Genomic DNA, 57,206 nt, shown 5'->3' with positions numbered 1-57,206 from the left:
CTTTCACACCAGCGGCGCAGACGCCGGTGCACGTTTTTCCAGTCCCCGAAACGGGCAGGAAGGTCGCGCCATGGAATACCCGCGCGATAGCGATACAGCACCGCCTCCACGAACAGACGGTTGTCCGCCGCAGTGCCGCCGACATAGCCTTCTCGACCGGGAAGAAAATCCTTTATCCGCTCCCACTGGTCATCGCGTAAACTATAGCGCCGCATCTGTCTGTCTCCCCCAAAAAACGGGAAAACAGTCAGCATACTCAGACACAAAGTACAACCCTCACCTACCACACTCAGGGCTTAACTGACGACACGCCGTAGTGCGTCTTGTATGGGCCGTATTCCGGGGGCGCATCACGCCAGCGCAGACTATTTCGGTTCACGAGAATGATCCCGCTCAGCATTCGGCGGTCATCAACCCGAGAGCGGCCATGGCTCTTGGGAAAGAACGGCCGCAGATGCTCCATCTGTTCGTCCGTCAGCAAAAACAGGCGTATAGTCCGGCAGGCGCAGGGCGCCCTGCACCGCCTGTTTGGTGTCATCGAACATGCCAACCGTTCCATTCCGCACGATTTCGGCAAGGTTACGGTCGCGCGAGATGCCCATAGGCAGGCAAACGCGTCATGTATCGTCAGGTCGTCTGCCAGCACATAGGCACCAGCCAGAGCCCGCCTGGTGTCCAGTCCTGATCGAACAGAAGTGGGCAAACGCTGCATCACCCACCGGCGCCACGCGTCCCTTTGACCAGCCAGGCATCCGGATCCGACTGGATTTGCAATGAATCATGTATGGCGTGGCTTGTCGTTCTGGCACCGCATGATAACGTCCGTCTGAACCGGACATGTCAGGGACAATGGAATAATGAAAAGTATTCAGATACTGCCCCTGAAGGAAAAGATGGCCTATGGCTGTGGTGATGTCGCCTCCAACATGATGTGGGGCATGACGTCATCCTATCTGATGTATTACTACACGGATATTTATGGCCTGCCGCTGGTCGCCGTATCTTGGATATTGCTGGTGGCCCGTGTTGTTGATGCTTTCTGTGACCCGGCCATCGGCTATATCGTTGACCGTGTGGGCGGCCTGATCGTGCCGCGCCTGATCCGGGTGCTTGCCATTCCCTTCGGCATAACGGGATTCCTGTGCTTTCTGGCCCTGCCGCTTTCGCCTACGGGAAAGGTTCTGTGGGCGGGACTGACCTATATCGTGTTCGGTGCGATCTATTCCTGCATCAATACCCCTTATGGCGCGCTGGCGGTCATGATCAGCCGTTCCGCAACGCAGCGTGTTGGCCTGAATGCATTCCGTATGATGGGCTGCCAGGCCGGGTCGCTGTTTGTGGCGCTGCTGACCATTCCTGCCATTACTTGGCTGGGCGGGGGCGAGAGTGCCGTGCAGCACCGGTATGGCATGGCGGTCTATGTTCTGGGTCTATCGGTTCTTGGCAGTTTTTTATGGCTGTGCGTGGCGCGAGGCTGCACCGTGCGGCATCCGCCAGCACCCGTGCGGCAGGATCTGATGGTCACGCTGCGGTATCTTTGTGGCAACCGGCAGTGGGTGTTGAGCAACCTGCTCGCATTCTTCTATTTCATGGGGCAGGCAGCCCTTTTCGGGTTTGCCCTGTATTACGCCCGCATCGTTCTTGGTGGCACGGAGCAGCTGGGTGCCAATATCATTACTTTTATTACTGTGCTGCTCTTTGCGGGCGTGCCCGTTTGTCTTCCGCTTGCCAGACATCTGGGGACTGTCCGCAGCGGGATCGTATGCCTGATTGCGCAGGGGGTAGCCTATCTGTCCATGGCTATGGCAGGGATGTCCATGACTGGTTTTTTCCTGTCCGTAAGTCTTCTGGCACTGGGGCAGGGGGTGATGTCCCCATTGTATTACACCCTGCTGGCACAGGCCGTGGATGATGGTGATTCACGGACATCGACCGGATCTGCAGGTCTGGCGTATTCGATCAATACATGGGTCACGAAACTGGCGATGGGCCTGACCGGCTTCATTCTGGCGCAGTTCCTGTCACAGGGCCATTATGTTGAGAATGGAGCCACGCAGCCACCGGAACTGTCCGCGTGGATTACGGCAGGATTTGTGTGGCTGCCGCTGGGGACGGTCTGCATGCAGGTCTTATGCCTTCTGGCATGGCGCAACAGGGGCTGAGTATTCTATTGGCGCAATAATCAGCTACGCAAAGGCCATGCCGGATTGTCCGCCACCTTTGCACAGGAGGTGACATCGTGCGTGACCACACTGCCGGCACCGATAATTGTATTATCCCCGATCGTGAAACCGGGCAGGATAATGACGCCGCCGTTGATCCTGACCGGTACCACGTCCCGCACGACGCAGCCTAAAGTTCAGGAACACATTGTCCCCCAGAAGATATTATAGCCGTAATCACAGTAGAAAGGCGCGCGTATGGTGGTGTTGTGCCCAACCCGCGCCCAGTCGCTCATGCACGGTAGCGTCCCGACTGTCATATCGGGCCAGCCATCCGGCGCACTGCGCCATGCCGTGCTGCCACGAGGAGGGTCCGGGCGGGAGCCGTTTTCAGGCGAGCAATTACTGGCGCCTGACATGATCAGGCATCTGCCCAGATGTGTGTGGGCAGCCTGCATGTGCGTTGAACCGCGCAACATAAGTTCCATGGCATCGCGCGGTGGCAGGCTTGCGTCCCGTAAAGGCGCCATGAGCTGCCCATAGATTACCAGGTATCGCTGTAAGACTTCCCGGAACAGGCTTCCTTGGAGCCGAACGCGGCATGGAGGTTTGAAGGCGAGATATTGCCCAGCAGGTCTTGATATGGGTCAGGGGGCGGTTCATAGCCCTGCGCCCAGAAAAGAGATGTGGCGGCGTCAATTGCCTTGTCGCGGTCAAACTCACGGGGACGCCCTGTCCGCACCATGCTGCTGTTCCTTTGGAAAACTTTCATATTAAATGCTCCAGAAGTAATTACCAGGATTTGCAGTCCTCATATAGTGGAACTGACCTGTATATTTCCCCTGCGCAGAAAGGGTAGATGGTGGCCGCTTGCCACCATCTGGTCTCGATCAGAATTCTTCGTCCTGAGAACAGGAGGTATTGCCATTCGGCTGTTCAGCGCGCGGGGGTGTCGCAATTTCTGCTGTAGTCATTCGCCTTTTTCCGTGATTGTGAATCGAGACGGTATCGAATCGATCTTCATGACGCTAAAGAAAATATTCGATGAACCGCATGGGACATGAAATGATGGCTGCAGCCCGAATCACTGCCGACGTGACCGATCTGTGTGATCTTGACGCTGCAAGCCTGCTTGGCGCCTATGCCAGTGGTGAGGTCTCGCCTGTAGACGTCATGCGGGCAGTGCTTGAACGTGCGCATGCGTTACAGCCGGTTCTCAATCCCTTCGTACATATTGATGACGATGCGGCACTTGCCGCCGCGCGCGTATCCGAACGGGCATGGCGCGGCGGCCTGCCGGTGCGGCCACTGGAGGGGGTACCGGTATCCATCAAGGATACGGCCATGGTGAAGGGCTGGGTGCTGGGGCGTGGATCGCGGTTGTCCATAGGACAGGCACCGGCAACCGAAGATGCCCCGGCCTGTGCCCGTATCCGTGCGTCCGGCGCATTGATCTGGGCTTGTACCACGACCTGCGAAGGGGGATGGAAGGCGGTGACGGACACACCGCTGACGGGGATCACGCGCAATCCGCATGACCCGAGGGTTTCGCCCGGAGGCAGCAGTGGCGGGGCGGGTGCCTCGATGGCGACTGGATGCGGGCCGCTGGCACTGGGAAGTGATGGCGGTGGTTCCATCCGTGTGCCAGCAAGTTTCAGCGGTGTGTTCGGGTTCAAGGCCACTTATGGGCGGGTGCCCCAGTGGCCCATGAGCATTCACTATTCCGACTTTTCCCATTATGGGCCGCTGACCCGTTCGGTGGCGGATGCCGCACTGATGCTGTCAGTTATTGAAGGTTATGATGCCCGCGATCCGTACAGTTTCCCGCGCGCGGCACCCGATGCATTCACGGCAGGGCCACTGCCCCTGTCTGGTCTGCGCATTGGTGTGACGGATGATTTCGGTTGCCTGCCTGTTGATCCGGAAGTACGCGCGGCGTTTCATGCCGCGGTTGCTATTGCGGAACAGGCCGGGGCGGTAATCTGTCCCGTCCCGGCATTTGCGGACTGGCGTCCGGATTATCGCGTGCTGTGGCAGTCCCGTGCCTGGCAGGCCCTGAAGACCATTCCCGCAGACAGGATCGATCTGGTAGATCAGGAGTTCTGGGCCGAGGCGCAGAAAGGACGTGACCTTGATGCGCAGGTTATTGCGGATGCGCATGCTGCACGGGTACGTTACCGGCAGGAAGCGGGTGTCATGTTCCAGAATTTTGACATTGTCCTGTCGCCCGCCGTCTCCATCCTTCCGTTTGAGGCAGGAAAGACCGTGCCGGATTCCTCATGGCCGGACTGGCTGGAATGGGGTGGGTTTGCATTCCTGAATAACCTGACCGGACAGCCAGCGGCATCGCTGCCGATCGGTTTTTCCGCGACGGGGTTGCCGATTGGCATGCAGGTTGGCGGGAAATCCATGGATGACGTGACTGTCCTGCGCGTCTGTCAGACGTTGCAGGGACTCATGCCGGATGCCTGTAGTGTACCATCCACGCTTATGGCGAAGCTGGAACAGTCTCAAAACTGAAATCCGGACCGCGACTTCATTTGTGTTGTGGAGGGGATGATGGAGAAATTCATTATCCCCTGACGGCATTGCCCGGTCAGCCAGATATGCGGCCTGCAAATAATGGCGCAATCAGGTGAGCGAAGGGCGTGCTGCCAACGACATGATGGGAATATGTGTCATTTCTGGTAGTGACCAGAGGAAGTAAATTATTTATTAAAAATCCTGCTTATAAAGTATAAATAAGTTTGTGGGTGCTGCCTTTTTTAGGTGCGTTTCCTGGAACTTTAAAGGAATATTTTAATTTTCGTGGTCTTTCAAAGACAGCCAGTCATATTCTCAATGATTTCCATAAGCTCAAACGCGTTCTGGGTGGCGGCGCCATAGGTGGTATTGTCATAAATCGTCCAGACATCAATGCCGCGCATGGCAAGCGACGTGACGGTTTTTGCTTGGGCTTCAATGGTTTCCCTTGCATACGCTGATTCATAAACGCGGGGGGAACCATGCAGCCGAAAATAGGCCAGGCCGTTCCAGCCTCCGGGCTGTGCCGCAAGGAATGGCTTGGCCGGATCTGCCGCAACCCGCGCTATCTGCAGCCTTTCCAACATATGACTGATTTCTGGCATGAACCAGCTGGCATGCCTTGGTTCCACAACGATGGGGCCAGTGATTGTAGTTTTCAGGTCATGGAAGAAATGTTCGGCGCTTTCGCCGGGATAGGTAAAGCTTGGGGGAAGCTGGACCAGTATGGGACCGCGTTTGTCACCCAGACCACCGGTTTCTTCGGCAAAGCGTTCAATAAGCGCATGGCAGTCGATCAGACGGCGTTCATGCGTGATTGTTTTGGGCAGTTTGACGGAAAAGCGGAACGCGGGCGGCACGCTTGCGGCCCAACGCGCGTAGGTCGTGCGTTGGTGCGGCCGATAGAAACTGCTGTTGATCTCGACCGCGGGGAAACGCGCGCCATAGCGCTCCAGATGCGTGCCGACCGTGGGAAATTGGCTGGCAAGTGCGGAGGGGATTGACCAGCCAGCGACACCGACGCGAATGGACATGAACTATTTCTCCTGTAATCGGATAATAACGCAAGAAAATTACAAGACCATGTCGTTTTGAAGCCTGATTTTGTCGAAAGTCATTTATTGATATATGAAATTTTTTAGTAGCGCCATTTTTTGAATGGTACCTTCTGAATGTTTGTGAAAAAGCTTCGCCCAAAAAAATCTTTATTTTTTAAGGATGTTTCAAAGGCAGGCTTTTCGGAACAGTTTCCGGGTGCATGGGCTGCAGATTACGGTTCCACCGTGAAATCCAGTTCGTAAGTGGACTGATTGACTGAACGCTGCTGTCGCTGGATATGAATGGCCCGGTCATGGGGCAGCAATCCGTTGACCAGATAGACCATATCCGGGTCACTACCATGATTGGTATAGACCAGCCGATATGATCCCGGTGTCAGGCTGGTCGTTATATGAAAGTACAGGCTGATAACGCCACTTCCCGTCCGTAGGGTCGTGACAGATGGAAACGCAGCCCCACCGGTGGTGAGGGAAACCGGGTTACCGTTAATGGAAAATGATAATCCCTGCCTGATCCATGCACCGTAAGCCTGCTGTTCCTGTGGTGACAGGATGCCATCGCCATTGCTGTCAATCTGGTGAATGACACCGTATGCCACATCCGCGCCGGGCGTAAGCCGCAGGGTCACGGCAATGTCCTGCCGCGTGATATCAATGACCGTGGCCTGCAGGTATTCATCCAGACGGTGCGCACCTGCCGGACTGCAGGTTGTTGCAAGCCCCGCTGCTGCCAGCAACATGGTCATGGCGTAATTCATGGCATGGTATACCGGGTGCCATAGTCGTTGGTGGGGTCACGATAGACGGTATGCACATGCATGGTCGGGTCGTCGCCCACACCCTGCGGTGAAAACTCGATCAGCAGTCGCGGTCCCTGAATACGGTAATAGGATGATCCGTTGCGGCCGGGCGCATGCGTGGTGGGGCCGCTCCATGCAAACCATGTATTGTCCAGATCGTCCCTGATTTCCTTCAGGCGCGGGACGGCATAGGCATCGTTTATGATACCTGCCCATTCTCCGATTACCCCCATCAGCAGGTCTTTCTGTGTCGTGGTCAGCGCAGAGCCTTTTATTCCTTCGGGAATGAGGGTTTCACCTTCATGTCCCGGTCCCTGCACCAGATCCTCCACCTTATATGAAAGGATGGCCTGTTTGCGCTGTTTTGCGTCAAAGGCATCCAGCAGGGCAAAGGCCCGGTCATTTTCACCTGCCAGAACGCGTACGCTCTTTCCATCCGCCTGATAGATTGCAGGTTGTGCCCCCGTCAGGGTCGGCGTCATGACGCCATGCATGCCGTCAATAACAATGTTAAGTCCCAGATGGTGGCCGCCAAACTGCACCATCCATGGGCTGGTCATGCCCGGTTCACCAAAAATCGCGATGGTGTAGACGGCTCTGCCGGACGCGAACGGCGTGCCGGCATCTGCCAGCGCCTGATCGCCTCCCATTATGTCCATTACCTTCTGGTAGCCTTTCGGGCTTAACACTGTCTGCAACAGGTGTAGTGCGGCGGTACGCTGGGCAGGTGTCAACTGACCCATCCGCAGTCCTGGTCGTAGCACGTCACTGACCGGAAAGTTGGACCACACCGATGTGCCATAACGTTCGCCTGTGAAACCGCCGGGTGGTCCCATGCCCGGCCCGCGTGCCGTGGGTGCGCTGACCTGCACGTCCGTTACCGGCTGGACGGGCTGGTCGGGGGCGCTGCGTCGGAAACGGGCAAGTGTGCCTGATTTTTGTGTAACAAAGGGAAACTGTAATTTCGCACGGCTGGCTGCATCGAATAGCCCGAGAAAGGACTGCGCTGCGGTGACGACCGCCTGTGTCTGGCGGGCGGCCGTATCTTCTTCCGTGCTGGCTGAAACCGTTGCCGCCCGGGCCGGAACCGTGCGGGCCATGACGGGTAGTATGGCCAGAAACAGTCCACCCGCCACCAAGGAAATCTTTTGCATCAGTCCCCTAACTTTTGCCATTGCGCGGAATTGTCATCGTGTATGCGAACACTGCCCGCCCCCAGTCATGGGATCAAGGTCTTTCCCTTTTGCGTATTTCCTGTCCAGAATGCCGCCTGTCGTCATGTCGGCGCCCTGTCCATGGGGGTGTTCCGGTACTGACCCCGATTATGTTGCAATGACCCGTCAGGAAACTGTCATGTCCCGTCCTGCGCCACTTTCGAAATCTTCATGCGGCCTGTCGCGCCTGTTTTTCCTGCTGGTGGCAGGGACAACCCTTGCAGTACCGTTTGCGATGCTGGATACGGCGGATGCCCATGCTACAGGCTGCGCCGATCTTGCCCGCCGTGCCCTGCCGGATGCGACCTTCACCACGGTGGAGACGGTACCCGACGGACGCTGGCAGCCACCGCAGGACCAGTTGACCCGCATCATGTCAGCACCCGGCATGAACGTGGCCGGTCATCCGACACAGGCTCCCAATCCCGCTTTCTGCCGCGTGGCCATTACACTGCACCCGTCTCCGGATTCCCATATCCGTACGGAAGTCTGGCTGCCGCTCAAAGGCTGGAATGGCAAGCTGCTGGGGGTTGGCAATTTCGGCTGGGCCGGTTCGCTCATGTATTACGGCATGGCGACGGGGATAGCCGAGGGCTATGCCGTGGCCAGTACCGATACCGGGCATGACAGTTCCACCCCCGAAGGGCAGGGGGGACGTTTTACGCTGGGTCATCCGGAAAAGATGATTGATTACGCCTATCGTGCCGACCACCTGATGACGGTGATGGCAAAGGCGCTGATCCGGAATTTCTATGGCCGGAAGGCAGTGCATGCCTACTGGATTGGCTGCTCACTGGGGGGGCTTGAGGGGCTGATCGAGGCCAAACGCTATCCCGAGGACTATGACGGGATCGTGGCCGGTGCACCGCCCAATCCGATCGTGAACTTCAATGCCGAACAGCTATGGGCCGGGTGGATGAGTTACCATAATCCGGCCCTGCGCGTATCGCATGACAAATTTCACCTGCTGAACGCGGCAGTCATGAATGCCTGCGCATCACCCGTAGGCAAGAAACAGGGGTTTCTGGAGGAGCCGGACAAATGCACCTTCACGCCTGAACAGTTGCAGTGCAAGGGGAAGAATACAGCAAAATGCCTGACCGCGAATGAGGTACAGGCCGCCAATAACATCTATCAGGGGCCGCTTGACCCGCAGACGCACCAGGTCATCTTCCCCGGCGCGGCGAAAGGGAGCGAGGACGGTTTTTCAGCCGACGGCAAAGCATTCCCCGTAGCTCTCGACCTGTTCAGATATGCGGCTTTCCAGAACCCGGACTGGGACTGGACAACGCTGAAATGGGATACGGACATACAGGAAGCCGCGCGCAGGGTCGGTCCACTGCTGCATGTGGATGACAACCTGACGCCTTTCTTCCGTCATGGCGGCAGGCTGCTCATGTATATTGGCTGGAACGACGGACATAACCCTGAACAGCTGGCTGGATATTACCAGTCCGTCCAGCGCAATGCCGGACCCGCAGGCGCGGATGCGGTGCGCCTGATTACCATTCCGGGCATGGGGCACTGTTATGGTGGGACTGCGTGTGACACATTCAGCAAGCTGGGGGCGATTGATGACTGGGTCAGCCACAGACAGGCGCCAGAACAGGTCATTGCGGCACGCGTGGACAATGGGCAGGTCGTGCGTACCCGGCCACTATGCGCATGGCCGAAAGTTGCGCGGTATGATGGTCATGGCAACATGGATGATGCAGCCAGCTTTGCCTGCGTGTTACCCGATGCCCATTAAGGGGCCGCCTGTAAATCGTAAAAGTTTTTGGTGCAGTTTTTTTTAATATTCGGGGAATGCCGCCTTTTTGAAAAAAGATGGTATCCAAAAAACTTTTATTATTTTTTCAGGTAATGGGGGCTGGAATAATAGTTAATAAATCCCCCTTGTGACAGATGTCACAAGGGGGATTTATTATTGCGGTCCATAACGGGACGTCATCCCGTCATTATCCACAACTGTCTGGTTCAGAACGGCGCGTCGATATCCACCACGTTGATCAGCTTGTGGTTAATGAACTCCTTGATGCCAAGGCCGATCAGTTCACGGCCATAGCCCGAGTTCTTGATGCCACCGAACGGCAGGTCGGCCTTGGGTGACAGCGGATGGTTGATGAACACCATGCCCGTGCGGATGGCGCGTGCCACCCGTGCACCGCGTGCTTCGTCCTTCGTAAATACGGAACCACCCAGCCCGTAAGGGGAGTCATTGGCGATACGGATGGCGTCCGCTTCATCCTTTGCGCGGTATATCTGGGTAACGGGACCAAAGAATTCCCAGTGACGGGCTGCATTCTTTTCATCAAGCCCCGACATGAGCAGCGGCTGGAAAAATGCGCCCTGTTCCGGCACCGGCGCCCCGATGATCTCGACCTTCGCGCCCAGATCCATCGCCCGCGTGACCTGATCGCGCAGGTCGTCTGCCGCTGCCTGTGACGACAGGGGAGCAAGCGTGGTGGCCGGGTCCATCGGGTCGCCCGCCTTCAGGGCCGCAACACCTTCCTTGTACAGGGCAAGGAACTGGTCATAAACGCTATCTGCCACGATCAGGCGCTTGGCCGAAACACAGACCTGACCGGCATTCCAGTGGCGGCCGATAACCGCCCAGCGGGCTGCTTTTTCCACATCGGCGTCATCCAGAACGATAAAGGCGTCCGCGCCCCCCAGTTCCATGGTCGCCTTTTTCAGCGCCTTGCCCGCAATGCCGGCAATAACGGTGCCAGCCCCTTCCGAACCCGTCAGGGCAACACCACATACGCGCGGGTCGTTCAGGATCATGGCAGTGTGGGGGCGCGCCGCATACAGGTTGCGGAACAGCCCCTTGGGCAGGCCAGCTTCCGCCATCAGTGTATCAAAAGCTGCGGCACACTGCGGCAGGTTGGATGCGTGCTTGAGCAGCACGGCATTACCGGCTGAAAGCTGCGGCGCGATAATGCGCACGACCTGATAGAAGGGGAAGTTCCACGGCTCGATCGCCAGCACGATGCCCAGCGGTTCGTGAACCAGGACGGGTCTGCCTTCCGCAGCGTTGGCAACCGGCAGTATTTCCGGCTTCAGCAGTTCTTCGGCATGGTTTGCGTAGTATTCGAAGATCTCGGCAGAAAGAATGACTTCCTTCTTTGACTCATCAAACAGCTTGCCCATTTCCAGCGTGCCAAGACGGGCATATTTATCAATGTCACGGCGCAGGATGGCGGCAGCCGCGTTCATGACTTTTGCCCGATCGGCAAAGGATGTGTCGCGCCAGCTTTCAAATGCAGCGTGCGCTTCGCTCAGGGCCGTCTGTACTTCCGCGTCCGTCGCATCAGCGAAGGTTGCAACAACTTCGTTGGTATAGGGATTGGTTGATGCGTAAGCCATTTTGGATATCTGTCCCTTAATATAGCCAGTTATGCCCGGGATACGATGTGTGCCCGTATCCCGGTGGTATTTCAGTGGAAATCAGGCAGCGGATTCGAGGATCTGGCGGCTGACATCCAGCGTGACATCACCGTTTTCACCCAGATGGGTCATGCCGTGATCTTCAAGCTGCTGCACCAGGTCGTTAATGCCATCAGCCCCGATGTCGTAAGCCGACAGGCGGGTCGGCACGCCAAGGTTTTCAAAGAATTCCTCGGTCTTGCGGATAACCGCGTCGATCCGCGCATCTTCGCTGCCTTCGGTCAGGTTCCAGACCCGTGCGGCATATTGCAGAAGCTTGGCGCGCTTTTCGGTGCGGCGCACCTTCAGCAGGGCGGGGAACACCATGGCCAGCGTGCGGGCATGGTCGATGTGGTATTTCGCCGTGATTTCATGACCAATCATGTGCGTGGTCCAGTCATGCGGCACGCCCGCGCCGATCAGGCCATTCAGTGCCAGGGTCGCAACCCACATGAGGTTGGAGCGCAGGTCATAATCTTCCGGTGTGGCGACGATACGCGGCCCGATTTCCACCAGGCTGGACAGCAGTCCTTCGGAAAAGCGGTCCTGCGCCATGCCGTCGACCGGATAGGTCATGTACTGCTCCATCACATGCACGAAGGAGTCCACGACACCGTTGATGACCTGCTTCATGGGCAGGCTCATGGTGCGCATGGGGTCGAGCACGGAAAAGCGCGGATAGACCAGTGGGTTGGAAAACAGCAGCTTGTCACCCGTGGACTGACGTGAAATCACGCTCAGGCAGTTCATTTCGGACCCGGTCGCAGGCAGGGTGACAACGGTGCCCAGCGGCAGTGCCTTCTTCGCCGCTTCTCCCTTGCTGACCAGAATGTCCCATGGCTCGCCTTCATACGGCACGGCGGCAGCAACGAATTTGGTACCGTCCATAACCGACCCGCCACCCACGGCCAGAAGGAAGTCGAGCTTTTCCGCCCGCACCATGGCCACGGCTTTCATCAGGGTTTCGTAAGTCGGGTTGGCTTCAATGCCGCCAAACTCACGGAAGGTCCGCTTGCCCAGTGCCGCTCGCACCTCATTCAGCGTGCCGCTGCGTTCCGCGCTGGAGCCACCATACAGAACGAGCACGCGGGCTTCAGGTGACAGCTGTTCATCAAGGCGTGCAATCATGCCTTTGCCAAACAGGACCCGAGTGGGGTTGTAGAATTCGAAATTCTGCATTTTCACACCTATTGGACCGGTCGTCTTTAATGGACCGGTCATCTATTAAAATCGTGGAATAGGGCACTCTGCCATGCTCCGGAAACTAGATTTCCAGTAGCTGCCTGCTTGCTGCCCAGGCATGATCAAACGGCGGAGAACTGTGGGTGATCTTCACCATAAGCGTCGAACCCAGCCAGAGCTGGTACAGCGACGCCGCCAGCACTGGCGCGGGTTGCCGTGTATTGCCAATGGACCCTTCCGCCTGACCAGTGGCAATGACTGCGCTGATCCGGTCAATGACCGTACGGGTGCCGACATCCAGAATGGCGCGCATCCGTTCGGACAGGTCCGATACTTCAGCCGCCAGCTTTACGATCAGGCATTTGTTCCCGATCTGCCCTTCGATATGGGTATCGCGCCAGAACTGGCAGTAGCGTGTGATCCGTTGTGCCGCATTCCCCTGACCGTCACTAAGGATATCGTTCATCTTTATCAGATAGTCATCGATGTAAGTCTGAAGCAGGGCTTCGCCAAATGCTTCTTTTGACTCGAAGTAATGGTAAAACGATCCCTTGGGAATGCCCGCGACATCCAGTATCTGCGCCAGACCGACAGCCGAAAAACCACGCTGGCCGATCAGCGGCCGGGCCGCTTCAAGGATGTGCTGCCGGGCAGCGCGATGTTTTTCTGCAATCTTCATGGGAGTGTATATAGGGCGGAGCGGCGTGGGTGTCCATGAAAAAATTAGACCAGTCGTCTTTTTCCTGAATCCATCTGCTCAGGTCATATGCCGGGACATGATGTCCTCGATAATGTTCTCGACCAGATGCGTGGTGCGCGAAAGCTGGCGCGTGCGGTCATGCACCAGTGCCAGCGTAAGGTGCGGCACGTTTGCACCCACAAGTGGCACAAACGCCAGATCCCCCCCGCATGACTTCGGACATCACATCCAGAAAGCTCAGGAAACAGACGCCGATGCCGGTTGTGACAAGGGAAATGATCATCTGGACATTATTTGCCCGTGCCGCAACGTGGGGGATAATGCGCCGGGTATCCATAAGCCGTGCGAAAACGGACGAAAGTGCAAGCGGCTGTTCCGGCACGATCATGGGGTAATCTGCGCATTGCGTCAGCCTGATGGCGGTATGTTGCGCCAGCGGGTGGTCGGGTTGGCAGACAAAACCAAGCGGAAAGGACATGCGGCGGATGATCGTAAGGTCGCGCATTTCTTCGGGGTCCAGAACCAGGGCAAGGTCGCCTTCGCCAGACAGCAGGGCCTGATGAATCCGTTGATTGTCGCGGATGTTCATGTTCAGCACCACGCCGGGGTGGCTGTGGTTCATGCGCGTGACCAGTTCGGGCAGGAAGGCGCGTGACAGGGCTTCGGGCGCCAGCAGGTCAACCTGGCCACGACGTATGCCCTTCAGGTCATCAATCTGGCGGTTCAGGTCATCAAGATCCCTGACCCAGCGCCGCGCACAGCCATACAGCAGTTCGCCCGCCGCCGTCAGGCGCATGCCGGTGGGCAGGCGTTCGAACAGCGGGGTCTGTAACTGTTTTTCCCCCAGCAGGATGTGCCGGTTGATGGCGGACCCCGCAATGTGCAGGTCCTCGGCCGCCCTGCGGATGGAGCGGTGGCGGGCCACAGCCAGGAAATAGACCAGAAAGCGGGAAAAGGGCTGCATGCGTTCTTATTTTGCGAATGAATAAGGATCAATTATGATATATCTGAGAGCGCGTCGCATGTGAAATGATCTTTCTGAAAGCCGCCGGACAGTCCCGGCCCGTTCAGGAGAACCGATCGTGACCACCACAGCCAGCATCCGTCCCACAGAAACCCGCAGCCTGCCCCGCACCATGATGTTCGATATCGATGACTGGAATATTCTTGCCCGGTGCTGGTATCCCGTTGCCCTTGTGCGTGAACTGGGTGAACAGCCGCTGGGTGTTACCCTGCTGGATGCGCCGCTGGTGGTCTATCGGGCGGGTGAGGGTATTGTCATTGCCGATGATCTGTGCCCCCACCGTGGCGTGCCGCTCAGCATGGGGAAAGGCGACGGGCAGACCGTGGCCTGCGCCTATCACGGGTTCCGCTTTGGCGGGCAGGGGAAATGCGTCCGGGTTCCCGCCCACCCCGACAGCGCCATTCCATCAAAGCTGAACCTGCGTACCTATCCGGCAGTGGAACGATATGGCCTGATCTGGACCTGCCTGCGGCCGGAAGGGGATACGGTCGCCATTCCGCCCATGCCGCACTGGAATGACCCGGCCTTTCAGCAGATCAACTGCCCGTGGATCGATATTGCCGGTTTTGCAGGAAGGCAGGTCGAGGGGTTCATTGACGTGGCGCATTTTGCCTTTGTCCATACCGATACCTTTGCCGATCCCGAAAATCCCGTTGTGCCGCCCTATAAAACCCGCATCACGCCGGATGGGTTCGAAGCGGAGTACCGCAGCAGTGTCGGCAATTATCCCATCGGTAAATCCGACCGGGGGCGTCCGGGTTTTGAATGGCTGCGGCATTTCCGGGTGCATGTGCCTTTTGTCGCGACACTGGAGATTCATTTTCCCGATAACGGCCGCCTTGTCATCATGAATGCGGCCTCACCCGTATCAGCCCGCCAGACGCGTATGTTCGCGCCCATGTGCCGTAACTTCGACAGGGATCTGCCGCTGCAGGATGTGTACGATTTCAACCTGAAGGTGTTTGAGGAAGACCGCGCACTGGTGGAAGCCCAGAAACCGGAAAACCTGCCACTGGATCCGACGCTGGAGGCGCATGTGATGGCGGACCGTAGCTCGATCGCCTATCGCCGCGCCCTGCGCACGATGGGGCTGAGTCAGTTCTTTACTGCCTGAAGGAAGCCCGGTCATGTCTACCCTGTTTCCTGTCATCATTGATGCGGCAGCACCGGAGGGCGCCGGATGTGTACGCCTGCGTCTGGTTGCCCGCCCCGGTGATGACGCCCTGCCTGATTTTGAACCCGGCGCGCATATTGATGTCATGACGCCTGCAGGCATGATCCGGCAGTATTCCCTGTGTGGACCGGCTGATGATCCATCCGCTTATGAATTGTGCGTCAAGCATGAGGCGGATTCCCGTGGCGGATCGGACTCACTGTGCACGCAGGCCCGGCAGGGCATGGAGTTGCAGATATCCGGCCCGCGCAATGCGTTTTCCCTGCCACCGGCACAGCACTACATTCTTGTCGCGGGTGGAATTGGTATAACCCCGCTGCTGTCCATGATGGTACGGCTGCAGCGTAACAGTGCCGACTGGCAGCTTTATTATTACGTCCGTGTGCCGGGCCAGGCACCGTTTGGGGATATGCTGCGTGAAAGTCCTTGTCGGGACCGCGTCCGGTTCAGCCAGAGCCTGAAAAACGGGTATCCGGATGCGCTGGACAGGCCATGTGCCGATACGGCGATCATGCTGTGCGGACCGGATGGTTTCATGAATGCCGTTTATGCTCATGCCATTGCGGCCGGGTGGCGGGCGGACCAGATCCATACTGAATATTTTCGGCCCACGGAACCGTCGGATGTCCTGTCAGACCGTCCGTTTGACGTGGTTCTGGCGCAGTCGGGGCAGACTGTGACCGTGCCTGCGGGGCAGAGCATTGCATCCGCCCTGCTGGCGGCGGGGGTGGACGTTTCCCTGTCGTGCGAACAGGGCATGTGCGGTGCCTGTGTCGTGCCGCTGCTGTCCGGTGAAGGGGACCACCGGGATATGGTCCTGACGGAAGAAGAACAGGGTAGTCATATTGCCCTGTGCTGTTCACGCAGTCGCAGTCCATCCCTGACACTGGATATGTAAGAAATTGTAAAAAAGAAAAGGTTTCGGAAGTCGCCTTTTCCTGAAAAGGCGACGTTTCATGAAGCTTTTTGAAAAAGCCTTCCCCGGAACGTCTGCATGATGTGCTGGATGCTGCAGGCCGCTTTTCCGTTCTGGGCGATCAGGGGCGTTGCCTTGCCTGTCCCGCATGACTGGCTGCATGATCGGTTTTTGACGTTACAGGATCCCTTCGTGCAGCCTTCTTCTACTGTGGCAACCGTTTCCGCCTATACACCCGCGACACGCATCCTTGTTTTCAGCGGCCTTATCCTGACCATGGTCATGGGGGCGCTGGATCAGAGCATCGTATCGACCGCGCTGCCCACCATTGTTACCGACCTTGGCGGGCTTGCACATATGTCATGGGTGGTTACGGCCTTCATGCTGACCTCCACCATTGCAACACCCATGTATGGCAAGCTGTCCGACATGTTTGGCAGAAGGCCGTTGCTGGCGTTCAGCATCGGGGCTTTTCTTGCGGCGTCCCTGCTGTGTGGGCTGGCGCAGGGCATGTGGCAGCTGATCGTGTTCCGCGGGCTTCAGGGCATCGGGGCAGGCGGGCTTATGACACTGTCGCAGACGGTGATCGGCGACATGGTTGCGCCGCAACAGCGCGGACGGTATCAGGGCCTGTTTACCGGGGCGTTCGCGGTCAGTAGCGTGGCGGGCCCCTTTCTGGGGGGCGTGCTGACCAGTGCGCTGTCATGGCGGTGGGTTTTCCTTGTCAACCTGCCGGTCGGCGGTCTGGCCATGGTGCTGGTCATGCTGGGCCTGCCTGCGGGTCAGCGCGAGGCCAGGCCCCGGATTGATTATGCGGGCGCTGCGTTGCTGAGTGTGGCGACAGCGGGTTTCCTGCTGCTGTTCAATTCGCTTGGCACGACACTTGCGTGGACTTCGCCGCTGACATGCGCGCTGCTTGGCGCCAGCGTGGCGTTTTTCATGCTGTTCATCCGCCAGGAACGGCGCGCACCCGAACCGCTGGTCAGTCTTGACCTGCTGCGTATCGCCAGTTTTTCCATCTGCGTTGCTGCAACTGGCATCATGTCGTTCGCGATGATGGGATCATTGGTTTTTCTGCCGCTTTACTACCAGCTTGTCCTTGGGCAGACCCCGGAAATGTCGGGATTGATGATGCTGCCGCAGGTGGGCACGATGATGGTCAGTTCGGTGGCGGGGGGGTATGTCTCATCGCGGACGCAGCGTTATGCGCCACTGCTTGCGCTGGGTGTCGGCATCGAATTCTCGGCGCTGACCCTGATCGCGCTGTGCGCCCATCATGGCGCGCCTGCCCTGTTCTTCCTGCTCAGCCTTGGGGGACTTGGCGTGGGCATGGGGATCGGCATGCCCAATGCAACGGTCATCATCCAGAACTCCGTGCCGCCCGGCATGCTGGGAATAGCCACGGCCATGATGTCCTTCATCCGCTCGCTGGGTGGGGCGCTTGGTGTTGCGCTGTCAGGTGGCGTCATGGCGCTGACATTGCACAACCGACTGCATGCCCTGTCGGAAAAGATTGATGTGACGGCATTTCTGGAAAAGGGCATGGCCGCCGTCCGCGGGCTGTCGCCTGAAATGCACCTGCAGATACGTGATGCCTACAAAGCTGCGATCAGCGCCAGCCTGAGCGTCAGCAGCAGCTTCATGTTCGTGGCGTTCCTCATGATTGTCGGGTTGATGGTGCGTAACGGGCGGCCATCCGCCTGATATGCGGCACGGCTGATTCCGGGTTGCGCGATGACAGTGCGTGTTTTATTTCCATACGATCGGATTGAAACGGCAGAGGCACCGCATGGCGCGTCCCAGAACCATTGACCGTGAAAATGTCCTGGACTGTGTCGAACATCTTGTCCACCGCGAAGGCGTGGCGGCCCTGACGCTGGAAGCCGTGGCAAGGGAAGCGGGCATTACCAAGGGTGGCCTGCAGTACTGCTTCGGCAGCAAGGACGACCTGATTACCGCGCTGATCGACCGCTGGCTTGCGGCATTTGATGCAAGCGTCGCCCGGCATATCGGCCCCGATGCCGGTATTATTGACCGGGCGCGTGCCTATGTCCTGACCGTCAGCCAGATTGATGATACAACCCAGATCAGGATGGTGGGCATGCTTGTCACCTTGCTTCAGTCGCCAAAATATTTACAGAAGATACGTGCGTGGTACGCGGGGTGGTTTAACGGGTGCGATCCTGACTGTCGGGAAGCACGTCAGGCCCGCACCGCGATCTTTGCCGCTGAAGGAGCATTTTTTCTAAGGAGCCTCGGTTTTATGGAAATGGACCCGGGATGGTGGAAAACGGCCTTTGCCGATTTTCAGCATCTGATCCTGTCCGACCCCCGCATGCCGTGATTCAGGCCAACAAGATCATTCAGATCCTCCATGACATTTCGCACAGGTATGGAAAACATGACTAGGGAAAGTCGCCCGTTAACAAAGACCGCCTCATCTTCCGACGCAGTAATCCACGATATCGCTTCCGGCACTACTTTCCCCGCAGCTGGTATTCAGTCCGTGAAGGGGAAGGATAAATCCCTGCCCGCGGCTTCGGCGCTCCGGACAATGGATAACAGTCTGTCCCATGCAATTTCTTCCGCCTGTGACTGGCTGGTCGGGCAGCAGAAACCCGACGGGCATTGGGTCGGCCCGGTTGCGTCCAATGCCTCCATGGAGGCGGAATGGTGCCTGGCCCTGTGGTTCCTTGGTCTTGAAGATCACCCGCTGCGCCCCCGTCTGGGCAAGGCGCTGCTGGAAATGCAGCGCGAGGACGGATCATGGGGCACCTATTATGGCGCCGGGAATGGCGACATCAACGCGACGGTCGAATCCTATGCTGCCCTGCGTTCCCTTGGTTATCCTGCCGATGATCCCGCTGTAAGCCGGGCCGCTACATGGATCGCCAGCAAGGGGGGGCTGAAAAACATCCGTGTATTCACGCGGTACTGGCTGGCCCTGATCGGGGAATGGCCGTGGGAGAAAACGCCGAACCTGCCGCCTGAAGTCATCTGGTTTCCCAATAAATTCGTCTTTTCCATCTACAACTTCGCGCAGTGGGCGCGTGCGACACTGGTGCCACTGGCCATCCTGTCCGCACGCAGGCCCAGCCGCCCGCTGCGCCCGCAGGACCGTCTGGACGCCCTGTTTCCCGGGGGGCGCGCGAATTTCGATTACGAACTGCCCGCCAGGGGCGAACGGGACCTGTGGGACAGGTTCTTCCGCACGACAGATCGTGGCCTGCACTGGCTACAGTCCAGATTCCTCAAACGCAATACCCTGCGTGAAGCTGCCATCCGGCACATGCTGGAATGGGTCATCCGTCATCAGGATGCTGATGGTGGCTGGGGCGGCATTCAGCCGCCATGGGTTTATGGCCTGATGGCGCTGCATGGCGAGGATTATCAGTTCCATCATCCGGTCATGGCCAAGGCACTGTCTGCCCTGAATGATCCCGGCTGGCGGCATGACAGGGGCGATGCAAGCTGGATCCAGGCCACGAACAGCCCGGTATGGGACACCATGCTGGCCATCATGGCGCTGCACGATGCTGATGGCGAAACCCGGTTTTCGCCGCAGATGGAAAAAGCACTGGGCTGGCTGCTGGACCGTCAGGTCCGGGTCAAGGGCGACTGGTCCATCAAGCTGCCGGATGTGGAACCCGGTGGCTGGGCATTTGAATATGCCAATGACCGTTATCCCGACACGGATGACACCGCCGTTGCGCTGATCGCGCTTTCTTCATGCCGTAACCGGGAAGAATGGAAAAAACGCGGGGTGGAGGACGCCATTCGCCGTGGGGTGAACTGGTTGATCGGCATGCAGAGTGAATGTGGCGGCTGGGGGGCGTTCGACAAGGACAATAACCGCAGCATCCTGTCAAAAATTCCGTTCTGTGATTTTGGCGAGGCCCTTGATCCGCCATCCGTTGATGTGACGGCGCACGTTCTGGAAGCCTTTGGCGTTCTGGGTCTGCCGCGCGACCTGCCTGCCATCCAGCGTGGGCTTGCCTATATCCGCGCCGAACAGGAACCGGATGGGCCGTGGTTCGGTCGCTGGGGTGTCAATTACCTGTATGGCACGGGTGCGGTCCTGCCCGCCCTTGCCGCAATTGGTGAGGACATGACGCAGCCCTATATTACCAGAGCCTGTGACTGGCTGGTGGCGCACCAGCAGGAAAATGGCGGCTGGGGTGAAAGCTGCGCGTCCTATATGGAACTGTCCGCGGTCGGGCGCGGCCCGACCACGCCATCGCAGACCGCGTGGGCGCTGATGGGTCTGATCGCAGCCAACCGCCCGCAGGATTACGGGGCGATCGCCCGCGGGTGCCGTTACCTGATCGACCTGCAGCAGGCTGACGGTAGCTGGCATGAAAAGGAATTCACCGGCACCGGATTCCCCGGTTACGGGGTTGGCCAGACCATCAGGCTGGATGACCCCGCATTGTCAAAACGGCTGCAGCAGGGGGCAGAACTCTCGCGTGCCTTCATGCTGCGCTATGACCTGTACCGGCAGTTTTTCCCGATCATGGCGCTCAGCCGTGCATCACGTCTGATGAAACTGGAAAAGTAGGTCTTCTGGCTGGGGCGCGTCCTCAGCCACTAGCCGGATCGAAAAATAGCGGTTTTCTGGCTAACGTTGCGCGGGACGCGCCCTGCTGAACTTTTCAGGCTGTCTTTGCGGCAGCCTGCCCCTGTCGCGTCCCGTCGTCGTCATTTCGTCAATCATGATAGGGCCCATGTGAACGGCACAACGTGTGTAATTGACTCATTTACGGCATTATGACACACATGTGTCACAACTGCATGTGTGTGTCATATGTTACGTGAAGAATATGCCGCCCTGACCCGACAGCGCATTATCGACAGCTTCATTGCCCTGCTTGAAGAAATGGATGATGTGGCAGTCCCGACGTCTGCCATTGCAAGGAAGGCGGATGTGTCATTGCGGACTGTCTATCGCTATTTTCCATCGCGTGATGATCTGCTGCGCGCGACAGGTGACTGGCTGAATTCGGAAGTCTTCGGGCTGGTATCCGGTACGAATGAAAAGGAACTGGTGCAGGGTTTCCGTACGGCTGCGGAGAAATTCGACAGTCGTCCCAATCTTGCCCGTATCCTTGCCCTGACCCGTATCGGGCGCTCAATGCGCATCCGGTTTCGGAATGAACTGGCAATTCGTCGGCGTCAGGCATTGTGGCGTGACACGCCCGATGTACCGCCAGCGGCCAGGTTGCGGGCGGAAGCTGTCGTGGCCTGTCTGGATAACGTGCTGTCGTGGCTTACGCTTAAGGAAGAATTCGGCATGAACGGCAAGGACGCAGGTGCCGTCATCAGTTGGGCAATAGAGCTTGTCCTGCGCGAAACCCGTGCTGAAGCCAGCCGGCATGATGATACGGGACAGTCATGAATCCGGATCGTCAGCCAGATCGACCGGATTGGCGGCGTGTCGCACTGGGCCTGGGTGTGCCGTTCATGGCCATTGTTCCTGTCGCCCCGTTTCTGGGATTCCTGTCGTGGACGATTATGGGGATTCCGGTCATCCTGGTCTGGATGTTCGTCTGGTTCCCGCTGACATCCCTCTGCCTGTGGCTGTGTGAGCAACGATCATGATGGCTGCGATTGTGGCGTGTGTTGTCCTTCTGTCGCTTGGCGCGGCCTGCCTTGCCCGATCGCGTTCGCAGCATCTGTCGGTGGAAACACTGCTGGTGGCGGACAGGGCGCTGCCTGCTCCCATGCTGTTTATCCTGACAGTGGGGGAAATCTACAGTATCGGGTCGATTGTTGCCTTCCCAGCCGGGCTGTACGCCCATGGGATCAGTTATGGATACTGGTTTCTGGGTTATCTTCTGCTGGCATTTCCGGTTGGGTATTTTGTCGGTCCCGCCATATGGGAACGGGCCCGGCGATATGATGCCTGCACGGTGCCAGAAGTATTTGGCAGGCATTTCGGAAGCCGTATTTTCGAACGCCTGACAGCATGGGGATGCATTGCCGCACTGGTGCCGTGGGGACAGTTCCAGTTTATCGGGCTGCGGGCGACGCTGGGCATGATGGGCCTGCCGGGCGCGCCGGCGGCGGGACTGGCGGGATGTGCGGTCATTGCCTTTGCATACGTGGCATTGGGTGGCATGCGCGCATCGACCTATGTCGCGTTTCTCAAGGACAGCCTGATGCTGTTCGGGATTGCGGCTGTCGGTGTGGCGGCAATCTGCGCGCAATATGGTGGGACAGGGGTACATGTCGCCCATCCTGTCGTGTTCCGGCAGCCTGCCGTGACGGATATGGTCTTTGCCGTCAGTACGATTGTCTATCAGGGTGTCGGGTTCTATTTCCAGCCATCCGTTACGCCGTACCTCTTTACGGCGCGTTCTGCACAGGCGGTGCGCAAAGCCATGGTGTTCATGCCGCTTTACATGCTGATGTATCCCTTTGCTGTATTTGCCACGTATTTTGCCGTCCGTTCATTGCCACCGCTACATAATGCGAACGGGGTGTTTTTTCATGTGGCGAACGTACTGTTGCCCCCATGGGTGGTGGCATTGGTCATGGCGGGCGCAGTACTGGCGGGATTGCTGGTTTTGGCCGCGACATCGCTGAACATTGCGGCGATGATGACACGCAGCATCATGCCCCGTCTGGCGCACGGACATCCGCGGCGGGCGATCAATCTGGGTGTTATCCTGTTTCTGATGCTGGCGTTGGTGGCAACGGCGCATGCCCCCGCCATCATGCTGACGGCACTGAACATCAGCGGTTATGTCGGCATCCAGTTTGCATCGTTGTGGTTTGTTGTCCTGCTGGACTGGCCTGTTTCAGCGCGTGTCGCGGGGGCAGGGGTCGTGTGTGGGGCTGCGACTGCGATTGCACTGTTCGCCAGCGGCCTGTCCGTTGGGGGCATCAATCCGGGTTTTATAGGGCTTCTTGTCAATTGTGCGGTTGTGTTCTGCCCGCTGTGGCGCGGGAGGCGCGTTGCATGACGGCCCCCGAAAAGGATGAGCGAGTATGAATATGGATGCGATTATACGGAAGATTCCAAAAATTGACCTTCATTGCCATCTGGCGGGGGCGGTGCGGGCCACGACGGTCATGTCCCTGGCGGCAGGGAATGGTGTCGCACTGCCCATAACCGATCCGGATGCGTTTTACCGTTTTACGGATTTCTATGATTTCCTGTCCCGGCTTGAGACCATTGGAAAGTGCATCATCACGCGTGATGATTTCGCACGCATAGCCTATGAAGCGATGGAGGATGGATACCGTCAGGGCAACCTGCGCTATGCCGAGTTTTTTTTCAGCCCCGATTATCATTATCCCCATGGGGTCCGGTACACGACAATTGTAGATGGCCTGATTGATGGCCTGCGCGCGGCAGAAACGGAACTGGGTGTGGTCGGGCGACTGATCCCGGCCATCAACCGCGAACTGGGGCCGGAAGCTGCCATGACCATGGTCAGGGACGTTGTGGCCAATCCACGCGCGGAAGTCATCGGGATCGGGATGGATTGCGCGGAATGCAAGGGACCGCCCGAACTGTTCCATGATGCCTATGCACTGGCGCGCGCTTCGGGACTGCGCTGCACGGCTCATGCCTGTGAAGATAACCAGACGCTGGAACAGGCGCCTCCCCAAAACGTCATGACGTGTCTTGATGTGCTGGGCTGTGACCGGATCGACCATGGCTATAACCTGCTGGCCGATCCCGAACTGGTCTGTCGCTGCCGTGAACGTGGCGTGGCCTTTACGGTCTGCCCGCAGACCTGTGTGCCTGAACGCTTGGAAAAACGCTGGACGTCCCTGAAGGCCATGGCGCAGGCTGGCCTGTCCATGGTTCCCTGTACCGATGATCCTGCCATGTTCGCGACGGATATCGGGACGGCGTACGTTACGATGGCTCGTGTATTATCACTGGACGTACATGCGGTGGCAGACCTGTCGCTGCAAACGATTGATGCGACATGGCTGCCGGATGTGGAAAAAGATGCCCTGCGGAACGACTTCAGACAGCAGATCAGATCACTGATCGGATTACGCGACGACAACTGAGTGAACGTCGCATCTTTATTGATGAAGGGTTCTAAAAGGCTGCGGTAAAGCGCGCCCCATAGGTTGCGGGCGCGGTCAGGATGTCCATCCCGTCGGTCAGTGCATAATCCACGACGCGGTTATTGAAGGCATTGTTGGCAAAGACGACAAGCTGGTTCTTCTTCCACGCCATGCCCAGCGTCAGGTCCAGACGGTCAAGCGAATGCCACGGGACATTGGTGATATCCAGCACGCCACCTGCCTCATGATGCCAGTTTGCATTGAACAGCAGGTTGTAGGTGGGCGTTAAGGGATACGCCATTTCGGATCGTATGTTTGTTGTCCATGTACGCGTATCGGGCAGGAGCTGGTTGGCAACGCAACTGCCATATGACCGGCCGCCGGACATGCGGGCATGCAGCCAGCCCATATTGCCTGATAGTGACCACCAGCGGGTCAGCACAAGCTGGGCCGAAAGTTCCGCGCCGTATGTCCGCGCACTGCCGACATTGGCAAGATAATAGAAACTGAACGCGGCAGGCGCACGCGGGTCGGCTTCATCCAGCAGCAGATGTTTCTGTGTCATGTAAAACATGCTGGCATTTACGCCCAGACGCCCGCCAAGCCACTGCGTGCGTCCACCCAGTTCGTAATTGGTTGCTGTCTCCTCGCCATACGGTATCAGGGATGGGGTTGTCGTGGTCGTGCTGAAACCGCCCGCACGGAACCCGTTGCTGTACAGGGCATAAAGGTTGACGTTGTGGAAAGGGCGGTAATTCAGCTCTGCGCTGGGGCTCCAGTTGCCATAGGTTGCCGTGTCATCCAGCGAGATGTTCGGATAGATATCCCCGAACAGGGCGGCAATGGCCCGACCACTGACATCCATGGGATTGTTGTACTGGTTGTAGGACAGCGTTTTCCGGTCGCGTGCATATCGCGCCGTTGCCGTCAGGCTGAGGGACCGGGTAATATGAAATGTGGAAGAAACGAACCCGGACCATGACTGTGTCGCAATACCTGATCCGGGACCCGGGGCATATTCGCTCTCGGCCTGCATGCCGGTATCGGGAAAACCGCCCCCGGGGATGGAGGAACATGTCGGGTCACCCCGTAAGGCACCACAGGCAATGTTGCCCCATATCCCCTGCAGAAGGCTCAGGTTTATTTTTGTATTGTATATCTGTTGAAATGAAAAATATTCATGGAAATAGGATGCGCCCGCCATAAAGGTCAGACGGCGGTTCCGGGGGGAAGACCACAGCAGTTCAGTATAGTAATTACGCGTATTTTCATGGCGGACAAACTGGTTCTGTAACGTAAGGGGATAGGAGGAAGCCGACAGGTCCGTGCGGTCCCCGTCCTCTACGGCATCCAGATGATAATCCCGATAGGAAGACAGCCACTGGAATGTGCCCCAGCGTGATTTATATGTAAGATCCTGTGAAAGGTAGAACTGGTGGTTATGGGAACGGTCGGGGGTGTCGCGGTAAACCGTGCCCGATGTTTCGTCTGCCCCGCTCTGGATCAGGTTGGCGACGCCATCGGGTGCGTAGCCAGCCAGGGACGGTCCGTGCACATCGGCATATTCCGCCATCCATGTCAGCGACAGGTTGTCATTGGGTACCCACTTTGCCCCCAGCCGCAGGCCCTGCTGGCGGTAGCGGTCTTCATATTCATGCAATGTGGCGTTGTAGAGTGATCCCCGTGGCTGGTCGATGTACCAGCCCGTCAACCGGATGGCAAAATGATGGGATAGCGGCACGTTGATTGCGCCCTGTAATTCACCCCGGCCATAATTGCCGTAGGACCCGGTCAGGTATCCCCCTGTTTTCTGTTCTGGTGTCGCGTATATCATGTTGACCGCACCGCCCACGGCGTCACGTCCGTACAGGCCAGTCTGCGGGCCGGGATTGACCTCGACCCGTGCGACATCGACCTGTGGGCCAAGGTTGGTGCGCAGGCCCCCGTCATAAATACCATTGCGGTACATGCCGAAATTGGGATCAGCGTTGTTGTCCACCTGCCGGATGCCACGGATATTGATGTATGTATTGATGTTCTGCGGATCAGTCGGCACCACGGCGTTCGGCACCATGTCCATGATGCTTTTCATATCCAGGACATCAAAGGTATGCAGTGTCTGGCCGCTGATGGCGGTTGTGGGGGCGGGGACGTCAGATAGCCGCTGCGACGTGCGCCGGGCTGTTACTTCCATCTGTTCGGCCTGTGGCCTGTCGTGTTCTATATGGGCGACAGGATGCTTCCGGTTTTTCTTGTGGGGAGACGGGGTTGCTGCTCCAGCAGGAGGCATGACGGAATGCACTGTCATGAAAAACAGCATGTATACAGGCCATGATATCCTGCATGCCTGTCGTTTCCTGTCAGCAGGAAAGGAATATCCAGGTATCATTCTTTAACGGGCATCCGGATGATGTCAGCGTCCATGCAGGCGATGGCGGATCAAGGTATGCGCGTGGCGTCCAATAGGGAAACGAAAAATGATAACCGCCGCGATCAGTTGGGGAATGCTGCACAGGACAGTGTAGCATGACAGCAGGCCGGTCAGTGGAAAGCCATGGTTGACCTGTCCGGCATGATAATGGACCCATCCAAGGATGATGAACCCCGCGCCACCGCCTATGGCAAGGGTGGCTTTGGTTACCAGTGTGTTCAGGGCATAAATGATACCGGATTTGTTGGTCCGTGTCTTCCAGATATCATAATCGATCACATCCCCCAATACGGCGGCGGGTGCGAAATTTGCAGGTGCGGATAATGCTCCGCCCACGGCTGCCAGCAGCATGATGAAGGGCAGGTTCTGCATGCCTGGCGCTGGTAGCAACGCAAGCGGGCGCGTTACCGCGGTCAGGATAATACTGATGGCCCATATGTCGTGGCGTTCGAGCCAGCGTTCCGATCGTTCCCATAACGGGATGGCGACAATGGTGGACAGGAAAAACACGATCATTATGACCGGAAACGCCCCGCCAACCTGCAGATGGTCATTCAGGAACAGGTATGTCGTGGACAGCCATATTCCCTGTCCTATGGCCCATAGGCCGATGGCAGAGAAATAAAGGGTGAGGGGACGGTTCTTTTTCAGGGAATGCACGAGGTCGGGTAATGTCGGCGCGCAGGTTCGTTCTTCGGGTGATCTGCCGGGAATGTAACGCATGATGCACAGGACGGCCGGCACCATGAGCGTCATATACAACCAGACAATGACGGACAGTGTTCCCTGCGTGAAACCCGCCGTGCCATAGACCCGGAACAGGATGACAGGAACCAGCCAGAAAATCAGGCTTCCCGCAACGGTAAACAGGCCAATGACCGCGTTGATGCGTGTGCGCAGGGATGGACGCGAACCGAGTTCGGCACTCCATGCGCTACGGGGAATTTCAAACAGGGAATACCCCAGATACAGCACGGAGGCCCATAACCCGTAATATATGACTGTCGTATGCGCAGATGGCTGGAACAGAAAATACAGGGCGATACAGCAGATGATGGCGCTGGCTACGCCCCATATCCCACGACCGCCCGTTCGGGTAGCAAGGCTGTCGGACATGAAGCCGATGGCCGGGTCCACCAGCGCATCAATGATCCTGCATAATGATGTAACCGTACCGATCTGCACAAGGGTGACAGCCGTATGGCTGGCATAGAAGGCCGGTATGAAAATGTTCATCGGCAGAATAATGAAAGCCGCCGGCAGGGCCGGAAAGGCGAAGAGCCATGTCTGTGATCGTGTCAGCTCCGGTCGCGCGACCGGAGTTTTGGGAAGGGCTGAAACCATGACAGCTGAATCCTTACCCCTTACGCGGTCCGGTTTTCAAATCGGGGGTGAAAGGTACCACCTGTCCCGGATGGAGGAAAGGGATGGGCAGCTTCAGGATTTTGCCCCCAGAACCCTGGCCAGATCACCTTTGATGAAAGCATCCAGAATGCCATTCAGGAACGCGGCGATGCTTTCACGTGGGTTGCTGGTTTGTGCAAACGGTCCCTCGATGGCATTGGCGACAAACAGGTTCGACAGGCCGCATAGCATGGCATACATCCCATAGCCGATCTGTGCCCTGCTTCCCAGTGCCGCCATGTCGTTGGGGCCGAAATCATCGCTGATGGTAAAGACCTTGTAGCCGTATATAAGCTCCATAAGATCCTCGAATGCAGCGCCCGCCGTCAGGCGGTACCGGGGATAGGTATAGGCATCGGGTATATAGCCAAACATCAGGCGATAAAGTTGTGGATGGGTGTGCGCGAAGTCAACGAAATAGAAAACGGTTCGCTTCAATGCTTCCGTCCTGTCTGCGGATGTGCGACCGATATGGGCTGCCTGATCCCGGAAAACCTCGAAATAATCTGCGGCTATTTCAAGCAGGAGATCGTTCAGGCTTCCGTAATGGTTATAGAAGTTCGCTGGCGCTACCTTGACTTCCCGCGCAAGGCGACGCACCGACAGATCTTCCAGCCGTTCGGTTTCCAGTATCCTGACGGTGGCAATCCGGAGATCTTCGGCGACGTTTCCTTTATGGTAGGCTCTTGAAATGGGAAGTCATCCTTGTGGGCGTGGGCGGATCTGGCGAATCAATCCATATGAATGGGGCAGGGGGTGCTGGCCGACATGATCAGGACAGAACCTGCGGCTTATGACTGCACAAATATGGCAGGAAAAAGGTAGTTTCAGATACACAATTTTACATAGTCAAAGTCCCGGGTTGGTCCGTAATCTTTATAATTTCATTATGGCTGCCGCCTGTAATGTCAATTTTTTAGGACAGCCCTGCTTGAAAGCCAAGAGACGACCACTATCAAGGCTTTATGCCTTGCGTCCCGTCGGTCGGGTCAGGGCTTCATGCAATTCGTTGTGAATGAAGGCATCGATAATACCCTCGATCATTTCCTGCTGTGCCTGACCGGGGTCCTTGCCAAACAGCAGCTGGCCATCTGCCAGCATCATCGCCAATCCGTGCCCCATTGCACACAGGCCATATCCGATACGTGCGCGTTTCCGGGTACCTTCAATGTCATGAAGGTGGAGCATCTTCTGGCCATATACAATTTCCAGCAATGTTGCGAACGCCTGTATCGCGGCGTTATGGTAGATCTTGTGGGAAATGGCGTTGGGTACAAAGCCGAACATGATCCGGAATGTCTGCGGGTGGCGCTGGGCAAAGCTGGCATATTCTACCAGGGCGGCCTTCAGCGCATCCGTACGTGTAACCGTGTTGCGCTGAAAATAGCGTAACTGTCGGGTGCATTGCACGAATGAATCGGCGGCGATCTGCAACAGCAGGTCGTGAACGCTGCTGAAGTGGTTATAGAAATTGGCAGGCGTCACGCCAATTTCCCGCGTCAGGCGCCGCACCGATACACTTTCCGCCGTTTCCCGATCCAGCAGGCTCCGCGCCGTGCGCAGCAGGTCCTCCGCGACATGTCCTTTGTGGTAACTGCCGCTGCGCATTGCAGGCGGAGTGGTGGTCTTCATGACCATTCCCTTTGCATGCTGTCCCATATGGGAAAGTGGGCACGCCGCGTCAGGACTGTCCGGTCGGCGTTCATGCGGGCTTCCGTACATCTTTGATGTTGATGATAATGAACAGTGTTCACATAGATTCCTATCTGCAAGGCGTCAAGCGGGGCCGGGTGCGGCATGACAGTCGCGAGAGGAGCGGGTGGTCTGTCTATGGTGCTGATAATGAAACGAAAATATAGATAAGTGTTCTCTGCAAAACAAAAATATAAATACATCCTCCCATGTCTCGGGCAATGGTCCGGGTACGTCCTGCCAATGGGTATGGTAGAAAGCTGTCTTCCGGTCTCCAGTTTTTCTCTTGACAGAAGGTTGATGCAAAATTAACACCGTTCGCATTGTCCGGGTGTGGGGTCATGCAGCACGTTGGCGGCTCGTAAATGAATTGTTTCGGTATTGCGTGACGGGAGAGTCGGGCTGCCAGAATTCCCTTCTGGTTTTGGAAGTAAATGGTATTTGTTTTTTCGGAAATATTTTGTTTTATTTCCGATAAAAATTCACGAGTGCCTGAAAATTCACGCCGCTGCATCTATGCGGGTAGTAGAAATATCAGATATTTTTATTGTAGGGCAGTGGTATAGCTGACGATGTACAGAACAGGCTTCATGACCGGGAAAGTCGCCGGGTTACTTGCACGGACGGGGCTTGACCGCGTTCCGGTGTGGGTGCCGGTCGTACTGGGTGTGGCCATTATGGCGTTTGTCGGCTCGGTGACGGTTGACCCTGCGATGCAGGGCCTCATTTCCATTGGTACGGTTACGGTCCTGCTGTTTCTCAACCGGCGGCCGGGGCGGGGAATCACCGTCTTTCTCATGATGCTGTCCCTGCTTGTGTCGCTGCGCTACATCGTGTGGCGGCTGACCACGACGTTGCAGTTCGATAACTGGTTACAGACGGGACTGGCCCTGCTGCTGCTGATGGCGGAAACCTACGCCCTGGTGACGCTGTGCCTGAGCTATTTCCAGATGGCGTGGCCACTGCGGCGCAGGGAACACCCCCTGCCCGACGATACGGCGCAATGGCCGAGCGTGGATGTGTTCGTCCCGTCCTATAACGAAGAACTCTCCCTTGTCCGATCGACGGTGCTTGGCGCGCTCGACCTCGACTGGCCCGAGGACAAGCTGCATGTCTACATCCTTGATGACGGGCGGCGTAAGGCGTTCCGTGATTTCGCGGTGGCGTCAGGGGCGGGCTATATCATCCGTTCCGAGAACAACCATGCCAAGGCCGGCAACCTCAATCACGCGCTACAGGTAACGCACAGCCAGTTCGCGGTCATTTTCGACTGCGACCACGTGCCGACGCGGGGGTTCCTCAAGCGCACCATCGGCTGGATGATGGCCGATCCCAATCTCGCCCTGCTGCAGACACCACACCATTTCTACGCTCCCGACCCGTTCCAGCGTAACCTTGCAAGCGGGATGCATGTGCCACCCGAAGGCAACATGTTCTACGGGCTGGTACAGGACGGCAATGATTTCTGGGATGCCACGTTTTTCTGCGGTTCCTGCGCCATCATCCGGCGCGAGGCGGTCATGAAAATTGGCGGCTTCGCCACCGAAACCGTGACCGAGGACGCGCATACCGCGCTGAAGATGCAGCGCAGGGGGTGGGGGACGGCCTACCTGCGCGAACCGCTGGCGGCGGGCCTGTCCACGGAACGGCTGATCCTGCATATCGGGCAGCGCGTGCGCTGGGCCCGCGGCATGATCCAGATCATGCGGCTGGACAATCCCATGCTGGGTGCAGGACTGCGGTGGGAACAGCGGCTTTGCTACCTGTCGGCCATGTCGCATTTCCTGTTCGCCATACCGCGGGTAACGTTTCTGGTGTCGCCACTCGCCTATCTGTTCCTCGGGCAGAACATCATCGCAGCGTCGCCGCTGGCCATCAGTGTCTATGCGCTGCCGCACATTTTCCATTCGGTCCTGACCCTGTCGCGGATTGAGGGACGGTGGCGCTATTCGTTCTGGAGCGAAATCTACGAGACATCGCTCGCGCTGTTTCTCATCCGCATCACCATCGTCACCCTGCTGCAGCCGCACAAGGGCAAATTCAATGTGACGGACAAGGGGGGGCTTCTGGCGCGGGGATATTTCGATTTCAGCGCGGTGTATCCCAACATCATTCTTGCCGTGGTGCTGTTTGCTGCCTTTGTGCGCGGGATATTCGGCATCTTCTGGGAGTTTCATGACCGGCTGGCGCTGCAGTCTTTCGTACTGAATACGCTGTGGGTGGTCATCAGCATGATTATCGTCCTGGCGTCGATCGCGGTGGGACGGGAAACGCGGCAGACCCGCCACGCGCCACGCGTCACCGTCAAGCTGCCCGTCGCCGTCACTGACGCCCATGGCCGCAGGTTTAACGGTCATACGTATGACATCTCGCTGGGCGGGCTTGCGGTGAAAGGCAACTGGGCCACGGCCGAAATGGAAGGGACCGAGGTCACGGTCCATTACGACAATGCGCGCGACGGTATCCATGTCGGCGTTCCCGCGCAGGTCATGGGGGTTGGGCAGGACATGCTGCGCCTGCAGTGGATCCGGCGCGACCTGCATGATGAACAGCAGATCGTCAGTATGGTCTTCGGGCGCAATGACGCCTGGGCCAACTGGGCGGATTTCCCGGCCGACCGCCCGCTGCGCAGTCTTGCGATGGTGTTCCGCAGCATCGGCGGCCTTTTCAGCAGGCGCGGGCCTGAGGCATCGCGTCCCATGTCGGACGGGGGGGAGGAGGACCTTCCCGCCACGGAAGAAAAACTGGAGAAACAAAGCCTCGTGCTGAAACCTGTTCCCCGTAGCGTTCGTAACGGCGCTACCGCATCCGCCGCCCTGTTTGTCGCATTTACGGCCCTGGTGCCGGTCGCCATGGCCCAGGAGGCGGTGCCTGTGGCCATGACGCCAGTCGTGGACCAGACCGGTGTCACGACGGATGCCCCCTTCGGGGACAGCAATACCGGTAACGTCCCGGACGAGACGCCGGCTATCGATCCCCTCGCCGCCGATCGCATCAGCGATACGGAGGTGACACGCACCATTACGTTCCGCAACCTTGGCGCCACGACCGGTCCGCTGACGCTGCGCGGGTATTCCCCGCTGCAGGGGCTGGATGTGGTCGTGCCTGCCAACCGGGTGGTAACGCATGCGCAACTGACGCTGTCGGGTGCGCTGTCGCCTTCGCTGCTGCCCGAGGCGAGTGCCGTGACGGTCACGATGAACGAACAGTATGTGGGCACCATCAAGGTTGATCCGCAGCATCCGCAGTTCGGGCCACTGACATTCGATATCGACCCGTTGTATTTCACGGGCGACAACAAGCTCAATTTCCGTTTTGCCGGGGAATACCGGCGTGACTGTAATGACCTGTTCAACGAGATCCTGTGGGCGCGCATCTCCGACCTGTCGCACATTACGCTGACAACGGTGCGCATCGCGCCAGAACGCAAGCTTTCGCGCCTGCCTGCTCCCTTTTTTGATCCCAACCTGCGTTCCACGCTGCGTGTCCCCGTCGTGATGCCTGCGACGGGGGACAAGGGGGCGCTCAAGGCGGCAGGGCTGATTGCGTCGTGGTTTGGCAAGGTCGCTGACTTCCGCAAGCTGTCCTTCCCCGTCTCGACCACCATCCCGTCTTCGGGCAATGCCGTGGAAGTGGGCGAAAACCTGGTTGTGGACGCCAATGGCGCGCGGCCAGCAGGGCCGATGGTGGCAGAAATCGCCAACCCCAATGACCGCTGGGGCACGGTGCTGGTTGTGACCGGGCGTAACGCACATGAAGTGGAAGTCGCGGCCCGCGCGGTGGTTTTCTCACCAGATACGCTGGGTGGCGTGGCCTCGAAGGTGGTCAGTGATGTCAACCTTGAGACACGCCGTCCCTATGATGCGCCTGCCTTCGTGCCGACGGACCGGCCCGTGCGCTTTGGCGAACTGGTGGGGGCGGCGGACCTGCAGGGTGGCGGCTTCACGCCTGCGGGCATGACGCTGCCGTTCCACCTGCCACCCGACCTGTATACGTGGCGCGGCCGACCGTTCCTCATGAACATGTGGATCCGCGCGCCCGGCGGTCCGGTGGTCGATCTTGAGACGTCGCGCGTCGATGTCAGCGTCAATAACAACTACCTGCAGAGCTATACGCTCTCGCCGCCGGGTCTGTGGCGCAAATGGTCCGAACGCCTGGTCAACCAGCACACGGGGGCTACGGGCCATGTCACGGCGCTGCCGCCATGGCTCCTGTTCGGACAGAACCAGCTGCAGTTCAACTTTGACGCCCGTCCCATTGATCGCGGCGCGTGCCGCCGCACGCCGGGCGACATCCGCATGAGCGTGGATTCGGATTCCACGCTGGACTTCCGGCGCGGCCACCATTTTGCACAGCTACCCAACCTGTCCTATTTCGCCGAGGCGGCCTTCCCGTTTTCGCGCATGGCCGACCTGTCGGAAACGACCGTTGTCCTGCCTGACCATCCCGATGCGGGCACGGCCGGGGCGTTCCTTGACCTCATGGGCTTCTTTGGCGCCTCGACGTGGTATCCGGCGGCGGGCGTGGAAATCATGAAGGCGGATGAGGTGGAGCAGGCCCCGCCGAAAGGGGATATTGTCGTGCTGGGCACGGCAACACAGCTTGGCCGGGCGACGGCTGTGCTGGCCCGTTCCCCCTATGTGATCCATGACCAGCACATCACGGTGGGCCAGCACATGGGGCTGCAGGGGATATGGTACCTGTTCCAGGACCGTGACCATGCGGGGCTGAAAAATGGGGTGACGGCCAACCTGAATGCCCCCATTGCGGAAGCGGGGGTAATGCTGGCCGCGCAGTCGCCCTATGACAGCCAGCGCTCGGTCGTGGCCTTCATGGGGGATACGCCCGAACGTATTCATGACATGGTGCTCAGCCTGCGTAACAAGACGGACCTGCCGTCACTGCAGGGTGACCTTGTGCTCAAGAATGGCGACCAGTTCACCAGCTACCGCACGGCGCCGCTTTATACCGTAGGTTCCCTGCCGATGTGGATGCGTCTTGACTGGTACCTTGGCCGTCATCCCGCAGCGCTTTACCTGACCGGGCTGGCTGGCACGGGACTGGCCGCACTCGGGATCTGGGCATGGCTGCGTGGCTGGTCGCGCAAGCGGGTTGCGCATGACGACCTGACGGGGGATTTGTGATAGGTCATCTTCATCCCTTTCCATCATTACGACGTTCATGGCCGTCGGCATGGCGGCGGGACGCCAGTGCATGTGGCGGACGTCGTGAACACGCCTGGGTCATAATCGAAATAATCATGGTACGGAGACAGAACAGATGAGTGCCCTTCTCGCAGGCCTGACCCTGCTGATTATTGGCGACAGTCATGTTACCTACAAAGACACGCTCCTGTCCGTGCTGCCAGATGAATTCACCAGGCAGGGGGCAAAGGTCGTGACGTACGGGGTCTGTTCATCGACCGCCGCCGACTGGGTCGTGCCCAATCCCAACAATGGCTGTGGTGCCGCCGAACGTGTGGGGGATGCACCGATCGGTGCGCCCGACATGAAGCCTGCTTCCCCGCCGCCGATCAATTCACTGATCGAAAAATGGCACCCCAACGTGGTCATGGTGGTTATGGGCGACACGATGGCGGCGTATGGCCAGAATGCAGTGTCCAGGGACTGGGTGGATGAACAGGTCAAGACCCTGACCTATGCCATTGGCAAGACGGCCTGCATCTGGGTCGGTCCGACGTGGGGGCAGTTCAGCCCGCGTTATGGCAAGACCGACCAGCGTGCAACGGAAATGGCGACGTTCCTCAAGGGCGAGGTCGCGCCGTGCACGTATGTCGATGGTACGGCACTGCTCAGGCAGGGTAGCGTGAAGACGACTGATGGCATTCATGCCACTGCCGAAAGCTACAAGATATGGGGGGATGCGATCGTGCAGGCGACGCTGCCCGAACTTGAGAAGCTGAAGGACGCGCCGCCAGTGGCCGCGCAATAGGCCTATCCTGACGTGGTGGCGGCCCGGGATGCCGGGTGCCCGCCGCTTTGCCCGAGACTGGCGCAAGCCGTGGAAAGTATTGATGCTGCAACTTGAACCCATTCAGCCCGCACCCGGTCGCTGGCGTACCATTGTGGAAAAGGATTTTTTCCCCAGGAACCGTCGGCGCGACGTCGATGGCCTGCGGGGACTGGCCGTTGTCCTTGTGGTGCTGTTTCATGCGGGATGGCTGAAGGGCGGGTTTATCGGTGTCGATATTTTCGTGGTGATATCAGGCTATTTCATGGGCCGTTCTGCGCTCATGCAGCACCCGTTCCAGCCGGTGCGCTTCGTGTGCCGCAGGTTGTACCGCCTGCTGCCGGCGCTTCTGTGCATGATTGCAGTGACCTCGGCGGGAATGCTGTGGTGGGTATTGCAGAGCGATCGCGCCGATATCGCGAGCAATGGTGCATATGCGCTGGTGTACCTGTCCAATATCTGGGCGGCGGGACATGTCGGGTATTTTCAGGGGCAGGCCATGGCCTACCCGTTCCTGCATACATGGTCGCTGTCGCTGGAAATGCAGTTCTACGCCATCATTTTCGTCGTGGCACTGCTGCTGCCGGTGATACGGCACCGCAGGCTGCTGCTCCTGTCTGTGTTCACTGCCTCCGCAGCGTACTGCGCGCTGGCATGGTACTGGGGTGACGGGCAGGCCTATTATACCATTTTCGCCCGGCTGTGGCAGTTTCTGCTGGGCACGATGATCTGGATGCTGCCCCGCCTGCGACTGTCGTGTGGTGTTGCCAACCTTGTCTATGCCGTGGCCCTTGCGGTCATCGTGGGATCGGGGCTGTTCTATCCCCGCAGCTTTGCCTGTCCATCCTACATGGCAGTGTTTCCGTGTATCGCAGTCGCGGTCATCATCATGCTGCCTGACACGAAAGTGGGGCAAAGGTGGCTTGTGCCGCTGTCACCGCTGGGGGTGATTTCGTATTCCGTCTATCTGTGGCACTGGCCGGGTATTGTCGTGGCGAATTATCTGCTGTTCTTTCAGGTACATGGTGCCGTGATGGCGGGTGTACTGGCGCTGGTCACGGTGGTCAGCCTGCTGAGCTATGTTTTTGTCGAGCGGCCCGCCCTTGATTACGAGGACAGGGTTAGCGTCGCTGTCCGTAACCGTGGCGCGGGCCTGCTGGTGGGTGGGTGCCTGGGGCTTGCGGTTGTTCTCGCCTTTATTTCCCATGTGTCCCGTGTCCATTAGGCGTGACATGACACGACCGCCCGGGCGCGATCTGCGTGACGGAGTGGCATGGCGTTTCGCGCCGGCTTCATGGGTGCTGGTACGCGGCGACATGCTGGGCTACCCGCGCATGCGTGAAAGCGGGCTGCGGCTGGCCTGCGCCATGATGGCGGGTCTCATCCTGTCATGTGGAAGTGTCAACGCGCAGGACGCTCATATGGCGATAACGGGTACCCCCCCCGATGCGCCGGTGACTGTTCCGGCCACCGGAGATGCTGTAGCAGGAACCCCGGCGCAGCCCGTTTCCCCTGCCGAAGCGCAGTTCACATCCACCATGGCGAGCAGTGCGCATCTGGCGCATGCAGCGGCTGTGCTGGAACTGCTGCTCAATCAGGGGTATTACTGGCTGGGCCAGCATAATCTGGGCAAGGCGCACGAGACGATCCAGCGCGCGCTGTCGATTGAACCGGACAATACCGTGGCCCTGTTCCTGCAGGGCCGACTGCAGATGGCCGAGGGCAGGTCCGCCCAGGCCAGGCACACGCTGGAGATTCTGGAGCGTATGGATGGGTCGGAGGGACTGGCCTCCGACCTGAAGGCGCAGATTCAGGCCGGGCCGATAGATCCGCAGGCCCTGGCAGAAGCACGCGCGCTGGCGGCATCAGGCAAGATGATGCCCGCGATGCTGAAGTACAGGGCAATATTCAGGAATGGTGCCCCGCCGCCTGATCTCGCGCTGGAATATTACCGTGTGCTCGGGGCGACCGTCCTTGGCTATCAGGAAGCGCGCACCGGGCTGGCGGCGTGGGTGGCGCGCAACCCGCGTGACATTGATGCGCGGCTGTGCCTTGACCAGATCCTGACTTATCGCGTTACCTCGCGGCAGGAAGGCCTGGACGGGTTGCGTGCGCTTGCGCAATCCGATGTGTCAGCCCAGATCCGCAATGACGCGGTTGCGGCATGGCGTGATGCGTTGCTATGGGAGCCGATTACCGGGGAGAGCATCCCGCTCTATAAGGAATGGCTGGGCCGCCATCCCGATGATACGGAGTTCACGGTACGCCTGCAAAAGGCTCAGGAAATGCAGGCCGACATTGATGCCACCAATTTCCGCCAGCACGGTTATGCACTGCTGGCGCGGCATAGCCTTGATGCGGCAGCGGTTGAATTCCGTCGCGCCGTGGCCGCCAGCCCCCATGATGCCGATGCGCTGGGCGGCCTGGGGCTGGTGGCCCTGGCCCGTCAGCAGCCGGCGCTGGCGCGGCAGTATTTCCTGCAGGCCATACAGGCCGATCCGGCAGCCGCGCCGCACTGGCGCGCGACGCTGAAGGCGATAGAGGCGGGTGGCACGGGCATGGACCCGTTGGTGGCGCGTATCGTGCAGGCCATCAATACCGGACATTACGACACGGCGCGTACCGACCTTGCCACCCTTGGCCGCCGTCCGGGCAATACGCTGACCGTACTGTCGCTGCAGGCGCTGCTCGAACGCAGCCAGGGAAACATGGACGAGGCCGAACGGCTGTATCGTGAAGTCGTGCGCCGCGCGCCGCGTAATGCCGAGGCATTGTTCAACCTCGGCATGCTGGAGGTGCAGACAGGTGGCGGCTCGGGAATGGACACGATCATTGCCCGCCTTGACCAGATGAACCCGGCGCTGGCGCGGCGGCTGGCTGTTGCCGCGCTGTCCGCGCAGGCTGACCGGGCGAAGGACAGTGACGGGCGCATTACGCTGCTGCGCCGTGCGCATGCACTGGAACCGAATGACCCGTGGATACGGCTCAAGCTGGCGCACGCGCTTGATGACGCGGGTGACCATGTGGCGGCGCAGGCCCTGATGGATGACCTGACCATGCCACGCACGGCATCCCCCGAGGCGCTGCAGGCGGGCATTATCTACGCCATGGGCCGCCATGACATGGCGACTGCCAACGCGCTGCTGGAACGCCTGCCCAGAACCGGTCGCACGCCGGGCATGGACAGCGTGGCCGAACTGATTGCGCTGGACCGGCGCATAGCCGAACTCAACCACCCGCCTGCCGCGGATAACGCAGCCATTCTGGCATTGGCTGACCGGCCTGATCCTACGGGTGAGCGCGGCATGCGTATCGCCGCCGCCCTGTTGTCGCGGCATGCGCCACAGGACGCGCGCCAGGCGCTGGCGCGTGAGGAAAGTCTGACGCAACCGCCGCATGCAGCCCAGATGCTGGCCTATGCGGGGATGTACCTGCGCATGCGTTCGTCCTTTGACACGACACGTTGCCTTGATGTCTTTGACACCATGGCAAAGGCCCATCCCGCCGATATCACGTTCGAACAGACACGTGCGCGTGACCAGATCGCGATTGGCCTTGCGGTCATGACTGCCGACAGTTTCGACCGTTATGGCCAGACGGCGCAGGCGGCACAGGTGCTGGCTCCCGTGTTGCGCGCCCACCCGGATTCCGTCGAGGCCCATCTGGCCATGGGCCGTGTGTACCAGACCCGGAACATGGCCGTGCGCGCGCTGGAGGAGGACGAGATCGCGCTGCGGCTGAAGCCCACAGACATTTATGCGCTGGCCGCAGCCGCGCGTGACGCCGGTGGATCCCATCATCTGGCGCAGGCCAGGGACTATGCCACACGGCTGGCCCATGAGGACCCCGACGGCCCGATGAGCTGGGAAGTCCGTTCCGACATTGAACGGATCGAGGGTAATTCGCGTGCGCAGCTGGTGGATGTGGAACATGCCCGGCATGCCCAGTGCAGCCTTGATGGGGAAGGGGAGTGTGGCGGGCATGAAAGCTTCCTGCCCGATTACCGCTGGCCCTACATCGACAGTGAATATCTCGACCTGCATGGCGCGACCCTTCCGGCGAGCTACCATTACATCCCCGAGGACGACAGCCCCGAGGCAATGGACCGGCAGATCGTCTACCTGCGTGATTCCATCTCGCCGCAGTTCGACGCCAATACCTACGCGCGCAGCCGCACGGGGGTTGCAGGGCTGGGGCAGCTTACGGAATTCGCCATACCCATCACCGCTACCCTGCCGTTTGAATCGTGGGAACACCGGCTGTCATTTTCCGTGACGCCAACGTTGCTGTTCACGGGCGACCCGCTGAACAACGCCTATTCCGCCCATCAGTTCGGGACGGTTGCGGTCAATGGCGCGCAGCCATGGGGTTATCACCATTATTACACGCAGGGCGTGGGGCTGAGCCTGAATTACGTCAATCACTGGTTCTCGGCCGATGTGGGGTCTTCCCCGCTTGGCTTCCCCATCACCAATGTGGTGGGCGGCCTGGAATTCGCCCCGCGCCTGACCCGCAACCTGGGCCTGCGCATAAGTGGCGGGCGGCGGATGGTGACTGACAGCGAACTATCCTATGCGGGGGAACGTGATCCGGGCACGGGCAAACTGTGGGGCGGGGTGACGCGCCTGTTTGGACATGGCGCGCTGGAATGGTCCGCGCCGGGATGGAATGCATATGCGGGTGGTGGTTTCGCCTATCTCAGTGGGACCAACGTCATAGGCAATACCGAGACCGAGGCCGGTGCGGGCGGCAGCGCCACCGTATGGCAGTGGCATGACCGACAGTGGCTGCGTGTGGGCCTGGATCTCATGTATTTCGGGTATAAGCGTAATGCCTACTTCTTTACATGGGGGCAGGGTGGATACTTCTCGCCCCAGCAGTATTACGGTGCCATGATACCAGTAGAATGGTCGGGACATAACAGGCGCTGGACGTGGTTCCTGCGCGGGGAAGCGGGATACCAGTACTACCACAGCAACGGCGCGCCGTATTTCCCGACCAGCAATGTGCTGCAGGCCAGGGGCAATGAAAACCAGCCCAGCTATTATGGTGATGAAGGGGCAAGCGGCCTTGCGGGCAATATGCGCGGGCGGCTTGTCTATCAGGTCGATCACCGGCTGCGCGTGGGGCTGGAAGGCGGCTACAGCCGCGCGGGCAGCTGGTCGGAGGCCAGTGGCATGTGGATGGCACACTACACCCTTGATGGTCAGTAGCGGCATTATCCTTCAGTGCCGGGATGCCTGCACGGTCCCATCACCTTTTGGTAAGGGCGTGACATGAACATGCGCGGACAGGTTGCAGCTATCCTTACGGGTATCGTTGCGCCATTGCTTCCGGCACACGCGCTGGTGGCGGGATGTAGAACGGCATTGTCATAGCCGACCATGCCCGCCACCAGCGGAGACGCAGGCATTTGCCGCGTCCGCAGCCGTGGCAGGGGATTACATGCCACAGTTGCGTGCTGTCTGTATCGCCATTGGTGATAGCGGCACCGAAGGTTTCCGCGTGTATGATGGCCGTAACTGGCCTTACCTCATGCAGCGTTTCGCGCGTTGGCAGAGTTACGATTTCGCAGTGTGTCAGGGGCAACGACGCGGCAGAAGCTGGACAGGCTGCCCGCTGTCGAGAGCGTGGTCCATGGTGCCGTGCACAAGGTAGCTGTTGTCTTTGGCGGCTATAATGACCACCTGCCTGCCTACAATATTTCTGCTACTGAAACGGTGTGTAACCTGGCACTGATTGTCAGTCGCCTGAAGGCAGCAGGGTATACTGTCGCCATTATTGACGAAGCCCAGACCGGTGGCCCCCCGTGCAGCCATTTACGACGCCAACTGACACCATCATCGATCTTTTCGCCTCCGGGCAGTCCCTTGCCAACGTTCTTGATCACCAGACATGGGCCCCAGATACAACGCATGCCAACCAGCAGGGACATGAGATAATGGCGAAATATGTATGGGATCGCATCGGGCCCCTGCTTAGTAAATAAATGATCTCATGACACGGTGATAAATTAACGTATTCCGGCACATGGGAAGAAATGCTGTCGATGTCTGATCGGGACAATCACGGATTGTTCTAAATAAAACTTCTGGACGCCGCCTTTTTTCAAAAAGACGGCGTTTTCTGAAGCTCTTTGAAAAAAGCTTTACCAAAGACTTTTATTTTCAGAAGGGCCGGGACGTAATCCGCCGCGCAGGGGACGGTGTCGTATCCACCGCCGGGGTCAGGTCCTGTGCCTGCGTGGCTGGTGTCTGCCGGTTTGTGGCGGGGGTCAGCCTCGCGGTACAGGTGGCATCGCCACGGGTTGCAACCTGAAAGACGGGGGCAGAATTGCCGTTGCTGGTGCTGGTCACTGTCTGGCTGCACGGGATGCCATTGCTGCCCCATGATATGGTCGTGACGCTCTGGTACATGCTGCCCTGTCCGTGAGCGTTACGGGTATCAAGGGCAGGAGTAGGCAGGGCGGCAACCGGGCTGGACATCGTCTGGTCCATAAGATGCATCATCTGCTGCTGCCGTGCTTCCATCGCGGCGAATTCACGATCCATCATCTGGTCGATCGCATCGAATGCGGGGCGCGCTGCGACCTGTCGGGGAACAATGATGTCCACCGTGTGCCCGCTGGCATCAATAACCGTGAGCGTCTGGGCCAGTGCCGGGTGCGTGGCAAGGCTACCCCCAATCAGTGCGGTGGCAAGGGCGCGGAGCGTGCCTGTTCTGACAGATTTACACATAGGCATTTTCCCAATCCTCCATCAGGAAAAAATCATGGGTATGGTTTTACACGACCATGAAGGGTCCCTGGCTGCATCCTGATACGTGAAAGGATCAGGCCCTTCCCGGACACAGGATACATCCATGAATCAGAATATAGGGGCTGGAATACGCCGCGACAATTCCCTTCGTCACGCTGCGTAGACCCCGAGGTGGATCAGAACCAGCTTCGAATGCCAAAGGTAAAGCGTAGCGCTCCTGTCTCCTCGTGCTGGTCATGCACGATCCTGCGGGCCTGTGTCAGGTACCCGGCATAGGATACCGCGACGTATGGTGCGAATTTGCGCCAGACTTCATACCGCAGGCGCAGTCCCGCATCGACATCCGACAGGCCCGCGCCAACCTGCCGCGCGGGATCGGACTTGGTATAGAGGTTGAATTCCGCCTGTGGCTGCAGGATCAGCCGGTTGGTCAGAAGGAAGTCATACGATCCTTCAATCCGGGTGGCGAACCGTCCGCGGTCGCTGACATAGGCGGTGGCCTGAAATTCGAATTCATACAGCGCCAGTCCCTGTACCCCCAGTGCGCCCCATGTGCGCGTCGGCCCGTCGTCAATATCCGCGCGCACACCACCCTGCACATTGAAATAGGACGAAATCGCGCGGCTGTACAGCAGTTCATGGTCCCCGTCATGCAGGTGGCCGTGTTCAAGTGTGCCTTCGGTTTTGAGCCAGACCCGGTTGTAATCCGTGCCGTACCATGCTTCGCCATCCCAGCGGAAATCCGAACCACCGGGGGCGTACCGTCCCTCGAATTCATCAAGGATACCATGAAAATAGCTGGCATGGTCCATGACCGGTTTCATGTTGCCCAGATATACGACCGGTGTGGATGACGGGGCATCAGCCGCGTGGTAAGCGGGCTTCGTATTCTGTGTTGTCGTCGTCGTGGCAGTGGCGGAGGGGACCTGCGCCAGCGCAGGCGTGCCCGTGATGCACGTGATGCAGCCTGTCAGGGCTGCCAGAAGAGATACGTACCTCATGCCACGATGACCGTGCGGAACATGCCCAGTTCCATATGCAGCATAAGGTGGCAGTGATACGCCCACATGCCCGGCACATCGACCGTGACAAGATAGCTCAGCCGTGATCCCGGTTGTGAGATGAGGGTATGTTTGTAGGGGCGGTAGTCACCCTGGCCATTTTCCAGTTCGCTCCACATGCCATGCAGGTGGATGGGGTGTTCCATCATGGTATCGTTGATGAGTGTGAAGCGCACCCGTTCACCCAGTTTCAGGCGGATTGGCCCGGATTCAGAAAACTTCCGGCCATTGAAGCCCCATATGTAGCGTTCCATGTTGCCGGTCAGGTGCATGATGATTTCGCGCGATGGCGGGCGCGGGTCGGTACCGGGGCGGGTTGCGCGCAACTGTCGGTAATTCAGCACGCGGCGCCCATTGTCTTCCAGCCCGTCACCGGGGCTGCCCAGACGGTCCACTGGCATTCTGGCGACATTCTGGTTTTCGACATTGATGGGAGGAGGACCGGGATCATCCACTTCCATAACCGGCGTTGCGGGCGTGGCATGGTCCATGTGGTCCATGTGGTCCATGTGGTCCATGTGGTCCATGTGGTCCATGTGGTCCATGTGGTCCATGTGGTCCATGTTCCCATTGTCCATGTCTGACATGTCCATGCCGTCCATCGGGGCATCTTTTTTCGACATGCCGGGCATATCCATACCCTTCATATCTTTCATGTCCTGCCCCGGTTTCATGTCGCCCATCCCCATGTCGACCATGGTGCGTACCGGGCGCGGGTCCATGGGGGGGATGGGACCGGTCATGCCGGGCTGCGGGGCCAGCGTGCCACGGGCGTAGCCGGTGCGGTCCTCGCTCTGGGCAAAGATCGTATAGGCCCGGCTGTCGCGCGGCTGGATGATTACGTCATAGGTTTCGGCTACACCGATGCGGAATTCATCCACCGGCACGGGTTCGACATCATTGCCATCCGCCTGCACCACCAGCATTTCCAGACCGGGTATGCGTATGTCGAAAAACGTCATGGAGGCCGCGTTGACAAACCGCAGCCTTACCCGTTCCCCGGGAGTAAACAGGCCGCTCCAGTTCATGTCCGGCGCATGCCCGTTCAGCAGGTAGGTGTAGATGATGCCCGTGACATCGGAAATATCGGTCGCGGCCATGCGCATGCGTGACCATTGCAGCCGGTCCTTCAGCGCCGCGCCGACGCTGCCCGCCATCCGGGCCTCATGCGGCAGGGACGCCAGCGTGCGTTGCCGGAAAACATAATAATCATCCTGCATCTTGAGGTTATTGATCATGTCCATGGGGGACACGTCGGTCCATTCGGACAGTACGACGACATAATCCCGCACGCATGCATTCGGGTCGGGACGACGGGGGTCAATGATGATGGCGCCGTACAGACCCTGCGCTTCCTGCATGCCGGAATGGCTGTGGTACCAGTAGGTTCCGCTCTGCTGGACGGGAAAACGGTAGGTAAAGGTTTCACCGGGGGGAATGCCGGTAAAGCTCAGTCCTGGTACGCCGTCCATGTTGGCGGGCAGGCGGATGCCGTGCCAGTGGATGGAGGTCTCCTCATCACGCAGCGTATTGGTGACGTTCAGGGTCACGTTATCCCCCTCCTGCCAGCGCAGGACGGGACCGGGCACGTTCCCGCCGATACAGGGGGCGTGCAGGACCTTGCGGTCGATTTCGATACGCCTGCGACCGACATGCAGGTTCCATGTCGCACTGGCTGCGGCAGGTACCGTGCCCGGAGCGATGGTTGTGACGGGGCTGGCGGAAGCGGGTACGGGCAGGGCGGCAAGCAGCCCACCCGCCCCCATACCCGTGACGAAACGGCGACGTGTCAGGCCGTCCCGCGTGCGAGAGGCATTGGACATATGGAAAATTCCGGAAACAGGGCAGTTACACCCCACCATCCCGACGGGGTGGCGGGCACATTATACGCCTGATGGCGCCTGGCTGTTCCGGGATTTGGGGGGGCGCAAGGGGCGCAGCCAGTCACCGCCAGTCAGGCGGGCCTGCGGATGGGGCAGGTAGGACTGCGTGCCAGCCCCGGGTTGCGGGGGCAGCAGGGTGGCGGGTGGGGATGGCATGTCAGTAGAACTGACATGGACATGGCAGCACTGGCCTTCCTTATGGTGCATGTGCGCCATGTGGGTCAGTTGTGCCGGTGTCATGCAGTGGGGGGAGGTCGTGACGGTGCAGGGCACCATGGCATCGTGTGTCTGCGCAATGGCAGGAAAGGACGCAACCAGCAGCCCGGTCTGCATAAGCAGCCAGGCCAGCAGGCCAATCCAGATCCGGCCATGTGTCCTGATCATTCAGGGCTCCCATGCACAGGCAAGTCGCATAACAAAACGTGTCCGCATAATACCCATGGGGGGCATAAAGAAAAGGGTTTTTCCGCGCATTGGCGCAGGTGTTACAGGACAGGTGCCTGTTTTGTGCGTGTACGTATCGGGAGGCATTTCAAAAAACTGCCCAGGCAACATCCGGCAAACCATAAAGATTTTGGATGCCGCTTTTTTTTAAAGCAGTGTTTTCTGAAGTTTTTTGAGGAGAGTTTCACCAAAAACGTTTATTTTATTTATCGGTTTTCCATCAGCGGATCAGTTTGCGCACGATCCCCAGCATTTCCTCGATCGCCTCATCCCCGCCATCGTCCATGACGGACTGACGTACGCAGCCTTTGGCATGGGTGGACAGGATCTGGATGGCGACACCGTCAAGTGCCGATTTTACCGCTGAAATCTGGGTCAGGATGTCGACGCAGTAACGGTCGTCCTCGATCATGTTCAGCACGCCGCCCACCTGTCCCTCAATCCGGCGGACACGGTTGATCAGGGCCTTCTTGTGCGGCTGCTCCACTTTCCTGTCGGTGGGGGGGGCGCAATGCGCGCAGCCTTCCATCGATGTCACCAGTTCGTCCTGTCGAGCCATGCGCGCCTTCTTCGATTTTATGCTGTCATGTCCATATCAGCGTACCATAAGCCGTGACATATGCCTACGGCGCTGGATCAGGTCTGCCTGTGCGGTTTCCAGCGGTTGAGCAGCAGGGAATTGCTGACAACCGATACCGAACTCATGGCCATGGCCGCCCCCGCCACGATCGGGTTGAGCAGCCCGAACGCCGCCAGCGGCAGGCCCAGGATATTATAGATGAAAGCGAAAAACAGGTTCTGCCGGATCTTGGACAGTGTGGCGCGCGACAGGGAAATGGCATCCAGCACGCTGGTCAACTCGCTTTTCATCAACACGATATCCGCCGTATCCAGCGCGATGGCTGCTCCCGCGCCAATGGCGAAGCCTACATCGGCGGCCGCCAGTGCCGGGGCGTCATTGATCCCGTCACCCACCATGCCAACCACGCCGCCCTGATCGTGGCAGGTCCTGACCGCCTGCGCCTTGTCACCGGGCAGGACGCCCGCCATGAAGTCATCCACGCCCGCCTGTTTCGCCACGATGGCGGCACTGCGCGGGTTGTCGCCTGTCAGCATCATGACCCGGATGCCGGCAGCCTTCAGCGCGCTTACGGTGCGTATGGCGTCAGGCCGCAGGCGGTCCAACAGGGCAATATGGCCAATCGGCTGTCCATTGGCCGTAACGGCGATGACGGTTTTGCCTTCCTGTTCCAGCCGGGTGGTCACGGTGTCATCGGGTGCAATGCCATGATCGGCCATGAAACGGGGGGAGCCAAGGCATGCCGGTGCGCCATCAATCATGGCCGTCACCCCCATGCCGGGCATGGCGTGAAAATCGCTTACCGGTAGCGGTGAGATGCCCGCCGCCGTGGCATGATCGACAATGGCGCGGGCCAGCGGGTGTTCGGAATCCTGTTCCAGCGCACAGGCGATGGCAAGCAGCCTGCCGGTGTCAATTCCCGGCCCGGGCACCACGTCACTGACGGTGGGACGGCCTTCGGTCAGGGTGCCGGTCTTGTCCATGATGATGGTGGTCAGTTTCTGTGCGCGTTCCAGTGCATCCGCATTGCGGAACAGGATGCCACAGCGCGCGCCCAGTCCCGTGCCCACCATGATGGCCGTAGGCGTTGCAAGTCCCAGCGAGCAGGGGCAGGCGATGACCAGTACCGACACGGCGGAAACAAGGCTCCATGTCGCATTGCCCGTCACCAGCCAGCCCATCATGAACGTAGCCAGTGCAATGGCGATGACCGTGGGCACGAAGATATTCGATATCCGGTCCACCAGTCGCTGCACGTGCGCTTTTGACCCCTGCGCCTGTTCGACCATTTTCACGATATGCGCCAGCGCCGTGTCATGTCCCACGCCGGTAGCGGTGGCGCGCAGCATGCCATTGGTATTGATGGTGCCACCGAAAACCCGGCTTCCTGCCTGTTTCAGCGTCGGCATGCTTTCACCCGTCAGCATGGCTTCGTTGACTTCGGATGCGCCTTCGCGCACCAGTCCGTCCACCGGGACGCTTTCGCCCGGACGCACCACGAATATGTCGCCCACGCGCACATCCGCCACAGGACGATCCACCATCGCGCCATTGACCAGGACATGCGCAAGCGGGGGCTGTAGTTTCAGCAGGCTTTCCAGCCCGGCACTGGTCCGGTCGCGCGCGCGGGCCTCCATAAGCCTGCCGAGCGAGATCAGGGTGATGATCGCGACACTGGCCTCGAAATACAGCGGCTGGTGCAGATGGGCGATTACGACAGTCGCGCTGAAGAAATACGCGATACTGGTGCCCATCACCACCAGCACGTCCATGTTCGCACCGCCACCGCGCAGGGCATTCCACGCACGTTGGTACAGGTGCCGCGCGCCGTAAAACTGTACCACGCCCGCCAGTACAAGCTGCAGCCAGCCGGGCATCATGTACATGGCACCAAATGGCATCAGAACCATCTGCGCAAAAAACGGCAGCGACAGGATCAGCAGCAGCACGAAATGGGCACGTTCCGCACGCCATGCGGCAAGACGGCGGGCATGCGTGTCATCGGGCATGCCGTCATTTACCAGTGATGCGCCAAAACCGGCTTTTTCAATACGGGCAATGAAGGTATCCCCATCCGCAATGCCGGGCACGAACACGATATGTGCCCGTTCGGTGGCAAGGTTTACGCTGGCCTGCGTCAGGGGCAGGCGGTTGAGGATCTTTTCAATACGTGCGGCACAGGCGGCGCACGACATGCCTGAGATTGCCAGGTCCACGCTGCTTTCATCCACCGTGAAACCGGCCTTGCGGATGGCGGCGACAACCGCATTGATCGTGGCGACGGATGTATCCAGCACCACCTGCACACGCTGGGTGGCGAAATTGACGCTGGCGTGCACGCCGTCCTGACGGTTGAGGATCTTTTCAATACGCGCGGCGCAGGCGGAACATGACATGCCGCCCACGGGGAAATTCAGGGTCTGGGACACTGTGGCACTCCTTCGCGTATTGATCCTGATTTATACCCCCCTATGGTATTTTCAAGTGACGCGCCCGTGATCAGGCATGCAGCCCCGGTGCTTCCTGCCCGGTGCGGGCGACATATTCGCTATAGCCGCCATCATACTGGTGGATGCCATCAGGTGTCAGTTCCAGCACCCGGTTGGACAGCGCGGACAGGAAGTGCCGGTCATGGGATACAAACAGCATCGTGCCCTCGTACTGGGCCAGCGCGTTGATGAGCATTTCCTTGGTTGCGATGTCCAGATGGTTGGTCGGCTCATCCAGCACAAGGAAATTGGGCGGGTCAAACAGCATCAGCGCCATGACCAGCCGCGCCTTTTCGCCCCCCGACAGCACGCGGCAGCTTTTCTCCACCTCATCCCCTGAAAAGCCGAAGCTGCCCGCAAGGGCGCGCAGCGATCCCTGGCTGGCCAATGGGAAGGCGTCGTCCAGTGTTTCGAACACTGTGCGGCTTTCATCCAGCAGGTCCATGGCGTGCTGGGCGAAATAGCCCATCTTCACGCTGCCCCCCAGTGTGACCGTGCCCGCATCGGGTTGCGTTGTGCCTGTCACCAGCTTGAGCAGTGTGGACTTGCCAGCGCCATTGACGCCAAGGATGCAGCACCGCTCCCTGCGGCGGACCAGCAGGTCAAGGTTGTGGTAAATGACGCGTTCGCCATACCGTTTGTCCACGCCGCGCAGCTTGACTACGTCCTCGCCCGATCGGGGGGCGGGCGGGAAATCGAAACTCAGCGCCTGTCGCCGCTTGGGTGGTTCGACGCGATCGATCTTTTCCAGCTTTTTTACACGGCTCTGCACCTGTGCCGCGTGGGAGGCACGGGCCTTGAAGCGTTCGATAAAACTGATTTCCTTGGCCAGTGCCGCCTGCTGGCGGTCGAACTGGGCCTGTTGCTGTTTTTCGTTCTGGGCGCGCTGCTGTTCATAGAACTCATAATCGCCGGAAAAACTGGTCAGGCTGCCGCCATCAATCTCGATCACCTTGTTGATGACACGGTTCATGAAAGCCCGGTCATGCGATGTCATGAGCAGTGCGCCATCATAACCCGCCAGAAACTGTTCCAGCCAGATCAGGCTTTCAAGGTCGAGATGGTTGCTCGGTTCATCCAGCAGCATGACATCAGGCCGCATGAGCAGGATGCGCGCAAGGGCCACGCGCATTTTCCACCCGCCCGACAGTCGGCCCACATCACCATCCATCATGTCCTGACTGAAGCCAAGGCCGTGCAGCACCTCGCGCGCCTTGCTGTCCAGCGCGTAACCGCCCAGCTCCTCAAAACGGGCCTGTACCTCGCCAAAGCGTTCGAGGATGCTGTCAAGCTGGTCCATCTGTTCGGGGTCGGCCATGGCCGCTTCCAGTTCAGACAGTTCAGCCGCGATTTCGGACACAGCGCCCGCGCCATCCATGACTTCGGCCACGGCGCTGCGTCCGGCCATTTCACCGACATCCTGACTGAAAAAGCCGATGGTGGCCCCGCGATCAATCAGGATATTGCCCTCATCAGGTTCGTCCTGTCCCGTAATCATGCGGAACAGCGTGGTCTTGCCCGCCCCGTTGGGGCCGACCAGACCGATCTTCTCCCCCTTCTGCAGGGCGGCCGAGGCTTCGATAAAGACCAGGCGCTGGCCGTTATGCTTGGTGATGTTATCAAGACGAATCATGGAACCTCGGGCGGATGGGATTGCCCGCGCACTTACTACGAACGTGCGCTCAGCGTAAACCATGACCCAACCGGCACTGAAAGATCGTCTTGAAATAAACAATTGATAAAAAATACAAAATTTTCTGGTGCCGCCTTTTTTCAAAAAGGCGGCGTTCTGTGAGGCTTTTTGGAAAAAGCTTCACCAAAAACGTCTTTTGAGTTTTAGGGTGCCGTCATGATCTGACTGTTTCAAACAGGCATGAGGGATGAAAGCTGGTCAGGATGCGGGACTGTTCCCGGCATTGGCATAGGCGTATTTCCCGCCCCGAAGCAGGGCGCGCTGATAGGCGGGACGGTCATGGATACGGTGCAGGAACGCCGCCACATGGGGCCGCCCGTTCGTGGCCCCTGCGCGTGCGGCGGCGGTTTCAAGGGGGAAGCTCATCTGGATGTCGGCGGCGGTAAGGTCATTGGCCGCTAACCATTCACTCTCCGACAGGCTGCGTTCCCAGTAATCCATATGCAGCTTGACCTGCGGGCTGATGAATTTCGCCTGTGCCCCGCAGGCAATCAGGAAGGCGAAGGGACGTAGTGGCAGGGGCGCGCGTTTGGGCAGCAACCCGAATATCAGCTTGAGCAGCAGCGGCGGCATGGCGGAACCTTCCGCATAATGCAGCCAGTATATGAAGCGGATGTATTCGGGTGTGCCGCGCGCAGGAGCCAGTCGGCCATCGCCGTATTTATCAATGATGTATTCGATAATCGCCCCGCTTTCTGCCAGCGTCACGTTCCCGTCCGTATCCGTTATGACCGGGGCCTTGCCCAGCGGGTGGATGGTGCGCAAGGATTTCGGGGCCATCATGGTCCTGGGGTCGCGTTTGTAAAACCGGATATCGTAGGGAATTTCCAGTTCCTCCAGCAGCCACAGGATCCGTTGTGAACGCGAATTGTCCAGATGATGCACGGTAATCATGATACGTGGTCCTTTCAGCAGGTGATGCAGACCCACCCGACAGGCCCGTCGTGATGGGCAGCCAGCGGCACAGGAATAATGTGCCGGTCAGGGCGGCGCCGATGTTCTGCTAAGGAACGCCCGTGGTTTTGGTTCCCCTGCCGTCACGTGATGGCGTGGCATATGCACACGAAAAAAAGCATGTTCCCGCGACCTGTCGGGTCGGGAAACATGCCTTCTGTCATGGTGGCACAGGAAAGTGGCGCGGTGGTTCAGGCTGTATGGTCCAGCAGGTGACGCAGGCAGGCTGCCAGCACAGCCGCCTCGTTATGCTGCGTGTCACGCGCGTCATACAGCAGGGTGAGGGGCCTGCGCGCGCCATGTCCAGCAATTGCTGCATCGTCTGGGGACTGGCCTGCAGTTCCGCGATATAGCGTTCCTGAAATCCGTCCCATCGCGCCGAGGCGCGCCTGAACCACTGGCGCAGTCCGGTGCCGGGGGGCGATATCCCTCAGTCATGGCGTCAGGTCTGCGCGTTGTTTGCTGACCCCACGGGGCCACAGCCGGTCCACCAGCACGCGACTGCCATTATCGGGTTCGGACGGGTCATAAACGCGCCTGACGCGGATGGTGTGCGCCATGGCTATCCGGCCAGTGTTGAATCCGCCGCCGAGCCGAAGAACTCATACCGGATCTGACTTTCGGGCACGCCCGTCGCCTTCAGCGTGGCGATGGTATCGCGCATGAAACCGTCGGGACCACAGATGTACCAGGTCGCGGCCCGGTCGATTTCCTGCGCAAGCCATGGCTGTGTCATGCGGCCTGCATGGGTGGTGACGCCCGTGGCGTGCTGCGACGCCTGCGGTGTTGCCCGACTGTAGAATATATCAGCGCACAGCAGACCCCTGTCCGCAAGGTCACGGATATAGGGGCCAAAGGCTTCTGTCGCGGGGGTGCGGGTGATGTGGATGTAGCGCACGGGTGCTTTGGCCGTTCCTGCCCCCAGCGCGCCCAGCATGGAAATGAAAGGGGTCAGGCCAACGCCCGCGCTGAGGAACACGATGGAGGTTGGGGTCGGGTTGCCCAGCGTGAAATCACCCGCCGGGGCGGAAACCTGCAGCACCGTGCCTTCCTTCACACGGTCATGCAGCCAGTCGGAGACCACGCCATTGTCGATACGGCGCACGCTGATACGGTAGGACCGGGAACCGGGTGCAGAGGAAATGCTGTAGTTGCGGCGTTCAGACCCATGCCCCGGCACGTCAAGGCGGAAGCTGAGATATTGCCCCGGCACATGGTGCATGACGGGTTTCCCGTCTTCGGGCGTCAGTTCGAACGAGGTGACGGTTTCACTTTCTTCCACGCGGCGGCTGACACGGAAGGGACGCCAGCCAACCCAGCCACCGGGGGCCGCGGCATGGGCCACGTAAATCTGTTCTTCCCGTCCGATCAGGATTTCAGCGAGAAACCAGTAGGCCTTGCCCCATGCATCCATGATCTCGGGGGTGGCGGCATCTCCCAGTACGTGGGCGATGGCGCCCAGCAGGGCATCGGCAACATATGGGTAGTGTTCAGGCAGGATGTTCAGCCCGACATGCTTTTCCGCAATCCGTTCGACCGCACCGGCCATGGCGCCGAGGTTGTCGATGTTGCGGGCATAGGCCAGCACTGCAAGCGCCAGCGCCTTTGGCTGTTCCCCGTCCTTCTGGTGCGAAATGTTGAACAGATCGCGAATATCTGGATTGGCCAGCAGCCGACGGTACATTTCCGTCGTGATCGTCAGGCCGTGCGCTTCCAGTGCGGGTACGCAGGCCTTGATGATGCTGCGGGTCTTGTCATCCAGGGGCGATGCCATGTGTGAGATCCTTTAAGATGTATAATATCCACACCTTTATTGTCATCCAAAAAGATGTCAACAATATATATCTTTTTTGACGCACATATCCCTTATGCATGATCCGTATTGCTGGGGAAGATGTACTGGCATGCGGGCTGGCGGGTATAATTGACAGTGATAATAAATCGCATAACATGCGCCCGTTATTGGAGTGTGCCGTATGCGTTACGTAATCGTTCTGTCATGTGCCTGGCTTGCGGCGCTCGTGCTTGCACCGGCAGCAAGGGCGATGGATCCCGTGCATCTGGAGGTAAAGGACCACCATTTCACCCCCGACCATATTACGGTCCCGGCGGGACAGCGCTTCCTGATCGTGCTGGATAATCATGATGACACGACGGATGAATTCGAAAGCTACGACCTGAAATTCGAGAAGATCGTGGTCTCGGGCGGCACGATCACCGTGCATGCGGGTCCGCTGCATCCCGGGACCTACAAGTTCTTTGACGACTACCACCCCGACCAGGCAACGGGCACCGTTACCGTGACACAGGAGCCCTGAAACATGCTGGGAAGTCTGCTGATCGTCTTTCGTGAGGTCATGGAAGCGGGACTGATTGTCGGTATCGTGCTGGCGGCGACACAGGGTATTCCGGGGCGTGGACGCTGGGTTGCCGGTGGCATTGCGGCGGGTGTCGCGGGGGCCGCGATTGTGGCCGTATTCGCCGGCAGCCTGTCCGCGGCCCTGTCTGGTAACGGGCAGGACGTGTTTTCCGCTACCATCCTGTGTATCGCGGTGTTGATGCTGGGCTGGCATACGGTGTGGATGACCCGTCACGGACGCGAAATGGCGGGCGAGATGAAGACACTGGGGGCGGAGGTCGTGTCTGGTGAACGCTCGCTGGCCGCCATGTCCGTTGTCGTGGCTGTCGCCGTGTTGCGCGAAGGGGTGGAGGTCGTGCTGTTCCTGTATGGCATCGCGGTTTCGACCCATTCGGGACCGATGGCCATGCTGACCGGCGGCGCGCTGGGCATTGCGGCGGGGGCGGCGCTGTCGTGGCTGCTATACCGGGGGCTGATCGTCATTCCGCTCAGTCGCCTGTTCAGTGTGACGGGACTGCTGATCGCCTTTCTCGCGGCGGGCATGGCCAGTCAGGCAGCGGGCCTGCTGGCGGGGGATGACCTGATCCCCGCCCTTGGTTACGAGGTCTGGGATACATCGTGGCTGCTGTCCGATGGCAGCATGATCGGACGTGCGGCCAAGGCGCTGCTGGGTTATTCCGACCGGCCCATGGGGGTGCAGGTCATGACATGGGCGGTGACGCTGGCGGTCATGATCATCGCGACCCGTCTTGTGCGCAGGCAGCCTGCCGCCCGCGGCTGATGGGGTTAGCCGCGCAGGGCAAGCCGACCGATGGCGGGATCATCGGTAAAGAAACCATCCAGCCCCAGATCCAGATAATGCCGGATTTCCGCGATTGATCCCTGCGGGTTGCGGGCGTTGTCCCCCGCGTCATTGCGCAGGTGCGTGGGCAGGAAACGGTTTTCGGGCCGGAAAGTATAGGAATGTACCAGCAGGCCCGCGCGATGCGCGTCCTCTATCAGTGATGTCGGCGCACGCCATGCGCCGGTTGCATCACGCGGTATGATGTCCGCATTGGATGGGCCGATCACATCCGCATATTCCCGCACGCGGTGTAAACCGTCAGTGGTCATGAGATCACCAAAGGTAAGCGGTGTGGCGGTGCCTGCCATGTCGGGAACGTGTTCTGTCCGTTCCCCCATCAGCAGCATGAGGCGTGTCTGCGGGTTGATGGCCTGAACCCTTCCGCGAAGCTGGCGCAGGGGTGTTATTTCAAAGGACTGGACCTCCAGCGGGCAGTAGCGGGTGTATTCATGCGCCGCGATGGTGCGCAGGAATGTTTCTTCCGGCTTAAAGCCAAGCTGGTGGAAGTGGGTGGCGTTCTTGATTTCGGGTATCAGCCCGATCATGCGGCCACGGGTAGCGGCTTCGGCTGCCACGAAATCGATTATTTCCTCGAACGTCGGAATGTCGAAATGCCCGTCATAGCGCGTGTTGGCCGCGCGTATGTCGGGCAGTCGTTCACGCGCGCGCAGGGTCTTGAGCTCAGCCAGTGTGAAATCCGTGGTGAACCAGCCGGTTAAGGTTGCGCCGTCAATAATCTGCGTACGTCGGCGTTCGGCGAATTCCGGGTGGCTGCCGACATCCGTGGTGTTGGTAATGTGGCTTTCGTGACGGGCAACCAGCACGCCATCCTGTGTCGGCACAAGGTCGGGTTCGATGTAATCGGCCCCATCGGCGATTGCCCTGGCATAGGCGGCCAGCGTGTGTTCGGGACGCAGGGCGGATGCGCCACGATGCGCCATGACGCAGGGCAGGGGCACAAGTGCGGCGGCGGCGAAAGCCTGGCGTGTTGTCATGACCGCCATGCCCGACAGGGCGCCCGTCATGGTCTGTCTGCGTGTCAGCATGGATCCTGTTCCGGCCTGTTGCGGGGCAACAGTCAGGGAAGATCACGTGCAGCGCAATGGGATTTCCAACGTCATGGGCGGATGGCTCCGTGCCGGGTGCCGCTAGCGGGATGCCTTCGTCGCGGATAGGCATAATCGGGGGGAGGGATATTGTCGCGGTGGTTAAATCCCTTGCTGCGGGAAGAGACTGCATATTGACGGTTCGGGCCTGAGTAAATGGCGCAGGCATGTCAATACATGATGTTTCATGTCTTGGGATTGCAGGAACATTGTCGCGGACAAGTAATGATGTGGGATATATGCATGTTTATCGTGTCCCGTGGGGTATCGTTCCTGCCGTGGTGGCGTTCCGCATGGGATGGCGTAAATGATACGTGACCGACTATGCCGTGTGTGGCGTATCAAATCGTGCGGATATGTTTGCAAAACATGTCTGTATAGCGGTTTCGCCGCTTTTACTCGCTGAACGTGAAGCTGCTATACGTTAAGCTGGGAGTATAAAAGGTTGCGGACCCGGCGTAAGTGGCGGTATCGGTGGTGCCATTATTGCATCCTGCATGGTCATGCCTGTTTTTTCCGGCATTCCTGCTGGACCAACATGCATGAGAGGCGACGCCAGATGGCTGCAGACCAGCCCAGTTTTCCCACCAGTATTCACCTGTCCACCCCCAATGCCATACGGATGAACCGCGCGCTGCGCATGTCACGTCGTGACATGCTGCTGGGTGTGATGGGGGCCGCCGCCGTGGTGCTGGGCGCGGACCGGGGCGTTGCCGCTACCCCGGAGGCAGGGGCGGAAGATGCGGTCGCGCCGCTGTTCCTTGCCCTGTCGCACCGCCTGACCGACCGGGACGCGCTTGATGCCCGTATCAGCAACGCGCTGTACGCCCGCATCACCAAGGCAAATCCTGAACGCCGGGACCAGATACAGAAGCTGCATGACCTGATGGCGGGCGGCAAATTCGACAGCGCGCGTGCGCTGGCCACTGCGGCCGAACATAGCGACCCCGTATTCAAGGATGTCATTCATGACATCATGACAGGCTGGTACCGTGGCGTTGCGGATGAAAAGGTGGTCGTGTACCGCTCCGCGCTGATGTTCGACATCACCAAGGATGCCATCTATCCCAAGACCTACGCTGCGGGCGGGCCGTTCTACTGGACCCAGACCCCACCGGAAGTGGCCGTTCCAACTGGCGAACCTGCCCTTTCGCCTTCGAAATTCGTTGTAGAACCCACCTGATATCCGGAGCATCCTCCATGCCTTCCGAACAAGATCTTTCCGCTGACGTCGTGATCGTCGGATCCGAGACTGTGTAGAATTTTGTGCGGTGCCATTTTTTCAGGCCATTGGGAACCGCTCATCGAACATGATAGCGAGCTGG

43 protein-coding genes and 4 pseudogenes are annotated in these 57,206 nt (G+C 59.0%); 20 read left to right on the top strand and 27 right to left on the bottom strand.

Features of this window, described 5'->3' with window-relative positions:
• From MSKU9_RS08250 to MSKU9_RS18770, 3 genes and pseudogenes are all read right to left on the bottom strand, one after another.
• The coding region (locus MSKU9_RS08250) for a transposase (protein ID WP_141260337.1) at window positions 1–215 on the bottom strand (215 nt) is incomplete at its 3' end.
• A gap of 98 nt (window positions 216–313) precedes the next feature.
• A pseudogene (locus MSKU9_RS08245) lies at window positions 314–463 on the bottom strand (transposase); the annotation flags it as partial.
• A complete protein-coding gene (locus MSKU9_RS18770; RefSeq protein WP_264371843.1) occupies window positions 411–545 on the bottom strand; it encodes a hypothetical protein in 135 nt (44 codons plus the stop codon). The pseudogene MSKU9_RS08245 and the gene MSKU9_RS18770, both read right to left, overlap by 53 nt.
• A 312-nt stretch (window positions 546–857) precedes the next feature.
• Between MSKU9_RS18770 and MSKU9_RS08240 the strand changes: the two genes are divergently transcribed.
• Entirely contained in the window at window positions 858–2,162 is a 1,305-nt protein-coding gene (locus MSKU9_RS08240) for an MFS transporter (protein WP_141260812.1), read from the top strand.
• Between the two features lie 20 nt (window positions 2,163–2,182).
• On the opposite strand, the gene MSKU9_RS08235 is transcribed toward MSKU9_RS08240, so the two are convergent.
• Window positions 2,183–2,335 carry an LbetaH domain-containing protein gene (locus MSKU9_RS08235; RefSeq protein WP_305067310.1) on the bottom strand — a complete coding sequence of 51 codons (153 nt, stop codon included), beginning with the start codon at window positions 2,333–2,335 and terminating at the stop codon, window positions 2,183–2,185.
• Window positions 2,336–2,548: 213 nt separating this feature from the next.
• Window positions 2,549–2,907, bottom strand: a pseudogene (locus MSKU9_RS18550) (TetR/AcrR family transcriptional regulator); the annotation flags it as partial.
• A gap of 323 nt (window positions 2,908–3,230) precedes the next feature.
• Here MSKU9_RS18550 and MSKU9_RS08225 point away from each other — a divergent pair.
• Window positions 3,231–4,682 (top strand): amidase family protein, encoded by a 1,452-nt coding sequence (locus tag MSKU9_RS08225; RefSeq protein WP_227002414.1) that lies wholly within the window; start codon window positions 3,231–3,233, stop codon window positions 4,680–4,682.
• 296 nt (window positions 4,683–4,978) lie between these two features.
• On the opposite strand, the gene MSKU9_RS08220 is transcribed toward MSKU9_RS08225, so the two are convergent.
• The 3 genes from MSKU9_RS08220 to MSKU9_RS08210 form a co-directional block, all read right to left on the bottom strand.
• Window positions 4,979–5,719 carry a DUF72 domain-containing protein gene (locus MSKU9_RS08220; protein ID WP_141260809.1) on the bottom strand — a complete coding sequence of 247 codons (741 nt, stop codon included), beginning with the start codon at window positions 5,717–5,719 and terminating at the stop codon, window positions 4,979–4,981.
• Between the two features lie 236 nt (window positions 5,720–5,955).
• Window positions 5,956–6,501, bottom strand: coding sequence for a hypothetical protein (locus tag MSKU9_RS08215; RefSeq protein ID WP_141260807.1), 546 nt, complete (start codon window positions 6,499–6,501; stop codon window positions 5,956–5,958).
• A complete protein-coding gene (locus MSKU9_RS08210; RefSeq protein WP_141260805.1) occupies window positions 6,498–7,697 on the bottom strand; it encodes a DUF3500 domain-containing protein in 1,200 nt (399 codons plus the stop codon). The genes MSKU9_RS08215 and MSKU9_RS08210 overlap by 4 nt, the downstream gene beginning before the upstream one ends.
• Window positions 7,698–7,875: 178 nt before the next feature.
• On the opposite strand from MSKU9_RS08210, the gene MSKU9_RS08205 reads away from it, so the two are divergent.
• Window positions 7,876–9,507 (top strand): tannase/feruloyl esterase family alpha/beta hydrolase, encoded by a 1,632-nt coding sequence (locus MSKU9_RS08205; RefSeq protein ID WP_141260803.1) that lies wholly within the window; start codon window positions 7,876–7,878, stop codon window positions 9,505–9,507.
• A 227-nt stretch (window positions 9,508–9,734) separates the two neighbouring features.
• On the opposite strand, the gene MSKU9_RS08200 is transcribed toward MSKU9_RS08205, so the two are convergent.
• The 4 genes and pseudogenes from MSKU9_RS08200 to MSKU9_RS08185 form a co-directional block, all read right to left on the bottom strand.
• On the bottom strand, window positions 9,735–11,126 hold the full coding sequence (locus MSKU9_RS08200; protein WP_141260802.1) for an NAD-dependent succinate-semialdehyde dehydrogenase: 1,392 nt from the start codon (window positions 11,124–11,126) through the stop codon (window positions 9,735–9,737).
• An 81-nt stretch (window positions 11,127–11,207) separates the two neighbouring features.
• Window positions 11,208–12,365: an iron-containing alcohol dehydrogenase gene (locus MSKU9_RS08195; protein ID WP_141260832.1), complete on the bottom strand. Its 1,158-nt coding sequence runs from the start codon at window positions 12,363–12,365 to the stop codon at window positions 11,208–11,210.
• Window positions 12,366–12,450: 85 nt separating this feature from the next.
• Entirely contained in the window at window positions 12,451–13,047 is a 597-nt protein-coding gene (locus MSKU9_RS08190; protein WP_141260801.1) for a TetR/AcrR family transcriptional regulator, read from the bottom strand.
• A 78-nt stretch (window positions 13,048–13,125) separates the two neighbouring features.
• Window positions 13,126–14,032 (bottom strand): annotated as a pseudogene (locus tag MSKU9_RS08185) (LysR family transcriptional regulator).
• A 172-nt stretch (window positions 14,033–14,204) separates the two neighbouring features.
• Here MSKU9_RS08185 and MSKU9_RS08180 point away from each other — a divergent pair.
• The 9 genes from MSKU9_RS08180 to add all read left to right on the top strand — a co-directional run bounded on the left by MSKU9_RS08180 (window position 14,205) and on the right by add (window position 24,213).
• A complete protein-coding gene (locus tag MSKU9_RS08180) occupies window positions 14,205–15,206 on the top strand; it encodes an aromatic ring-hydroxylating dioxygenase subunit alpha (protein ID WP_141260830.1) in 1,002 nt (333 codons plus the stop codon).
• Window positions 15,207–15,219: 13 nt separating this feature from the next.
• The gene (locus MSKU9_RS08175) at window positions 15,220–16,164 is read left to right on the top strand and encodes a PDR/VanB family oxidoreductase (protein ID WP_141260800.1); all 945 of its coding nucleotides are present in this window, start codon (window positions 15,220–15,222) and stop codon (window positions 16,162–16,164) included.
• A 99-nt stretch (window positions 16,165–16,263) separates the two neighbouring features.
• Window positions 16,264–17,886 carry an MDR family MFS transporter gene (locus tag MSKU9_RS08170; RefSeq protein WP_141260828.1) on the top strand — a complete coding sequence of 541 codons (1,623 nt, stop codon included), beginning with the start codon at window positions 16,264–16,266 and terminating at the stop codon, window positions 17,884–17,886.
• Window positions 17,887–17,971: 85 nt separating this feature from the next.
• A complete protein-coding gene (locus MSKU9_RS08165) occupies window positions 17,972–18,526 on the top strand; it encodes a TetR/AcrR family transcriptional regulator (protein ID WP_141260799.1) in 555 nt (184 codons plus the stop codon).
• Between the two features lie 210 nt (window positions 18,527–18,736).
• A complete protein-coding gene (gene shc, locus MSKU9_RS08160) occupies window positions 18,737–20,740 on the top strand; it encodes a squalene--hopene cyclase (RefSeq protein WP_227002412.1) in 2,004 nt (667 codons plus the stop codon).
• A gap of 246 nt (window positions 20,741–20,986) precedes the next feature.
• Window positions 20,987–21,577 carry a TetR/AcrR family transcriptional regulator gene (locus MSKU9_RS08155; protein WP_141260798.1) on the top strand — a complete coding sequence of 197 codons (591 nt, stop codon included), beginning with the start codon at window positions 20,987–20,989 and terminating at the stop codon, window positions 21,575–21,577.
• Window positions 21,574–21,780, top strand: coding sequence for a hypothetical protein (locus tag MSKU9_RS08150; protein WP_141260797.1), 207 nt, complete (start codon window positions 21,574–21,576; stop codon window positions 21,778–21,780). Before MSKU9_RS08155 ends, MSKU9_RS08150 begins: the two co-directional genes overlap by 4 nt.
• Window positions 21,777–23,147, top strand: coding sequence for a sodium:solute symporter family protein (locus MSKU9_RS08145; RefSeq protein WP_141260796.1), 1,371 nt, complete (start codon window positions 21,777–21,779; stop codon window positions 23,145–23,147). Before MSKU9_RS08150 ends, MSKU9_RS08145 begins: the two co-directional genes overlap by 4 nt.
• A gap of 31 nt (window positions 23,148–23,178) precedes the next feature.
• Complete coding sequence (gene add / locus MSKU9_RS08140; protein ID WP_141260795.1) at window positions 23,179–24,213, top strand: adenosine deaminase; 1,035 nt, start codon at window positions 23,179–23,181, stop codon at window positions 24,211–24,213.
• Window positions 24,214–24,244: 31 nt separating this feature from the next.
• Here the strand turns inward: add and MSKU9_RS08135 are convergent, their stop codons facing one another.
• From MSKU9_RS08135 to MSKU9_RS08125, 3 genes are all read right to left on the bottom strand, one after another.
• The gene (locus tag MSKU9_RS08135; RefSeq protein WP_227002411.1) at window positions 24,245–26,521 is read right to left on the bottom strand and encodes a TonB-dependent receptor; all 2,277 of its coding nucleotides are present in this window, start codon (window positions 26,519–26,521) and stop codon (window positions 24,245–24,247) included.
• Window positions 26,522–26,626: 105 nt separating this feature from the next.
• Window positions 26,627–27,988: an MFS transporter gene (locus MSKU9_RS08130; RefSeq protein WP_141260794.1), complete on the bottom strand. Its 1,362-nt coding sequence runs from the start codon at window positions 27,986–27,988 to the stop codon at window positions 26,627–26,629.
• 93 nt (window positions 27,989–28,081) lie between these two features.
• On the bottom strand, window positions 28,082–28,486 hold the full coding sequence (locus MSKU9_RS08125) for a TetR-like C-terminal domain-containing protein (RefSeq protein ID WP_227000903.1): 405 nt from the start codon (window positions 28,484–28,486) through the stop codon (window positions 28,082–28,084).
• A 33-nt stretch (window positions 28,487–28,519) separates the two neighbouring features.
• On the opposite strand from MSKU9_RS08125, the gene MSKU9_RS18545 reads away from it, so the two are divergent.
• Window positions 28,520–28,738 carry a hypothetical protein gene (locus tag MSKU9_RS18545; protein WP_227002410.1) on the top strand — a complete coding sequence of 73 codons (219 nt, stop codon included), beginning with the start codon at window positions 28,520–28,522 and terminating at the stop codon, window positions 28,736–28,738.
• Between the two features lie 273 nt (window positions 28,739–29,011).
• Here MSKU9_RS18545 and MSKU9_RS08120 read toward each other — a convergent pair whose 3' ends face one another.
• Window positions 29,012–29,680, bottom strand: a complete 669-nt coding sequence (locus tag MSKU9_RS08120; RefSeq protein ID WP_227002409.1) for a TetR/AcrR family transcriptional regulator — start codon at window positions 29,678–29,680, stop codon at window positions 29,012–29,014.
• Window positions 29,681–30,312: 632 nt separating this feature from the next.
• Here MSKU9_RS08120 and bcsA point away from each other — a divergent pair.
• The 4 genes from bcsA to MSKU9_RS08100 all read left to right on the top strand — a co-directional run bounded on the left by bcsA (window position 30,313) and on the right by MSKU9_RS08100 (window position 40,923).
• Window positions 30,313–34,884, top strand: coding sequence for a UDP-forming cellulose synthase catalytic subunit (bcsA, locus tag MSKU9_RS08115; protein WP_141260792.1), 4,572 nt, complete (start codon window positions 30,313–30,315; stop codon window positions 34,882–34,884).
• 136 nt (window positions 34,885–35,020) lie between these two features.
• A complete protein-coding gene (locus MSKU9_RS08110; RefSeq protein WP_141260791.1) occupies window positions 35,021–35,692 on the top strand; it encodes an SGNH/GDSL hydrolase family protein in 672 nt (223 codons plus the stop codon).
• Between the two features lie 28 nt (window positions 35,693–35,720).
• Entirely contained in the window at window positions 35,721–36,935 is a 1,215-nt protein-coding gene (locus MSKU9_RS08105) for an acyltransferase family protein (RefSeq protein ID WP_227000897.1), read from the top strand.
• Window positions 36,936–36,942: 7 nt separating this feature from the next.
• Entirely contained in the window at window positions 36,943–40,923 is a 3,981-nt protein-coding gene (locus MSKU9_RS08100; protein ID WP_141260790.1) for a cellulose biosynthesis protein BcsC, read from the top strand.
• Window positions 40,924–41,877: 954 nt separating this feature from the next.
• Here the strand turns inward: MSKU9_RS08100 and MSKU9_RS08090 are convergent.
• The 10 genes and pseudogenes from MSKU9_RS08090 to hmpA form a co-directional block, all read right to left on the bottom strand.
• Window positions 41,878–42,447, bottom strand: coding sequence for a hypothetical protein (locus tag MSKU9_RS08090; RefSeq protein WP_227002408.1), 570 nt, complete (start codon window positions 42,445–42,447; stop codon window positions 41,878–41,880).
• A 197-nt stretch (window positions 42,448–42,644) separates the two neighbouring features.
• Window positions 42,645–43,469 carry a copper resistance protein B gene (locus MSKU9_RS08085; protein ID WP_141260788.1) on the bottom strand — a complete coding sequence of 275 codons (825 nt, stop codon included), beginning with the start codon at window positions 43,467–43,469 and terminating at the stop codon, window positions 42,645–42,647.
• The gene (locus tag MSKU9_RS08080) at window positions 43,466–45,352 is read right to left on the bottom strand and encodes a copper resistance system multicopper oxidase (protein WP_141260787.1); all 1,887 of its coding nucleotides are present in this window, start codon (window positions 45,350–45,352) and stop codon (window positions 43,466–43,468) included. The genes MSKU9_RS08085 and MSKU9_RS08080 overlap by 4 nt, the downstream gene beginning before the upstream one ends.
• 60 nt (window positions 45,353–45,412) lie before the next feature.
• Window positions 45,413–45,796, bottom strand: coding sequence for a hypothetical protein (locus tag MSKU9_RS08075; RefSeq protein ID WP_141260786.1), 384 nt, complete (start codon window positions 45,794–45,796; stop codon window positions 45,413–45,415).
• 280 nt (window positions 45,797–46,076) lie between these two features.
• Window positions 46,077–46,415 (bottom strand): metal-sensitive transcriptional regulator, encoded by a 339-nt coding sequence (locus tag MSKU9_RS08070; protein ID WP_141260785.1) that lies wholly within the window; start codon window positions 46,413–46,415, stop codon window positions 46,077–46,079.
• 77 nt (window positions 46,416–46,492) lie between these two features.
• A complete protein-coding gene (locus MSKU9_RS08065; protein ID WP_141260784.1) occupies window positions 46,493–48,865 on the bottom strand; it encodes a heavy metal translocating P-type ATPase in 2,373 nt (790 codons plus the stop codon).
• Between the two features lie 70 nt (window positions 48,866–48,935).
• Entirely contained in the window at window positions 48,936–50,558 is a 1,623-nt protein-coding gene (locus MSKU9_RS08060) for an ABC-F family ATP-binding cassette domain-containing protein (RefSeq protein ID WP_141260818.1), read from the bottom strand.
• A 258-nt stretch (window positions 50,559–50,816) separates the two neighbouring features.
• The gene (locus MSKU9_RS08055) at window positions 50,817–51,512 is read right to left on the bottom strand and encodes a glutathione S-transferase family protein (RefSeq protein ID WP_162853805.1); all 696 of its coding nucleotides are present in this window, start codon (window positions 51,510–51,512) and stop codon (window positions 50,817–50,819) included.
• Window positions 51,513–51,763: 251 nt separating this feature from the next.
• A pseudogene (locus MSKU9_RS08050) lies at window positions 51,764–52,132 on the bottom strand (DUF488 domain-containing protein).
• Window positions 52,133–52,134: 2 nt separating this feature from the next.
• The gene (gene hmpA / locus MSKU9_RS08045) at window positions 52,135–53,346 is read right to left on the bottom strand and encodes an NO-inducible flavohemoprotein (protein ID WP_141260783.1); all 1,212 of its coding nucleotides are present in this window, start codon (window positions 53,344–53,346) and stop codon (window positions 52,135–52,137) included.
• A gap of 202 nt (window positions 53,347–53,548) precedes the next feature.
• Here hmpA and MSKU9_RS08040 point away from each other — a divergent pair, with 202 nt between their 5' ends.
• Complete coding sequence (locus tag MSKU9_RS08040; RefSeq protein WP_193557659.1) at window positions 53,549–53,890, top strand: cupredoxin domain-containing protein; 342 nt, start codon at window positions 53,549–53,551, stop codon at window positions 53,888–53,890.
• Window positions 53,891–53,893: 3 nt separating this feature from the next.
• Window positions 53,894–54,712 carry an FTR1 family iron permease gene (locus MSKU9_RS08035; protein ID WP_141260782.1) on the top strand — a complete coding sequence of 273 codons (819 nt, stop codon included), beginning with the start codon at window positions 53,894–53,896 and terminating at the stop codon, window positions 54,710–54,712.
• Window positions 54,713–54,717: 5 nt separating this feature from the next.
• Here MSKU9_RS08035 and MSKU9_RS08030 read toward each other — a convergent pair whose 3' ends face one another.
• Window positions 54,718–55,821, bottom strand: coding sequence for a glycerophosphodiester phosphodiesterase family protein (locus tag MSKU9_RS08030; protein ID WP_141260781.1), 1,104 nt, complete (start codon window positions 55,819–55,821; stop codon window positions 54,718–54,720).
• A gap of 619 nt (window positions 55,822–56,440) precedes the next feature.
• Here MSKU9_RS08030 and MSKU9_RS08025 point away from each other — a divergent pair.
• Window positions 56,441–57,064 (top strand): sorbitol dehydrogenase family protein, encoded by a 624-nt coding sequence (locus MSKU9_RS08025; RefSeq protein ID WP_141260780.1) that lies wholly within the window; start codon window positions 56,441–56,443, stop codon window positions 57,062–57,064.
• Window positions 57,065–57,206 lie beyond the last annotated feature (142 nt).

Source organism: Komagataeibacter diospyri, from assembly GCF_006538165.1.
Lineage (GTDB): Bacteria > Pseudomonadota > Alphaproteobacteria > Acetobacterales > Acetobacteraceae > Komagataeibacter > Komagataeibacter diospyri.
The sequence above is the reverse complement of the archived record's forward strand: the minus strand, read 5'-3'. Positions and strand labels throughout refer to the sequence as shown.

Excerpts from the sequence above, each read along its gene's own strand:
- MSKU9_RS18770 (WP_264371843.1), bottom strand. The coding sequence starts at position 545 with ATGTTCGATGACACCAAACAGGCGGTGCAGGGCGCCCTGCGCCTGCCG.
- MSKU9_RS08240 (WP_141260812.1), top strand. The coding sequence starts at position 858 with ATGAAAAGTATTCAGATACTGCCCCTGAAGGAAAAGATGGCCTATGGC.
- MSKU9_RS08225 (WP_227002414.1), top strand. The coding sequence starts at position 3,231 with ATGGCTGCAGCCCGAATCACTGCCGACGTGACCGATCTGTGTGATCTT.
- MSKU9_RS08220 (WP_141260809.1), bottom strand. The coding sequence starts at position 5,719 with ATGTCCATTCGCGTCGGTGTCGCTGGCTGGTCAATCCCCTCCGCACTT.
- MSKU9_RS08215 (WP_141260807.1), bottom strand. The coding sequence starts at position 6,501 with ATGAATTACGCCATGACCATGTTGCTGGCAGCAGCGGGGCTTGCAACA.
- MSKU9_RS08210 (WP_141260805.1), bottom strand. The coding sequence starts at position 7,697 with ATGCAAAAGATTTCCTTGGTGGCGGGTGGACTGTTTCTGGCCATACTA.
- MSKU9_RS08205 (WP_141260803.1), top strand. The coding sequence starts at position 7,876 with ATGACCCGTCAGGAAACTGTCATGTCCCGTCCTGCGCCACTTTCGAAA.
- MSKU9_RS08200 (WP_141260802.1), bottom strand. The coding sequence starts at position 11,126 with ATGGCTTACGCATCAACCAATCCCTATACCAACGAAGTTGTTGCAACC.
- MSKU9_RS08195 (WP_141260832.1), bottom strand. The coding sequence starts at position 12,365 with ATGCAGAATTTCGAATTCTACAACCCCACTCGGGTCCTGTTTGGCAAA.
- MSKU9_RS08190 (WP_141260801.1), bottom strand. The coding sequence starts at position 13,047 with ATGAAGATTGCAGAAAAACATCGCGCTGCCCGGCAGCACATCCTTGAA.
- MSKU9_RS08180 (WP_141260830.1), top strand. The coding sequence starts at position 14,205 with ATGATGTTCGATATCGATGACTGGAATATTCTTGCCCGGTGCTGGTAT.
- MSKU9_RS08175 (WP_141260800.1), top strand. The coding sequence starts at position 15,220 with ATGTCTACCCTGTTTCCTGTCATCATTGATGCGGCAGCACCGGAGGGC.
- MSKU9_RS08170 (WP_141260828.1), top strand. The coding sequence starts at position 16,264 with ATGTGCTGGATGCTGCAGGCCGCTTTTCCGTTCTGGGCGATCAGGGGC.
- MSKU9_RS08165 (WP_141260799.1), top strand. The coding sequence starts at position 17,972 with ATGGCGCGTCCCAGAACCATTGACCGTGAAAATGTCCTGGACTGTGTC.
- shc (WP_227002412.1), top strand. The coding sequence starts at position 18,737 with ATGGATAACAGTCTGTCCCATGCAATTTCTTCCGCCTGTGACTGGCTG.
- MSKU9_RS08155 (WP_141260798.1), top strand. The coding sequence starts at position 20,987 with ATGTTACGTGAAGAATATGCCGCCCTGACCCGACAGCGCATTATCGAC.
- MSKU9_RS08150 (WP_141260797.1), top strand. The coding sequence starts at position 21,574 with ATGAATCCGGATCGTCAGCCAGATCGACCGGATTGGCGGCGTGTCGCA.
- MSKU9_RS08145 (WP_141260796.1), top strand. The coding sequence starts at position 21,777 with ATGATGGCTGCGATTGTGGCGTGTGTTGTCCTTCTGTCGCTTGGCGCG.
- add (WP_141260795.1), top strand. The coding sequence starts at position 23,179 with ATGGATGCGATTATACGGAAGATTCCAAAAATTGACCTTCATTGCCAT.
- MSKU9_RS08135 (WP_227002411.1), bottom strand. The coding sequence starts at position 26,521 with ATGACAGTGCATTCCGTCATGCCTCCTGCTGGAGCAGCAACCCCGTCT.
- MSKU9_RS08130 (WP_141260794.1), bottom strand. The coding sequence starts at position 27,988 with ATGGTTTCAGCCCTTCCCAAAACTCCGGTCGCGCGACCGGAGCTGACA.
- MSKU9_RS18545 (WP_227002410.1), top strand. The coding sequence starts at position 28,520 with ATGGGCTGCCTGATCCCGGAAAACCTCGAAATAATCTGCGGCTATTTC.
- MSKU9_RS08120 (WP_227002409.1), bottom strand. The coding sequence starts at position 29,680 with ATGAAGACCACCACTCCGCCTGCAATGCGCAGCGGCAGTTACCACAAA.
- bcsA (WP_141260792.1), top strand. The coding sequence starts at position 30,313 with ATGTACAGAACAGGCTTCATGACCGGGAAAGTCGCCGGGTTACTTGCA.
- MSKU9_RS08110 (WP_141260791.1), top strand. The coding sequence starts at position 35,021 with ATGAGTGCCCTTCTCGCAGGCCTGACCCTGCTGATTATTGGCGACAGT.
- MSKU9_RS08105 (WP_227000897.1), top strand. The coding sequence starts at position 35,721 with ATGCCGGGTGCCCGCCGCTTTGCCCGAGACTGGCGCAAGCCGTGGAAA.
- MSKU9_RS08100 (WP_141260790.1), top strand. The coding sequence starts at position 36,943 with ATGACACGACCGCCCGGGCGCGATCTGCGTGACGGAGTGGCATGGCGT.
- MSKU9_RS08090 (WP_227002408.1), bottom strand. The coding sequence starts at position 42,447 with ATGTGTAAATCTGTCAGAACAGGCACGCTCCGCGCCCTTGCCACCGCA.
- MSKU9_RS08085 (WP_141260788.1), bottom strand. The coding sequence starts at position 43,469 with ATGAGGTACGTATCTCTTCTGGCAGCCCTGACAGGCTGCATCACGTGC.
- MSKU9_RS08080 (WP_141260787.1), bottom strand. The coding sequence starts at position 45,352 with ATGTCCAATGCCTCTCGCACGCGGGACGGCCTGACACGTCGCCGTTTC.
- MSKU9_RS08075 (WP_141260786.1), bottom strand. The coding sequence starts at position 45,796 with ATGATCAGGACACATGGCCGGATCTGGATTGGCCTGCTGGCCTGGCTG.
- MSKU9_RS08070 (WP_141260785.1), bottom strand. The coding sequence starts at position 46,415 with ATGGCTCGACAGGACGAACTGGTGACATCGATGGAAGGCTGCGCGCAT.
- MSKU9_RS08060 (WP_141260818.1), bottom strand. The coding sequence starts at position 50,558 with ATGATTCGTCTTGATAACATCACCAAGCATAACGGCCAGCGCCTGGTC.
- MSKU9_RS08055 (WP_162853805.1), bottom strand. The coding sequence starts at position 51,512 with ATGATTACCGTGCATCATCTGGACAATTCGCGTTCACAACGGATCCTG.
- hmpA (WP_141260783.1), bottom strand. The coding sequence starts at position 53,346 with ATGGCATCGCCCCTGGATGACAAGACCCGCAGCATCATCAAGGCCTGC.
- MSKU9_RS08040 (WP_193557659.1), top strand. The coding sequence starts at position 53,549 with ATGCGTTACGTAATCGTTCTGTCATGTGCCTGGCTTGCGGCGCTCGTG.
- MSKU9_RS08035 (WP_141260782.1), top strand. The coding sequence starts at position 53,894 with ATGCTGGGAAGTCTGCTGATCGTCTTTCGTGAGGTCATGGAAGCGGGA.
- MSKU9_RS08030 (WP_141260781.1), bottom strand. The coding sequence starts at position 55,821 with ATGCTGACACGCAGACAGACCATGACGGGCGCCCTGTCGGGCATGGCG.
- MSKU9_RS08025 (WP_141260780.1), top strand. The coding sequence starts at position 56,441 with ATGGCTGCAGACCAGCCCAGTTTTCCCACCAGTATTCACCTGTCCACC.